This window comes from Hymenobacter wooponensis (assembly GCF_004745865.1).
Taxonomy (GTDB): Bacteria; Bacteroidota; Bacteroidia; order Cytophagales; family Hymenobacteraceae; genus Hymenobacter; species Hymenobacter wooponensis.
Genome location: NZ_SRKZ01000006.1, coordinates 403,700 through 461,370 on the forward strand (window position 1 = coordinate 403,700; position 57,671 = coordinate 461,370).

44 protein-coding genes and 1 tRNA gene (2 of these 45 running past the window's edge) are annotated in these 57,671 nt (G+C 55.5%); 20 read left to right on the forward strand and 25 right to left on the reverse strand.

Annotated features, from left to right (window positions below; genetic code table 11):
* On the reverse strand, nucleotides 1–1,176 hold the 5' portion of the coding sequence (locus EU557_RS20775; RefSeq protein ID WP_135532395.1) for a PIG-L family deacetylase. It extends 51 nt beyond the left edge of the window; 1,176 of the gene's 1,227 nt are visible here — the first part of the coding sequence; the start codon lies at nucleotides 1,174–1,176; the stop codon falls past the left edge of the window.
* A gap of 226 nt (nucleotides 1,177–1,402) precedes the next feature.
* Nucleotides 1,403–2,839, reverse strand: a complete 1,437-nt coding sequence (locus EU557_RS20780; RefSeq protein WP_135532396.1) for an energy transducer TonB — start codon at nucleotides 2,837–2,839, stop codon at nucleotides 1,403–1,405.
* A gap of 703 nt (nucleotides 2,840–3,542) precedes the next feature.
* On the opposite strand from EU557_RS20780, the gene EU557_RS20785 reads away from it, so the two are divergent.
* The gene (locus EU557_RS20785; RefSeq protein WP_135532397.1) at nucleotides 3,543–4,511 is read left to right on the forward strand and encodes a hypothetical protein; all 969 of its coding nucleotides are present in this window, start codon (nucleotides 3,543–3,545) and stop codon (nucleotides 4,509–4,511) included.
* A gap of 72 nt (nucleotides 4,512–4,583) precedes the next feature.
* Here EU557_RS20785 and EU557_RS20790 read toward each other — a convergent pair whose 3' ends face one another.
* Both EU557_RS20790 and EU557_RS20795 read right to left on the reverse strand, forming a co-directional pair.
* Nucleotides 4,584–6,098: a hypothetical protein gene (locus EU557_RS20790; RefSeq protein ID WP_135532398.1), complete on the reverse strand. Its 1,515-nt coding sequence runs from the start codon at nucleotides 6,096–6,098 to the stop codon at nucleotides 4,584–4,586.
* Nucleotides 6,099–6,176: 78 nt separating this feature from the next.
* Nucleotides 6,177–7,481 carry a hypothetical protein gene (locus EU557_RS20795; RefSeq protein ID WP_135532399.1) on the reverse strand — a complete coding sequence of 435 codons (1,305 nt, stop codon included), beginning with the start codon at nucleotides 7,479–7,481 and terminating at the stop codon, nucleotides 6,177–6,179.
* A 186-nt stretch (nucleotides 7,482–7,667) separates the two neighbouring features.
* Here EU557_RS20795 and proS point away from each other — a divergent pair, with 186 nt between their 5' ends.
* Nucleotides 7,668–9,143: a proline--tRNA ligase gene (proS, locus tag EU557_RS20800; RefSeq protein WP_135532400.1), complete on the forward strand. Its 1,476-nt coding sequence runs from the start codon at nucleotides 7,668–7,670 to the stop codon at nucleotides 9,141–9,143.
* Nucleotides 9,144–9,215: 72 nt separating this feature from the next.
* Here the strand turns inward: proS and EU557_RS20805 are convergent, their stop codons facing one another.
* Complete coding sequence (locus tag EU557_RS20805; RefSeq protein ID WP_167855298.1) at nucleotides 9,216–9,788, reverse strand: DinB family protein; 573 nt, start codon at nucleotides 9,786–9,788, stop codon at nucleotides 9,216–9,218.
* A 73-nt stretch (nucleotides 9,789–9,861) separates the two neighbouring features.
* On the reverse strand, nucleotides 9,862–10,452 hold the full coding sequence (locus EU557_RS20810; protein WP_167855299.1) for a Crp/Fnr family transcriptional regulator: 591 nt from the start codon (nucleotides 10,450–10,452) through the stop codon (nucleotides 9,862–9,864).
* Nucleotides 10,453–10,488: 36 nt separating this feature from the next.
* Between EU557_RS20810 and EU557_RS20815 the strand changes: the two genes are divergently transcribed.
* Nucleotides 10,489–11,019: an NfeD family protein gene (locus tag EU557_RS20815; protein WP_483423404.1), complete on the forward strand. Its 531-nt coding sequence runs from the start codon at nucleotides 10,489–10,491 to the stop codon at nucleotides 11,017–11,019.
* A 74-nt stretch (nucleotides 11,020–11,093) separates the two neighbouring features.
* Nucleotides 11,094–12,095: a flotillin-like protein FloA gene (floA, locus tag EU557_RS20820; protein WP_135532404.1), complete on the forward strand. Its 1,002-nt coding sequence runs from the start codon at nucleotides 11,094–11,096 to the stop codon at nucleotides 12,093–12,095.
* Nucleotides 12,096–12,215: 120 nt separating this feature from the next.
* On the opposite strand, the gene EU557_RS20825 is transcribed toward floA, so the two are convergent.
* Both EU557_RS20825 and EU557_RS20830 read right to left on the reverse strand, forming a co-directional pair.
* Complete coding sequence (locus tag EU557_RS20825) at nucleotides 12,216–14,258, reverse strand: OmpA family protein (protein WP_135532405.1); 2,043 nt, start codon at nucleotides 14,256–14,258, stop codon at nucleotides 12,216–12,218.
* A 454-nt stretch (nucleotides 14,259–14,712) separates the two neighbouring features.
* Complete coding sequence (locus EU557_RS20830) at nucleotides 14,713–15,543, reverse strand: hypothetical protein (RefSeq protein WP_135532406.1); 831 nt, start codon at nucleotides 15,541–15,543, stop codon at nucleotides 14,713–14,715.
* 131 nt (nucleotides 15,544–15,674) lie between these two features.
* On the opposite strand from EU557_RS20830, the gene EU557_RS20835 reads away from it, so the two are divergent.
* Both EU557_RS20835 and chrA read left to right on the forward strand, forming a co-directional pair.
* Nucleotides 15,675–16,652, forward strand: coding sequence for an isopenicillin N synthase family dioxygenase (locus tag EU557_RS20835; protein WP_135532407.1), 978 nt, complete (start codon nucleotides 15,675–15,677; stop codon nucleotides 16,650–16,652).
* A gap of 232 nt (nucleotides 16,653–16,884) precedes the next feature.
* A complete protein-coding gene (gene chrA / locus EU557_RS20840; RefSeq protein ID WP_245326345.1) occupies nucleotides 16,885–18,060 on the forward strand; it encodes a chromate efflux transporter in 1,176 nt (391 codons plus the stop codon).
* Nucleotides 18,061–18,158: 98 nt separating this feature from the next.
* Here chrA and rfbA read toward each other — a convergent pair whose 3' ends face one another.
* From rfbA to prmC, 7 genes are all read right to left on the reverse strand, one after another.
* Nucleotides 18,159–19,031 carry a glucose-1-phosphate thymidylyltransferase RfbA gene (gene rfbA, locus EU557_RS20845; protein WP_135532408.1) on the reverse strand — a complete coding sequence of 291 codons (873 nt, stop codon included), beginning with the start codon at nucleotides 19,029–19,031 and terminating at the stop codon, nucleotides 18,159–18,161.
* Nucleotides 19,032–19,107: 76 nt separating this feature from the next.
* Complete coding sequence (locus EU557_RS20850; RefSeq protein ID WP_135532409.1) at nucleotides 19,108–20,115, reverse strand: SDR family oxidoreductase; 1,008 nt, start codon at nucleotides 20,113–20,115, stop codon at nucleotides 19,108–19,110.
* A 94-nt stretch (nucleotides 20,116–20,209) separates the two neighbouring features.
* A complete protein-coding gene (rfbB, locus tag EU557_RS20855) occupies nucleotides 20,210–21,265 on the reverse strand; it encodes a dTDP-glucose 4,6-dehydratase (protein WP_135532410.1) in 1,056 nt (351 codons plus the stop codon).
* A 126-nt stretch (nucleotides 21,266–21,391) separates the two neighbouring features.
* Nucleotides 21,392–22,423 carry a UDP-glucose 4-epimerase GalE gene (gene galE / locus EU557_RS20860; protein ID WP_135532411.1) on the reverse strand — a complete coding sequence of 344 codons (1,032 nt, stop codon included), beginning with the start codon at nucleotides 22,421–22,423 and terminating at the stop codon, nucleotides 21,392–21,394.
* A gap of 90 nt (nucleotides 22,424–22,513) precedes the next feature.
* Entirely contained in the window at nucleotides 22,514–23,812 is a 1,299-nt protein-coding gene (locus EU557_RS20865) for a nucleotide sugar dehydrogenase (RefSeq protein WP_135532412.1), read from the reverse strand.
* 50 nt (nucleotides 23,813–23,862) lie between these two features.
* Nucleotides 23,863–24,456, reverse strand: a complete 594-nt coding sequence (locus EU557_RS20870) for an acyltransferase (RefSeq protein WP_135532413.1) — start codon at nucleotides 24,454–24,456, stop codon at nucleotides 23,863–23,865.
* 197 nt (nucleotides 24,457–24,653) lie between these two features.
* Nucleotides 24,654–25,514 (reverse strand): peptide chain release factor N(5)-glutamine methyltransferase, encoded by an 861-nt coding sequence (gene prmC, locus EU557_RS20875; protein WP_135532414.1) that lies wholly within the window; start codon nucleotides 25,512–25,514, stop codon nucleotides 24,654–24,656.
* Nucleotides 25,515–25,616: 102 nt separating this feature from the next.
* On the opposite strand from prmC, the gene ribD reads away from it, so the two are divergent.
* From ribD to EU557_RS20890, 3 genes are all read left to right on the forward strand, one after another.
* Entirely contained in the window at nucleotides 25,617–26,687 is a 1,071-nt protein-coding gene (gene ribD / locus EU557_RS20880) for a bifunctional diaminohydroxyphosphoribosylaminopyrimidine deaminase/5-amino-6-(5-phosphoribosylamino)uracil reductase RibD (RefSeq protein ID WP_135532415.1), read from the forward strand.
* 56 nt (nucleotides 26,688–26,743) lie between these two features.
* Nucleotides 26,744–27,226 (forward strand): GAF domain-containing protein, encoded by a 483-nt coding sequence (locus EU557_RS20885; RefSeq protein WP_135532416.1) that lies wholly within the window; start codon nucleotides 26,744–26,746, stop codon nucleotides 27,224–27,226.
* A gap of 104 nt (nucleotides 27,227–27,330) precedes the next feature.
* Nucleotides 27,331–27,906, forward strand: a complete 576-nt coding sequence (locus EU557_RS20890) for a dihydrofolate reductase family protein (RefSeq protein WP_135532417.1) — start codon at nucleotides 27,331–27,333, stop codon at nucleotides 27,904–27,906.
* Between the two features lie 96 nt (nucleotides 27,907–28,002).
* Here the strand turns inward: EU557_RS20890 and EU557_RS20895 are convergent, their stop codons facing one another.
* The 4 genes from EU557_RS20895 to EU557_RS20910 form a co-directional block, all read right to left on the reverse strand.
* Nucleotides 28,003–28,683: a phosphatidylserine decarboxylase family protein gene (locus EU557_RS20895; protein ID WP_135532418.1), complete on the reverse strand. Its 681-nt coding sequence runs from the start codon at nucleotides 28,681–28,683 to the stop codon at nucleotides 28,003–28,005.
* 234 nt (nucleotides 28,684–28,917) lie between these two features.
* Nucleotides 28,918–30,207 (reverse strand): Glu/Leu/Phe/Val family dehydrogenase, encoded by a 1,290-nt coding sequence (locus tag EU557_RS20900; RefSeq protein ID WP_135532419.1) that lies wholly within the window; start codon nucleotides 30,205–30,207, stop codon nucleotides 28,918–28,920.
* 299 nt (nucleotides 30,208–30,506) lie between these two features.
* Nucleotides 30,507–31,475 carry a phosphatidate cytidylyltransferase gene (locus tag EU557_RS20905; RefSeq protein WP_135532420.1) on the reverse strand — a complete coding sequence of 323 codons (969 nt, stop codon included), beginning with the start codon at nucleotides 31,473–31,475 and terminating at the stop codon, nucleotides 30,507–30,509.
* A gap of 85 nt (nucleotides 31,476–31,560) precedes the next feature.
* Nucleotides 31,561–32,610, reverse strand: coding sequence for a CPBP family intramembrane glutamic endopeptidase (locus tag EU557_RS20910; protein ID WP_135532421.1), 1,050 nt, complete (start codon nucleotides 32,608–32,610; stop codon nucleotides 31,561–31,563).
* Between the two features lie 57 nt (nucleotides 32,611–32,667).
* On the opposite strand from EU557_RS20910, the gene dusB reads away from it, so the two are divergent.
* Both dusB and EU557_RS20920 read left to right on the forward strand, forming a co-directional pair.
* Nucleotides 32,668–33,657 carry a tRNA dihydrouridine synthase DusB gene (gene dusB / locus EU557_RS20915; RefSeq protein WP_135532422.1) on the forward strand — a complete coding sequence of 330 codons (990 nt, stop codon included), beginning with the start codon at nucleotides 32,668–32,670 and terminating at the stop codon, nucleotides 33,655–33,657.
* 142 nt (nucleotides 33,658–33,799) lie between these two features.
* Nucleotides 33,800–34,759: a DMT family transporter gene (locus tag EU557_RS20920; RefSeq protein WP_135532423.1), complete on the forward strand. Its 960-nt coding sequence runs from the start codon at nucleotides 33,800–33,802 to the stop codon at nucleotides 34,757–34,759.
* A gap of 166 nt (nucleotides 34,760–34,925) precedes the next feature.
* Here EU557_RS20920 and EU557_RS20925 read toward each other — a convergent pair whose 3' ends face one another.
* Nucleotides 34,926–39,722 carry a DUF3320 domain-containing protein gene (locus EU557_RS20925; protein ID WP_135532424.1) on the reverse strand — a complete coding sequence of 1,599 codons (4,797 nt, stop codon included), beginning with the start codon at nucleotides 39,720–39,722 and terminating at the stop codon, nucleotides 34,926–34,928.
* A gap of 162 nt (nucleotides 39,723–39,884) precedes the next feature.
* A complete protein-coding gene (locus EU557_RS20930) occupies nucleotides 39,885–41,657 on the reverse strand; it encodes an amino acid permease (RefSeq protein WP_135532425.1) in 1,773 nt (590 codons plus the stop codon).
* 985 nt (nucleotides 41,658–42,642) lie between these two features.
* Between EU557_RS20930 and EU557_RS20935 the strand changes: the two genes are divergently transcribed.
* Both EU557_RS20935 and EU557_RS20940 read left to right on the forward strand, forming a co-directional pair.
* A complete protein-coding gene (locus EU557_RS20935; protein WP_135532426.1) occupies nucleotides 42,643–43,410 on the forward strand; it encodes a carboxypeptidase-like regulatory domain-containing protein in 768 nt (255 codons plus the stop codon).
* Between the two features lie 49 nt (nucleotides 43,411–43,459).
* A complete protein-coding gene (locus tag EU557_RS20940; protein WP_135532427.1) occupies nucleotides 43,460–44,584 on the forward strand; it encodes a lipocalin family protein in 1,125 nt (374 codons plus the stop codon).
* A gap of 11 nt (nucleotides 44,585–44,595) precedes the next feature.
* Here EU557_RS20940 and EU557_RS20945 read toward each other — a convergent pair whose 3' ends face one another.
* Nucleotides 44,596–45,777, reverse strand: a complete 1,182-nt coding sequence (locus EU557_RS20945) for an ATP-binding protein (RefSeq protein ID WP_135532428.1) — start codon at nucleotides 45,775–45,777, stop codon at nucleotides 44,596–44,598.
* A gap of 299 nt (nucleotides 45,778–46,076) precedes the next feature.
* Here EU557_RS20945 and hemA point away from each other — a divergent pair, with 299 nt between their 5' ends.
* Nucleotides 46,077–47,348 (forward strand): glutamyl-tRNA reductase, encoded by a 1,272-nt coding sequence (gene hemA, locus EU557_RS20950; RefSeq protein WP_135532429.1) that lies wholly within the window; start codon nucleotides 46,077–46,079, stop codon nucleotides 47,346–47,348.
* Nucleotides 47,349–47,586: 238 nt separating this feature from the next.
* Here hemA and EU557_RS20955 read toward each other — a convergent pair whose 3' ends face one another.
* Entirely contained in the window at nucleotides 47,587–47,895 is a 309-nt protein-coding gene (locus EU557_RS20955) for an ArsR/SmtB family transcription factor (RefSeq protein ID WP_088845163.1), read from the reverse strand.
* 237 nt (nucleotides 47,896–48,132) lie between these two features.
* Here EU557_RS20955 and EU557_RS20960 point away from each other — a divergent pair, with 237 nt between their 5' ends.
* Together EU557_RS20960 and EU557_RS20965 are read left to right on the forward strand one after the other, a co-directional pair.
* Entirely contained in the window at nucleotides 48,133–49,362 is a 1,230-nt protein-coding gene (locus EU557_RS20960; protein ID WP_135532430.1) for a Glu/Leu/Phe/Val dehydrogenase dimerization domain-containing protein, read from the forward strand.
* A gap of 114 nt (nucleotides 49,363–49,476) precedes the next feature.
* The gene (locus tag EU557_RS20965; RefSeq protein WP_135532431.1) at nucleotides 49,477–50,622 is read left to right on the forward strand and encodes a mechanosensitive ion channel family protein; all 1,146 of its coding nucleotides are present in this window, start codon (nucleotides 49,477–49,479) and stop codon (nucleotides 50,620–50,622) included.
* Nucleotides 50,623–50,722: 100 nt separating this feature from the next.
* Here the strand turns inward: EU557_RS20965 and EU557_RS20970 are convergent, their stop codons facing one another.
* Entirely contained in the window at nucleotides 50,723–51,601 is an 879-nt protein-coding gene (locus tag EU557_RS20970; RefSeq protein ID WP_135532432.1) for a TerB family tellurite resistance protein, read from the reverse strand.
* Between the two features lie 311 nt (nucleotides 51,602–51,912).
* On the opposite strand from EU557_RS20970, the gene EU557_RS20975 reads away from it, so the two are divergent.
* A tRNA-Val gene (locus tag EU557_RS20975) sits at nucleotides 51,913–51,987 on the forward strand.
* A 59-nt stretch (nucleotides 51,988–52,046) separates the two neighbouring features.
* Here the strand turns inward: EU557_RS20975 and EU557_RS20980 are convergent.
* Nucleotides 52,047–53,333 (reverse strand): hypothetical protein, encoded by a 1,287-nt coding sequence (locus EU557_RS20980; protein WP_135532433.1) that lies wholly within the window; start codon nucleotides 53,331–53,333, stop codon nucleotides 52,047–52,049.
* Nucleotides 53,334–53,422: 89 nt separating this feature from the next.
* On the opposite strand from EU557_RS20980, the gene EU557_RS20985 reads away from it, so the two are divergent.
* The 3 genes in view from EU557_RS20985 to EU557_RS20995 are tightly spaced (at most 60 nt apart) and all read left to right on the forward strand, a layout consistent with a single transcriptional unit that may run on beyond the window.
* The gene (locus tag EU557_RS20985; protein ID WP_135532434.1) at nucleotides 53,423–55,048 is read left to right on the forward strand and encodes an ArnT family glycosyltransferase; all 1,626 of its coding nucleotides are present in this window, start codon (nucleotides 53,423–53,425) and stop codon (nucleotides 55,046–55,048) included.
* Between the two features lie 8 nt (nucleotides 55,049–55,056).
* Nucleotides 55,057–56,670 carry a hypothetical protein gene (locus tag EU557_RS20990; protein ID WP_135532435.1) on the forward strand — a complete coding sequence of 538 codons (1,614 nt, stop codon included), beginning with the start codon at nucleotides 55,057–55,059 and terminating at the stop codon, nucleotides 56,668–56,670.
* Between the two features lie 60 nt (nucleotides 56,671–56,730).
* Nucleotides 56,731–57,671, forward strand: the 5' portion of a protein-coding gene (locus EU557_RS20995) for a GNAT family N-acetyltransferase (protein ID WP_135532436.1). It continues 232 nt past the right edge of the window; the window shows 941 of its 1,173 coding nt (coding positions 1–941); the start codon lies at nucleotides 56,731–56,733; its stop codon lies off the right edge, out of view.

The window sequence follows — 57,671 nt, forward strand, 5'->3', positions numbered from 1 at the left end:
TTCCGCAATATAGAGGCCCGCCGCTGGAAAACTGCTTACATCAAGCCATTGCTCATGCCGGCCAGCCTTCTGTTGCTCGCCATTTAGCATGCGCAACACTTCTCGGCCTTGCACATCTAACACTCGCAGCCAGACTGCCCCCGCTTCTGGTAGCTGGTAGGCCATTAAGCTGGATTGGTCAAAGGGGTTAGGGTAATTAGGCTCCAGCTTCAGGCTAGTATATTTCTCTCCGTCGCTTTGGCTGCCTGAAGGCAGTGCGCGCGGAATCGCCAGAGTGTCTCCTAGTTGCTGCCCATTTTTATGGCGTACCTGTGAGTACTGCCGCCCTATAAACTGCAAGTGAGAAGGCTCCCACCCTGATGGTTGACCGCGGCTAGTCATAGTTTCGCTGTAGGCCTGGTACACCGCCCGCTGATTAGCGGTCTGCAGAGGCTGTAGGTTAGTTGGGCGCCGACGGCTGTCATAACCTACGTAAAGCAAGGTCCGGCACTCTATGTTGCTGGTGGCAGCCAAAGCCACGACCCCAGCCATCCGGTGGTCAGAGTGGTCACGCGGGTTATGGCGCTCGTCGGGCTGGGGAGCATGCACGCTTACACGCTCGTCGCCTACTTCTTTTTTAAGAATCCGTTGGATGGTCTGAATTAGGTCGTCCCAAGAAACATAGGGTGCCCCGCCGTCAAGAGGAGACATTGAGCGACCATCTTTAAAGAGCTGACGCATGCTTTGAAACCCACCGCGAGGCTGGCCTTTACCATCCAAGTTACCATCAGGTAAGCGCAGCGAGAAAGCAACCGTGTTGCGGTAACGTTGCATAACCACTGTATGCCCTTTCACCGTGATTGTTTTGGTAGTAGGCACCCCTCCTGAAGCTGAAGCAGTGAGATTAGCAGCTTGCTGTACTGCCGCTTGAAAAGCGGCTTCACGTCCTAACCAGAAATCATTGCTGGGTTCGTTGGCCTGCCCACCAGTAAGGCAAATGAATACGGCTTTTCCGCCTGCTCTCTGCACATCGGCGCAAGCGTCGGCGCCCATAAACAGCTGCCAATCATCGGGGTGAGCTGTAATATATACTGCAACTGGAGGCGTTTTTGGAGTAGTTCCCGTCTGGGCTTGCGCGGCAAACGACCATACGATGGCCAATCCAAATGCTAAAATTCGGAGTAAAGTTGACGTCATTCGGGCGTAATCGCGTGATGGAGCAGCAAAAGGCAGCCGATGGGAGATCAGGGAATCGAAAATTAACTATTCCGAGTCTGATTTCCCGCTCAAGCTGAGCACTATCCGATGAATGTTTTATTTTCCTCGGTGGGCGTGCAGATTCACTCGCTAATATACATCCTTATATCATTATAAAAAGAATACTTTATCTTATTATATTAAAGAGCGGCATAGATAATCATACTCAATTAAACCTGTCAAGAGCAGACTCTAAGTCGGCGAGGGAGGTCTCTGAGAAGTGCAATGAGTCAGGCGGTGCGCTGGTACGTGCCTCTTGCTTGGCTATAAAGGGAGCACCATTTTCATAACGCATACCCAGTAGCACTATCTTGGCACGGGCTGGCACAGATAAGAATTGGTACCCGCCGGCTTGCGGGAGCCCGGCCAACACTAGCCGGCGCCCAGGCACTAGCAGGCGTAAAGCAGTTTGCTCAGTAGCAGTTGGCATAGGCACGTAATAAGCCGTAGTGGCTCCGCTCCAAGCTTTTCCCGTAGCAATCCATCCTAGGCGCTTAATCCAGATGCCATTTGGCACTTCTGCAAAATCATTGCCTGCCTCCGTTGGTTCATTGGGGCTCTGCACGGCAACTGCAGGCGCCTCTACAGCAGACGCCGTTCCTTGCTCAAAGGCAAAGCGAATAGGAAGCGTTAGGCGCACTTTCACGGCTTGGCCTTCCTGCTTACCCGGCTGCCAATGGCCAGAGGTTTGTCGCAGCACACGTAAGACCTCCTCGTCGCAGCCATCCCCAATGCCCTTTACGATACGCGGGGAATTAACTCGGCCGGTTTCGTCAACAATAAACGAAGCGAAAACTACGCCCTGCGTTTGGTTGCTTAGTGCCTGACTGGGATAACGCACCAGTTGGTTAATTTCGGCGGGACCAGCACCATACTGCGGCATCTGCTCGACCGAATTGTAAATTTTCTCAGCAGGCAGTGCGGAGGCCTCGGCCTCATGCCAGCGTAATGCGCTTCCTGAGCTGGCTGCTTCGCCGTAGAAGAGTTGCGGCTGCGCTCCGCTAGATAGCTGCACCTGCATTTCCTGACCAGCTGCCAAGGCTAACTGCTGCCCGCCAGCTGTAGCGCGCACTAACACGGCTCCTGCTAACTCCAATGGGGTGCCCGAAGTTGTTTCTGTAAGTAAGTTGGAGAGAAGCAGGTCGGCAAGGGAATAACACTCCTTTAGTTCTACCCACACGGTTCCCGTTGCAGGACGCTGGCGGGCGTCTAGCAGAGACTTAGCCGGAATACGAACGATGGTACCCTCCCGTCCCTGTACTTCAGCAGGCCGGGAAGGATCTATTTGGAAGTACTCACTGGCCTTCAAGGTCAGGTCCTGTAACCGCGCCTCTACCGGTGGGGCGGCAGCATCGTAAGTAGACGGGCGTAACACGCCTCGCCGGTATACCACCAGGGGGGCCTTCCGATTCGTGAGTCGCTCAAGATGGTGCCAATCCCGCTGAACTGGGGCAGTGGCTACGGGCTCCACGATAGAATCTAGGGCCAGCGAGTCAGCTAGAGCTGGGCTTCGTTGTTCGGTACGCTTGGGCTGCTCCCGTTGACAACCAACAGTGGCAACTGCCAGCATCGCCAGCAGAGAGAGGGGACGGAAAATCGGCATAACGAAGGCTATACGCTCGAAGGGAGGAGCTTATTTAGCTTAAAGGTTGTGCTTTTCAGCAAATAACTGATTAGTAGCGAGAAAAAGTACACCCTAATATCCCTAGGCCATTTGCTTACGGTTCGTTAGCTGCTTCCCCCTCCGCCGAACTAAACCGATACAGATAAGTACAGCCTCATAGTTACATCGGTACAGAGAGTAGCATTGGTGCTGAACGGGACCTTAGTTTCGTTAAGCAATAATTCTTAGATAGTTAGCAATCAGCATACAACTAAGCTGAGCCAGAATTTTAGGTTCAGCGCGCAGTATCAGTGTTTACACGGCTAGGCCAGTCCTTGCCTGGTTCCGCACAAAGGCGCTTTCACTATAAAGGAACAATGGTTGCCTGCCATCCAGGTTTAGCAGAACCCAACGCAGGCTACGAAAGCGCCTCTTTCTCAGATGCCAGCGAGAGCCACATGGAGTTATTGGCATAGGGATATAGCGAGGGAGCCTAAAGTACATACAGCAGAAAGTAAAATGTCGGCGAGAGTTAGGCGTTTAGGTAAAAACGCTCCCAGTACGCTTGCAGCCTCATGCATAAAGGCGAAGCTATTGTCTAAGAAAAGCTGGCCTTTAAGCTCTAGGCCACACTAAGCTCTTAATGCTGTAGCCGTTTTACGAGTTGTGTATACCCCACTAAATCTCCGATCTTTACGCAGTTATGCGCTTTCATCCTACTCTCCTGCTCTTTCCTCTACTAGGCCTGGTAGCCTGTGAGACCGACCTAAACTCAGGCCCCCGCGTTGATTTTGTGGCTAGCAGCCGTTTCAATACGGGCAACCGTCGGCTCACCGTACCCGGCGACACAGTAGCCACCCGCATATATGCTGAAGCTGAGAAGGGTAATCGCCTAACACGTATGCGAATTACTGCTGAATACCAGCCTTTGCCTGAAGGCATTATTTACCCCCAGGCAGGTTACCGAGAAGGCGATCAAGACTCCTTTACCCTCATATACTTAGATACTACCTTCGAGACCGTTACGCGGTTTACGGAAAAGTTTGCTTTTCAAAGTGTGCAGCCTGCACGCACTACCGCAGGTAAGGAAACCTGGCGCTACGAGGCTACCGATAATAATGAAGAAGTAGGTACGCGTAGTTTCACCCTTCGCCTAGGTCGTGCTGATTCGGCGTTTATCTACCACAGTTATCGAATAGGTCTTCAAGCGCCTTCAGCTAATAACGCTGGACGTCGCAGTTTCTTGGCTCTTCGCTCTGGCCTAGCGCTGCCAAAGTTTACGGTATACAAGGCTCCCCAAAACAGCGATGCCCAGCAGCTTATCGATCTGTTCTACGTACCCAGTGTAACAACCGGGCCAGGGCTAGCCACTCCTTTTTACAAAGGAGCTAAGCTTACTGATACTATATGGCCCATTAAGCGCCTGACTCGCATTCGACAAACTACACTCACCAATACCGCTTTCACGGCCCTTACTACCCCCGCACAGTTTGCTTCTGCTTTTGCAGGAGGAGTTCCGTTTCCTGGCGACTCCACCTATACAGGCTCGGTTGCCAAAAACCAGGTTATTGCTTTTCGTACCCCTGAAGGCAAAAATGGCGCTATCTTCGTGGAAGACATACTCACCACGGCCATACCTACGCTGGTACTTCAGGTAAGAATATCGAAGTAGTATTTCTAGGCCACTAAAAAGGGCTCCTCCCAGAAATGAGAGGAGCCCTTTTTAGTGGCCTAGAAATACTGACTAGAAATTGACTCCAACGGTGACGGATGTAACAAACCGGTCTCCTTTCACTCCTACTACTGGCTGGCGGCCGCTATCAATCGTGTAGGCGGAAGTGTAGCTGTCGGTGGTGTTATACACTCCCGAAAGATCTAGGTAGAAATTCCGCTGAGCAAAGCCGACGCCGGCAGTATAGAAATTCTGTGCGCGATCAAACGTAGCCGTTTTGAAGGGGTCGCCGTAGCGGGCGTAGCCAGCCCGTACTCGGAATACTTCGAAACGGCCTTCTATACCAGCGCGGTAATTAAGGGCTTTGCCGTAGCTGTTGCTGATGGCTTCATTTTCAACTGAGAACACACTGGCCCCATCTCCATCGGCACCAGATAACCGTGCTTGGCTATAATTCACATACTCCACGTCACCGCTCACGAAGGCATATTTACCAAGAAGGAAAACAGCTCCACCGGTAGCCCGGAAAGGCGTAGTAAGCTGATAGGTGTACTCTCCTGGCTGCGTGCTTTCAGAGGCGGAGGTAACACCAGCGCCCGAATAAGGCTCTCGGCTAAAGTTAGATTGAATAGAAGCGCCGTAAGAGTCAGTGAGTTTGCTGAACGTAGGCGTTTGTACCGACAAACCAAACCGCATATAGTCTGCTGGGCGGTAAATTACCCCTAGCCGGAAGTTGAATCCTGTTCCCTTAGTCTCTAATGTATTGCGGCGGAGCAAGCTGGTGAAGGGTGTATTAGGATCATTCTCCGTTTCCTGAAAATCACGAGTCTCCTTGTAGCGAGTACTCACAACTCCTATAGCTCCCCCGATATAGAGTTTATCACGGTAACTGGCGCCGTAGCCAAAGTCAAACTGGGTTTGGCCACCACTGGTTTGCACCGTTTCCTCCTGGTTGATGTCACCCACCCGCCGCAAGGTGCCTAACGAGTCACCCCCGGTAAGGCGGCTGCGATAAAAGTTGGTCAGATAAGCCCCATAGGCCAGTCCATCAAGCGAGGTATAGGCGTTGTCCTGATACTCTTGGTCTATATCGTCGTAGCTAACACGTGGCTCGCGTAACCGTTGAAAAAACGAACGGTCTTCGGTGGTAGTGTTACGGTAATGGTAGCGGCTGTTGAAATCATTCAGGCGAGTAATACCAAAGGCAAATGTGCCAGAGCGCCACGCCGATGTGTTGTCGTCGTCAGTCAAGCGGTTAGTGAAGGCTACACCTAAATTGCTTAAGAGCAACGAAGAGCGCTGGTCGCTTATACTAGAAGAGCCAGCCTGTGCCTTAGTGGAAAGCTGACCGAAACCGGGAGTAAAGCTGGCATCTGATTTCACATAGAGGCCTAGACCAGCAGGGTTAGATACTAAGCTACCCAAGTTGGCGCCTACGGCCGATGTGGCGCCCCCAATGCCCAGCGCTCGTGCCGGACCACCAAATTGTATGCGGGAGTAGCGCAGAGCATCTGCTTCGTTTTGGGCAAAGGCGTGGCTAGCCAAGCCCATGAGAGCCAGGCCCAAGCCATATTTCAGGTTTTTCATGGGAAAGGAAGAGAGTGGCCAGCCATATAGGCTGGCCGTTCATCGGTAGACGCACCAAATACGACAGCCTAAGCGGGATTATTGTACCCGACCCCGGCCGCGCGAGCCACCGTCGCCGCCACCGCTGTTACCCCCGCCACTATTTGAGGGCGAATAGCTGCGTGAAGGCTCTGAGTAGCTACGAGTGGGCTGCTCATACGAGCGTGAGGGTTGCTCGTAGGTGCGGGCAGGCTGCTGCCAAGCCCGCTCACGGCGTGCTGGCTGCTCTGCAGAACCCGAAGACTGCTGTGCGGGCTGTCCATCATTGACCCAACCCCGACCCCGGCGGGGCTGGTTGTAGTCGTTTGGTGAGGTAGAAGGCTGCGCACCAAGCTGCCCCGATGCTTGCTCCAGTACCCGCCAGCGGCGACCACCATTTGGATCAAGATTCGGTTGTGATGAAAGCACCTCACGCCGGTCGCCGGAGAGCACGCGCCCTGTGCGGTCAGTACCGTTGCTGCCAGATACAACACCTTGCGATGAACCAGCAGGCGCTGGGCTAGTACCATCCGCCTCTATGCGGCCACGGCCCCGGATGGGCTGCGGAGAAGAAACCACTCCGGTAGAGCCAGTAGCTGGCGCTAACACGCCATTTTGCTGCACTTGCCCACGGGGGCCACTGCTGGTAGCGGTACCCGTAGCACGAGAAGCATCAACTGCTCCATCACGGCGCGGGCCATATACTACGCGGTTGCGCGGGTTATTATCGTAGGAGCCACCACCGTAGTAGCCAGAGCCTAGGCCTCCGTAATAGCCACCAAAACCGCCTAGGCCACCATAGCCGTAGCCATATCCGCCGTAGCCGCCATAACCATAGCCATACGCGTCGTAAGGGCTATAGCCATAGCCGAACGGACGATACCAAGGCCGCCCGAAGCTGATGCTGATGAAAGAGCCGCCTCCCCAGAAAGGAGAGTAAAACGGATCATAAAAGGCCGAACCGAACCGGGAATAAGCTCCCGGATAATAGGCGTAAGCCGGACCACCGTACCAGAATGGGTCGGTGTAGGCAAAATCATAGTACCCCATGCCTAGGCCTCGATAGGCCGGCTGGTGGAAACGGCGCAGGCGTTCAGCATAGCTGTAGCCGTTATCATAATATTCGGCGCTACTGGCAGAGGAGTTGCTGTCACCAGTATAGTCGGGGTTAGCCACGTCGCCAGGGTTGCTAGCATCCGTTTGAGTCTGAGTAGCCGATTGCATAGCTACCGGGGCCGTTACCCGGTCCTTGGAAGAAAAATAAACGCCGTCGCTCTCCGTAGTGGTGAGGGCCGACGTGCCAGCGCAGCCGCCCAGCGTAAGCAGGGCTAAAGCGGGCAATACGGAGTGGATGCTTTTTTTCATGGATGCTAGCGCGAAAAGAACGAATCGGAAGATTAAAAACTAATAGTGCCCGGCGATGAAGGGCCAGGGTTGGTCCATATCCTCCGGATTTAATAACGTAATTTGGCCCCGAAACGGTGCCCTTTCTCTGAGACAAATCTTATACCAGAAAAGGAACCTTTCTGCCCAATCAAAGATACTCCGAATATGAGCAAAAGTTTGCCTAAGCGCAGTGAAGATTACTCTCTGTGGTACAATGAATTGGTGAAACGTGCTGGTCTAGCCGAAAACTCGGCCGTACGTGGCTGCATGGTGATCAAACCGTACGGGTACGCCATCTGGGAAAAGATGCAGCGGACCTTGGACGATATGTTCAAACGGACGGGTCACCAAAATGCCTATTTCCCGCTTTTCGTACCCAAAAGCTTATTTGAAGCCGAGGAGAAAAATGCGGAAGGTTTTGCCAAGGAATGTGCCGTAGTAACACACTACCGCCTACAAACAGACCCCGAAAACCCCGGTAAGTTGCGTGTTGACCCAAACGCCAAGCTGGAGGAAGAACTAGTGGTGCGCCCTACTTCGGAGGCCATCATCTGGAGCACGTACAAAAACTGGATTCAGAGCTACCGCGACTTGCCTCTGCTCATTAATCAGTGGGCCAACGTAGTACGCTGGGAAATGCGTACCCGCCTATTCTTGCGCACTGCCGAGTTCCTGTGGCAGGAAGGCCACACTGCCCACGCCACCGCCGAGGAGGCCGTAGCTGAAACCCGCCAGATGCTGGAGGTGTACGCTCAATTCGCGGAGGAATGGCTGGCCCTGCCCGTGGTAAAAGGCGTAAAGACTGAAAATGAGCGTTTTGCTGGTGCCCTCGACACCTACTGCATTGAAGGGCTGATGCAGGATGGCAAGGCACTGCAGGCTGGTACTTCTCACTTCCTAGGCCAGAACTTCGCCAAAGCTTTTGATGTGCAGTTTGCCACTAAAGAGGGTGGCCTAGAGCACGTATGGGGCACTAGCTGGGGCGTGAGTACCCGCCTGATGGGTGCCTTGGTAATGGCTCACTCCGATGACGAAGGCTTGGTGCTGCCGCCCAAACTGGCCCCTATCCAAGTGGTGATTGTGCCCATTTACAAAACTGGCCAACTTGATGAGTTGCTGGAGCGCATCCGGCCGATGCAAATGGGCCTGATTGAGCGTGGCATCTCGGTGAAGATTGATGACCGCGACACTGAGCGTCCCGGCTTTAAGTTTGCTGAATGGGAGCTGAAAGGCGTGCCCGTTCGCATTGCCGTAGGTATGCGCGACTTAGATGGTGGCACCGTAGAAGTTGCCCGCCGCGATACCAAGGAGAAGATGAACCTGCCGCTGGCCGATATCGTGAACAGCGTAGATCAGCTGCTACAGGATATTCAGCGCAACATTTACCAGCGCGCCCTACGCTTCCGCGAGGAGAACACCACTCGCGTAGATACCTACGAGGAGTTTAAGCAGGTGCTCGACAACAAGCCGGGCTTTGTAGTAGCCCACTGGGATGGCACCTCCGAAACCGAGGAGCGCATCAAGGAGGAAACCAAAGCCACTATCCGCTGCATTGCACTCAACGAGCCCGATGAGGATGGCATTTGCATTGTAACGGGTAAGCCCTCGAAGCGCCGGGTGTACTTCGCCCGCGCCTACTAGGCCTAGGCCACTATGTAGCAAATTAAAAAGCCCCGCTGCTTCCAAGGCAGCGGGGCTTTTGCGTTTACAGCGTTACTTAAGTTGTGGCTGCGGCTGAACTGATATTACCGCGGCTCGTTGCGCTTGCTGCACATGGCGTTGCATGTGCGCTACTACAAATAGCAACGCCTCCCCTACTCGTAGCTTCAACAGCCGAAAGAACTCAACGGGAACTGCCTTGCGGTTGAGATTAGCCTGGGCAGCCAAGGGCAGCAAGGAACTCCAAGCGGCCAATTGCGCCTCAAATTCCTGCAGCACCGCGGGCGTCAGATGGCTACGGGCTGGGTTCATGCGGCTAAGCGTCTTCTGGGCCTTCCGGTTCTCGGGCCGCACCAGCTCATACGACTTGCGGCCCAACCAGCTAAACCCAACTTCCTCCTCTGGCTTACTGGCGGCTTCTGGGTGGCCTAGAGCCCGTTGCAGGGCGGGCAGGTAGTAACGCCCGTAACGGTTTAGATGCTCCAGGCATTCTAGCACGCTCCAGCTTTCGGGACTTTGCTTGTGGTTCAATACGGCTTCGGGTAAGGGCAGCAGCTCTTGGTGCAGCGTAGCATCAAGGGAAGCTAACCGTTGCTGAAGGTCGGTGAGGAAAGCGGTTGGGCGCATGGGCAAGCATTGGCTGTTGTGTAGAGCAAACATCCGGAGCCTAGGCCACTAAAACCTTGACGGCAATCAATATTTAGCGCAGGCGGCTCAGCGTCTCGGGCGTCATGCGCAGATAAGAAGCAATGTACTTCTTCGGAACCCGCTGAAATAGCGTTGGGCTCCGGGCTAGTAGCCGCTGGTAACGCTGAGCCGGGTCGGGCAGGAGCAGATCTATTTCTCGCTCGATGCGGCCTACCAAGTTGCGCTCAAGCTCTGCACGCCAGAAGTGAGCGAAGTTGATATTCTGCTCTATGAAAGTCATAAAATCTGAGCGACTAATGCCGAGCAGCGCACTCTTGCGCAACGCCTGAATACCATACTCCGATGGCTGGGCCGTCACGAAGGAGGGAAACGAACAGAGCAGGCTGCTCTCGTACCCAAAGCCTACGCAGATTTCTTCAGGGCCCGCCGGGAAGTAAATGCGCAGTAGGCCAGTATGCACAAAGTACAGCGTGTGCTCTGCTTGGCCCGGCCGAATCAGAAACTCGCCCCGCGGCAGATGCACTTGCTTTTGCCAATACCCTACAAAAGCTTCAACATCGGCGGTGGTGAGTTGTGGCACCTGGCCTAGAAGCTCTTTAAGAGCCTGAAAAGCGGGAGATAATGTGGCGGAAGACGACGACACGACAGCAGTAGCGTAGCATAAAACCTGCTGGAAAAGATAAGAAAGCCAAGCCATTACTGGGCTTCTGCGTATCTTTTCCTAACCAAACACCTTACTCCTATGGATTGGCTCACAATTGCGCTGTTGCTCCTTTTCGGGTTGTTATTCCTGGCGGTCGAAGTCATTTTTATTCCCGGCACTACGGTGGTGGGTCTCGTGGGCTTTGGCCTGCTCATAGCAGGTATCTGGTTCAGCTACCGCGACTTTGGCACCGGGGCGGGCCACGTGCTACTGGCTAGCTCGGCGGTGGTAGTCGGCTTCTTGATATACCTGGGGCTTAGGCCCAAGAACCTCAACCGCATGGCTCTCACCAACGTCAACCACGCCCGCGTGCACGACGTGCGTCACCCCGATGTAGTGCCGGGCACTACGGGCCGCACTCTCTCCGCCCTGCGCCCGGCTGGCACGGTCCTCTTCGAGGATGACCGACGGGAAGTAACTACCCGCGGCGAGTTTGTAGCAGCCGGCTCTGAGGTGCGCGTACTGGCAATTGAGCACAACCGCATTGTAGTAGAAAAGGTGGCCTAGCTGGTTCTCCTGTTTTTGTTGTTAGTTGCTACCGAGTTACCTCTTCCCTAGCCGTTCATTGATTGTTAGACAGTATGGATTTTCCTTTCTTCCCGATTATCGTCGGTGGCATTGTGCTGCTGGTGTTTCTGTACTTCTTCCCAATCAGCCTCTGGATTACGGCCCTGTTCTCGGGCGTGCGGGTGAGCCTGTTCCAACTGGCGTTTATGCGGGTACGGAAGGTGCCGCCTTCCCTAATCGTAAACTCGATGATTACCTCCACCAAAGCTGGCCTAGAGCTGACGGCCAATGATTTGGAAACGCACTACTTGGCGGGTGGCAACATTCCCAGCGTAATCAAAGCCCTTATCTCTGCCGATAAAGCCAACATTCCGCTCAGCTTTAAGCAAGCCACGGCCATTGACCTAGCGGGCCGCGACGTATTTGAGGCCGTCACGACCAGCGTTAACCCTAAAGTGATTAATACGCCGAATGTAGCCGCTGTGGCTCAGGATGGCATTCAGCTCATTGCCAAAGCCCGCATTACGGTACGCGCCAACATTGCCCAGCTAGTAGGTGGGGCGGGTGAGGAAACCATTTTGGCCCGCGTGGGTGAAGGCATTGTAACCAGCATCGGCTCGTCAATGTCGCATAAGGAAGTGCTGGAAAACCCGGATAAAATCTCTAAGCTAGTGCTCCAAAAAGGCTTGGATGCAGGTACGGCCTTCGAAATTCTCTCCATTGACATTGCTGACATCGACATCGGAGAGAACATTGGCGCTAAGCTCCAAACCGACCAAGCCTCCGCCGACCTCCGCGTAGCCGAAGCCCGGGCCGAAGAGCGCCGGGCCATGGCCGTGGCTATGGAGCAAGAAAACCGTGCGAAGACGCAGGAAGCCAAGGCCCGCGTGGTAGACGCCGAGGCTGAAATTCCGAAAGCCATTGCCGAGGCCTTCCGCTCTGGTAACCTTGGCATCATGGACTACTACAAGATGCGCAACATCCAGTCTGACACCGACATGCGCGACTCCATTGCTAACCCCAGCGGCCAAAACAGCAGCACCAAGCCGGGCCGCGATGAAACTCGCCTAAGCTAGGCCTAGCAGGCGTTGAACTTAAAAAGCCCTTACTTCCAGCGTGGAGGTAAGGGCTTTTGCGTTGTGTAGGCCACTGTATCTGTAACCCGTGCCAGCCTCACTGCCGGCGCTATAGCTGGGTTACTTTTTGGTGATGCGGAACTCTACGCGACGGTTAAGGCGGCGGGTTTCTTCCTGCTCGTTAGAAGCAATGGGCTTTTTGTCGCCGAAACCTTCAGTGGTAATACGGCTGCTGCTAATTCCCTTGCTCACGATGTACCGTTTTACCTCGTTCACGCGGTCTTGGCTCAGCTTCAGGTTCAGGGCGGGGTCACCCTGGTTGTCGGTGTGGCCTTCAATCTTAATTTCTACCTGCGGATACGCTTTCAGCGTTTTGATTAGGCGCTGCAACTCCGGGTAAGAAGTTTCGCGCAGCACATATTTGCTCTGCGCAAAGAAGATATTATTCAGCTTGATGGTCTGGCCTACGGCGAAGGGTACTAGGTACAAATCCTGGTTTACTTCTGAGTATTTCTGCCGGTCCGTAACGTCTAAGTTATCTGACTCCGCCAAGTACTCTTTTGACTCTGCCCGGTAGCCATAGTGGGCCCCCGAAGGCAGTACAATGGTGTAAGAGCCATCCACCGGGCTGGTTTCAGCTACGCCAATCTCCTCACCTGTCAGCAGGTTTTCGTAGTGAATAGTAGCTACAATGGGCTTTTTCGTGGCTGCGTCGAGCACTCGGCCGCGAACCAACGTTACTACCTCCGGACGGAAAGTAGGCGTCAGATTAATGCGGAAGATATCCTTGGAGTTGTCGATGCCTTTGCGGGCCGACACCAAGTAGGCCTCCTCCCCGGCCGCCGATACGGTATAGTACGCATCGAAGTCAGGGGAATTCACGGTTGAGCCCAGGTTGCGCGGACGGGTCCAGTTCGTCCAAGAATCATCGATGCGCTTGCTGTAGAAAATGTCGCTCTTGCCATAGCCTCCCCACCCTTCAGACGCAAAGTAGAGGGTCTTGCCGTCCGCCGCCAAGAAGGGGGCAAACTCGGGCTTCTTGGTATTAATATTAGAGCCAAGGTTGCGCGGCTTGGTCCAGCTGGTACCATCCTCCTTGCGGAAGCTAACGAAGATATCCTGCTGGCCTTGTCCATCTTTCCGATCTACGGCCATCAACAGCACCTTACCCGAAATGCCCAGGTAATAGTCTACATTGTCGGGGTCGTCGTTGTAAAAGTCATCGATATTGACTTTTTCAGGTTGGCTCCAGCCCGTTTTGGTCCGGTGCGTTATGCTCAAGCCCTTAGGATCAATCGTGCCGTCGGATTTGTACACGTTAATCAGGAGGGCCGTATTTCCATCTGATGATACGGAAGCCAACCCATTTGGCCCGGGCGTGTTGATGGGGCTACCAATGTTTTTGGCCTGGCTCCAGGTCTTCTTATCGGCGTTTTGCAGCGTTGAGTACCACACGTCCTGGGGGTCTTTGGCCCCTCCTACGTTCTGCGGACTTTCCTGACGGGCAAAGAACAGCGTGCGGCCATCGGGAGAGATAACCGGGTGGGTGTCGACGTATTTAGTGTTAACAGTGGGCCCTAAGTTCACCATGGCAGAGTCGAAGCTGACGGCATTTTTCTCCGCCTGAAACTCCTTTTTCACCATCGTTTCGGCCACATCGGCAATACCAATGGCGTCAATCTGGTTGACCCCATTTACTGATTTAGTATTCAGTGATACTACAATGCCAATGGTACGGTAAGTACCCGGCGAGAACGTAACCTGCAGGGCACGAAACGCTTCCGGAATAGGACCCGGTTCTTTGTTCTCATACACCTGGTGCTTCTGACCGCGGGTATCCACTAGCTCAATTTTGGAAATGGAGCCAGGATTGAAGTTCTCAATTACTGTTACCTGTTTAGCAACCAACGATTTAGAAAATCGCACTTCTATAAATTCGTTGGTTGATTCCTTTCTCGGAATCCAGGCTTCGTTGCTGGCCTGGCCTAGGGGGAGGGCATTGGGCTCACCGAGTACTTTTTCAGGGGAGAAAGCTTCTTTGCCTTCCGCCTTCTGCGATGAAACGGCCACGACTTTGCTGGCCCATACAGCGTGCTGGGCCTGCGTAACACCATGTATCCCTACTACCAACCCTCCCGACAACAGTATTTTTCGGATGCTCATATGGTCAAGGGCAAAACATAAGGCTCTTAGATGGTCACGTGCTTTAAAGTGCCAACTGGTCAGAATCCTCTTAGACGTTTTGAGTGTTTGGTAAGTTGCAAATCTCTACGAAAGCTGCACTTAAGTGCGTAGAGCTATTCTGGTAGTGCTCAATGACATAGGATCAGGGCCTAACAACCCGTCAGCAAATTCTTCTACTAAGCTAACTAAATCCAGGAAAAAGTAAATTTTTATTTCTCCTTTGTACTCATTCCAACCAGTTAGTTGGACCACAAAGGTAAGATCACCTAGGGCTTTCTGTTACACAAAGCTCTTAGGAATGATCCTGCTACTCTTCAATGTTCTCTAAATTCCACAACTCAGCGCTGCCAAAGGCAACTTGCCTTTCGTTAGTGCAGTAACGTGCAAGCAGCTATATGCTTGTGTAAGCATTTCTTGAATTTTCAACTTGCCCCTAGGGCTGCAAAGTGAAGGTGCGCGTTTCGGCATTAAAAGGTCCCGGAATTTGATTGCCTTTGGAATCCAGCAACTCTAGCTTTATGGTGTTTTCCCCGGGTGCTAAGCCTTCCATAATGTAGGGCACCCACTGATCCAGCAAGAATTCAGTGCCATCAATAGTAGCCCGCACTTTGTTGCCATCAGGCGATAGAGTAGTGTTTACTAAGTAAAAGTCTAGCATCACCCTCTTGGTATCGGCGCCTTTGTACACGTCTTTCGGACGGCTGTAGAACAGGTGGGGCGCTTGTAAATCAAAGTTTTGGGTGCTGTATACGCCGGGCCCCACCGTGAGTACCCGCAGGTCGTAGGCCCCGCGGTGCTTCAGGCTCTCATGATAAGAGCGTGACAGAAAGGAGAGTACTACGTGCTGCCCGTCGGGGATGGGCTTACTGAACTCGCTGGTGTAGTGAGCCGTGTAAGGCTGATTATCTACGATGTTATGAATATGCTGGCCTTGCTGTGAATTGGCTAGGTGCTCAGCATGAGGTCCGCCCGTCATGCGGGTTAGCTGGAAGTTGGTGAGGTCGTAGTCGAAGGCCACGTTGCCGCTGGGCACGGCCGAACCTGGAGGAGGCGTTTTCAGCACTAGTTGGGCCTCGGCCATTTTGGGCGACCCCGTAAGAGGCGTCAGACGAATGCCGTTCTTTTCTAAACTTGCCTCAGAGCCCAAGCTGGACACGGCTTCGCTGGTAGGCTCCTCTTCTGGTTGCTGCACCCGGCGGGTAGTATCGCAGGCGGCTAGGCCTACAACCAATACGCTACTCAGTAAGTATGTAGTTGTTTTCATAGAGCTGTACGTAGTACTGAAGGTGGCCTAGCGAGCAGCCTGCTCGTGGTCTACTATCACCGCAAAGACGCGTTTTTTAAGTACCTTGCGCCTTACGTAAGGTTCTCCAAAAAGTATATCGTTTCTCCCCCATGGAAGAAAAACTGCTGGAGGAAATTCCCTCCCTCGATCTGGCTGATTTTCGCTCTGGTGACCCGGAGCGCAAAGCCCGCTTTGTTCAACAACTCGGTGAAGCCTACCAGAACATTGGCTTCATTGCGCTTAAAAACCATGGTCTGAACGCTGAGCAGACCACCAAGCTCTACTCCGACGTGCAGTCGTTCTTTTCACTGCCCGACGACGTAAAGCAGCAGTACGAAAAGCCTGAGCTAGCTGGCCAGCGCGGCTACGTTAGCAAAGGCAAGGAGCACGCCAAAGGCCGCAATACCGGCGACCTGAAGGAATTTTACCACGTAGGCCAGGAAGTAGACGACCCCAATGACCCCATTGGTGCTGAATACCCCGACAACATCTGGCCGAAGGAAGTAAACAGCTTTGCTGAAACCTCCTTAACCACTTACAAGACCCTCGAAGCCGCCGGCAAAGATGTACTACGGGCCATTGCTCTGTACCTCAACTTGCCCGAGAACTACTTCGATGATAAGGTGCGCAACGGTAACAGCATTCTGCGCCCCATCCACTACTACCCCATCGAAAACCCGGACAGCGTTCCGGCCGATGCTGTTCGCGCTGCTGAGCACGGCGACATCAACCTGATTACGCTACTGATGGGAGCTTCTGCCGACGGCCTGCAAGTGTTGCGCCGCGACGGAAAGTGGATTCCAATTACTGCTCTCCCCGACCAGATTGTGGTAAATGTGGGCGACATGCTGCAGCGCCTCACCAATGGCGTGCTGAAGAGCACCATCCACCGCGTGGTGAACCCACCCCGCGAGAAGATGAACTCTTCCCGTTACAGCATTCCCTTCTTCATGCACCCCCGCTCCGAAATGAGCTTGGCGGCCCTGGAGAGCTGCGTAACACCTGAAAACCCGAAAAAGGAAGCCGATATTACTGCCGGCGAGTTCCTGAATGAGCGCCTCATAGAGCTGGGACTAAAGAAAAAATAGTCCCCTGGCCGTAGGTGCCCGCGCTTGAACTCATCAGGACCTTACGTAATCCCACTCGCGCCACCTGCCCGTTCCCTTGTTTTCACGCCGGCCCCGGCTGCACCCGCAGTCGGGGCCGGTTGTTTTTCTGGCTGGTTTCTGCTTCTTTGTCAAGCATCTACGCTGCATTGCCTTGCTACCCCAAAACCCTTCAACCGTACCTACTTCGCCCCCGCTCCGTCCGCCGGAACGGGTGAAGCGCGGGCGTAACCTAATTTTCCTGAAGGATGTCGCGGCATTAGGCCTCACCGCTTTTGGTGGCCCTCAGGCCCACATGGCCATGATGCTGCGCCTGCTCGTTGACAAGCGCCGCTACCTTACCGCCGCCGACCTGCTGGAGATTACTGCCTTGTGTCAGATCTTACCGGGCCCCACTTCTACGCAAACCATCACGGCTATTGGGTTCCGGCTGGGTGGTCCTAACCTGGCTTACCTCACCCTGCTGGTCTGGATGATTCCCTCGGTGTGCTTCATGACGGCAGCCGGCCTAATGATCAGCTACCTCGATAAGGACCAAGTAGCCCGACTAGTCCAGTTTGTACAGCCCGTGGCCATTGGCTTTGTGGCCTACTCTGCCTATAAAATCTCCGAGAAGGTTATTCATACTAAAACCTCGGTGGGGATTATGGTGGTATCGGCACTACTAGTATACCGCTTTCAGTTGCCTTGGCTTATGCCTATTCTGCTACTGGCCGGCGGGAGCGTGACAACCTTCCGCTACCGAAAAATGCCTAGGGAGCAAACCATCCCGCTCCAAATTGAATGGTCGAACTTCTTGCTGTGGCTGGGAGTGTTTGTGAGTGCAGCTCTATTGGGCTCTTACACTAAGCTGTTGCCGGTTAGGCTCTTTGAGAATTTCTACCGCAACGGCAGCCTGGTATTTGGTGGTGGGCAGGTGCTGGCTCCTCTCTTCTACACTGAGTTTGTTGAGTTTAAGCATTACCTAACCAACAAAGAGTTTCTCTCTGGACTAGGCCTAGTGCAGGCCATGCCGGGGCCTAATTTTTCCTTTGCCTCCTACATAGGAGCCTTGGCCATGCGCCAGGCGGGCAGCGGCATGAGCGGACAACTGTTGGGGGCTATGGTGGGAGTTGCCGGTATCTTCATGCCGGGCACGCTCCTTATCTTCTTCCTGATTCGTTTCTGGGACCAGCTGAAACGCTACCGAGTGATTAAAGCGTCGTTGGAAGGTATTAATGCAGTATCAGCCGGCTTAGTGTGTGCTGCTACCTTTTTGCTGTACCACCCCTTACCAGAAACCCCTGTTAACCTGGGGCTTATCGTGGTGACTTTTTTGGTACTGCTCTGGGAGCGGGTGCCTTCCTACATCATTGTAGGAGCGGCGTTGCTGGCTGGGGTTATCTTTTAGCTATAGAATACATGAAGCCGCCTACTGGCCTAGCACAGAAAATTTTGTGCTAGGCCAGTAGGCGGCTTCGTCTGTTTAGCGCTTACCTAAACAGGCTGTTACATCAATAGCTGCTCGGGCAGGTGCATTAGGTAGTCACCATAGCCACTCTTGCGAAGCGGAGCCGCAATTTCACGCAGTTGGTCAGCATTGATGAACCCCTGACGATAAGCTACTTCTTCGATAGAACCTACTTTGAGCCCCTGGCGCTGCTCTATTACGCGCACAAATTCGCCGGCCTGCATTAGGCTTTCAAAAGTGCCTGTGTCAAGCCAAGCTGTACCACGGCCCAGGATTCCTACCTTTAATTTACCCCGACGCAGATACTCCTGGTTGATGTCTGTAATCTCGTACTCGCCGCGGGGGCTAGGCTTGAGGTTACGGGCAATTTCGATTACCTCGTTATCGTAGAAATATAGGCCAGGTACCGCGTAGTTACTCTTGGGCTGCTTGGGCTTTTCCTCAATACTGAGGGCTTTGTGGTTCTCATCGAACTCCACTACGCCGTAACGCTCTGGGTCATGCACGTGATACGCATACACCACGCCCCCATCTGGGTTGTTGTTGGACTTGAGTAGTTCCTCCATGCCTTCGCCGTGGAAGATATTGTCGCCGAGCACCAGCGCTACCTTGTCATCGCCAATAAAGTCAGCACCTAGCACGAAGGCCTGAGCCAGGCCATTTGGCACCTCCTGAATGGTGTACTGGAAGTTGCAGCCCAAGTTCTTACCATCTCCTAGCAGCTTTTTAAACTGCTCTTGGTCGTGGGGCGTCGTAATGATGAGGATATCCTTAATACCAGCCATCATTAGAATCGACAGCGGATAGTATATCATCGGCTTGTCGTAGACGGGCATCAGCTGCTTGGAAACAGCTAGGGTAAGCGGGTGCAAACGGGTGCCAGAGCCACCGGCGAGGATAATACCTTTCATGTTAGGGTGTTGCTATAGTAAGATCTTGATTACTGGCTCTCGTGAAGCCAGCTAAGGCAGCGTAGGGGTGCTTTAGCTAATTCCGCTCTGCAATAAACTCCTGGTTGGCTTCAAACCAAGCAAGAGTCTTTTGCAACCCTTCCCGAATGCGGATTTGTGGGTTATAACCTAGCAGGTTCTGCGCTTTGCTGATATCGGCCAACGAGTCGCGAATATCACCTGGGCGGTCGGGGCCGTACTCAGGGGTAATATCTGAGCCGGCCTCTTCCTTCAGGATATTGAACAGGTCATTGAGGGAGGTCCGGTCTGCTACTGCGATGTTATACACTTGGTTCACAGCTTCTGGGTTTTGCACCAGCGCCGCTTTAATGTTGGCCTGCACGCAGTTTTCAACGAAGGTAAAGTCACGAGTCTGACCACCATCACCGTTCATGCGCGGCGACTTGCCCTCCAGCACAGCATCAATGAAGAGCGGAATAACGGCAGCATATGCCCCATTAGGGTCTTGGCGGGGACCAAAGATGTTGAAATAGCGCAGACCAATGATTTCCATGCCGTAGGTTTTGCCAAATACATCGGCATACAGCTCATTGGCGTACTTAGTCACGGCGTAAGGTGACAGCGGCTTGCCAATACGGTCTTCCACTTTTGGCAGGGCCTTATGGTCACCGTAGGTAGAGGAAGAAGCAGCGTACACGAAACGCTTTACTCCCGCTTCTTTGGCACCTACCAGCATGTTCACAAAGCCACCAACGTTCACGTCATTACTCGTGATGGGGTCATTGATGGAACGAGGCACGGAGCCCAGTGCAGCTTGATGTAGCACTACATCAATACCCTGGCAGGCATCAATGCAGGTTTGCCGGTCGCGGATATCGCCCTCAATTACTCGCAATGCTGGGTTGCCTTCGAATAGGGCAACGTTCTTGCGGAAACCGTTAGAGTAGTTATCCAGGACGCGCACTTCCTTGGCTCCGTACTTGAGCAGGTATTCGACCAAGTTAGAGCCAATAAAACCAGCTCCACCTGTTACCAGGAAAGCCAGATTATCAATTGGCTGGTCGTGAAAGGGGGTATTGTACACGTTGTGTTGATTAACAGTGATGAATGCACAATGAGCAATGGATTACTAAACAGCGTAGGCCACTGCTCATGTAATCATTGCTCATTGAAGCGCTTTAGCGCGTAGCGTATTGCTGCTGGTAGTACTGCTGATAAGCACCGCTAGTCACGTGCTCGAGCCACTCAGTGTTTTCTAGATACCAGTCTACTGTCTGCGATAAGCCTTGCTCGAACGTTACAGAAGGCTTCCAGCCCAACTCGTTCATGATTTTGCTACTATCGATAGCGTAGCGCAAATCATGGCCAGCCCGGTCGGTTACAAAGGTGATGAGCTTACGAGACGTACCTTTCTCTTTGCCAGTTTTCTCGTCGAGCGTGTCGCAGAGCAGGTGAATCAGCTCTAGGTTGGCCCACTCATTCACGCCACCAATGTTGTAGGTATCGCCCAGTTTGCCTTTGTGAAATACGGCGTCGATGGCAGTAGCGTGGTCTTTCACGAACAACCAATCGCGCACGTTTTCGCCCTTGCCGTACACCGGCACCGGCTGTCCGTGCTGAATACGGTGGATGGCCAACGGAATCAGCTTCTCAGGGAAGTGGTTGGGGCCGTAGTTATTCGAGCAGTTGCTCAGTTTCACGGGCAGGCCGTAGGTGTGGTGCCAGGCCCGCACGAAGTGGTCAGAAGAAGCCTTGGAAGCCGAGTACGGAGAGCGGGGATCGTAGCTGGTTTCTTCAGTGAACATCTCGGGGCCGAAATCTAGGGAGCCGTATACTTCGTCGGTGCTCACATGGTAGAAGGTTTTGCCTTCATAGCCCAGTGGCTTCCACAGGTTCTTGGCTGCATTCAGCAAGTGTACTGTGCCCAGTACGTTGGTCTTCACAAACGCCAGCGGATCAGTGATGCTGCGGTCAACGTGGGACTCAGCTGCTAGGTGAATCACCGCGTCGGGCTCTTCGGTAGCAAACAACTGATCTACAAAGGCTTGATCCGTAATGTCGCCTTTCACCAAACGGTAGTTAGGCGCCGATTCAATATCGCGCAGGTTTTCGAGGTTGCCAGCGTAGGTCAGGGCATCCAAATTCAGAATCTGATATTCCGGATACTTCGTTACGAACAAGCGCACCACGTGCGACCCAATGAAGCCGGCTCCGCCGGTGATGATGATTTTCATAGATGTAAAGAGTACGTAAGGCCCGTTATGTGCCAAGCTTGCCAGGGTAAACTTACCACTGGCTGACGTTATGAAAAGACGATTTTCTTTGGACAGGCCTAGGAAGGCTTGTCTATACTACCTGCGTTACTTTTTTTGATCCAAGGCCTGCTGCCACTTCCAAGAGCTAGCGAGTGCCTCGTCGAGGGTAGAGGTAGTCGTAAAACCTAGTTCTGAGGTAGCCTTGGTAACATCGGCGTAGATAGCAGGGACATCACCGGGGCGAGGAGGGCCAATTTTGTAATTCAGCTTCTGGCCCGTGGCCCGCTCGAAGGCGTGCACCACTTCCAGCACTGAGTTACCATGACCGGTACCCACATTGAAGGTTTCTACCGCTTCGCCGTGGCCATCTAGCAGGCGCTGCACCGCTACAATGTGTGCTTTTGCTAAGTCTACCACGTGCACATAGTCACGGATGTTAGTACCGTCGGGCGTATCGTACGTGTCGCCGTAGATGGTAAGCTGCTCTCGGATACCGGCGGCCGTTTGCGTTACGAACGGCACCAGGTTTTGCGGTACGCCCAGGGGCAGTTCACCAATTTCAGCCGAAGGATGGGCCCCAATCGGGTTGAAATAGCGCAGCAAAATGGTTCGCAAGGGCTGCTCAGGCACGGCAGCAATATCACGCAGAATGTCTTCGCACATCTGCTTAGTAGCTCCGTAGGGAGAATTAGCCTTCTTCGTAGGCGTCTGCTCAGTTACGGGCAGCTGATCCGGAATGCCGTATACAGTGCAGGAAGAAGAGAAAACCAGTGCATTCACCCCAAACTCCCGCATTACCGAAAGCAGGGCTAAGAGTGAGCCTACGTTGTTGCGGTAGTACTCCAGGGGTTTAGCTACTGACTCGCCTACTGCTTTGAAAGCGGCAAAGTGAATCACGCCACGCAGGTTACCTTCCTCAGCAAATACCGCACGTAGGGCCTCCTCGTCGTTGCAGTCAATGTTGTGCACGGGCACGCGCACACCTAAAATGTGCTCTAGACCATCGAGCACCTGCTCACGCGAATTGCTGAAGTTATCCACTATCACCGGCAAAAAGCCAGCATTGTACAGCTCTACTACTGCGTGCGAGCCAATGTAGCCCGCGCCGCCCGTTACTAGTATTTTGGTGCGCTCCATTTTCAGTCGGTGAAACAGCCAGAGATCAAACTAATGAGCTGATGAAGTAAGGTTATTAGGCCTGCTCTTCATCAGCTCATCAATTACTTTTTATAGGCTCCAGTAAGCCAATTCTTGAATCTTGTTGCGGAAGAGACCTTTGATGTCTACTACCACCGCCGGCTGGTTGGTAATAGATTTGAAATACGCCTCGTCTAACTCCATGTAAGGCTGGTGGCTTACGGCTACAATTATCGCATCGTAGTCGTTGCGGATCTGATCCTGCGGAGTTAGGCGGAAGCCATACTCGTGGTGCAACTCATCGGAGTCAGCGTGCGGGTCAATGATATCGACATTAACGGAGAAGTTCTTCAGCTCCTGAATAACATCGGCCACTTTAGAGTTGCGGATGTCTTCCACGTTTTCTTTGAACGTGGCGCCCATCACTAGCACGCGGCCTTTAGCTACGTCTTTGCCCTGCTTAATCATGGTCTGCACCGTTTTGCGAGCAATGTAGGCTCCCATGTTATCATTGGTGGTGCGGCCCGAAAGAATCACCTTGGCATCGTAGCCCAGCTCTTTAGCCTTGTAGGTGAGGTAATAGGGGTCAACGCCAATGCAGTGGCCGCCTACCAGGCCAGGCGAGAACTTCAGGAAGTTCCACTTGGTGCCAGCGGCTTCCAGTACTTCATAGGTATTGATGCTCATGCGGTCGAAAATCATCGACAGCTCGTTCATCAGGGCAATGTTGACGTCGCGCTGGGTGTTCTCAATGATCTTAGCAGCTTCAGCTACTTTAATGCTGCTAGCGCGGTGTACTCCGGCCTTCACTACCAGTTCATACGTCTTGGCAATTTCTTCCAATGACTCAGCGTCGCAACCGGCTACTACTTTCACAATGCTGGAAAGCGTGTGCTCTTTGTCGCCGGGGTTAATGCGCTCGGGAGAATAGCCCACCTTGAAGTCGCCATTGGCGAAGCTCAGTCCTGAGTGCTTCTCCATTACTGGAATGCAATCTTCTTCGGTGCAGCCTGGGTATACGGTGCTTTCAAACACCACGTAATCGCCCTTTTTCAGAACTTTGCCTACCGAAGAAGAAGCGCCCAGCAGCGGCTTCAGGTCGGGCATGGCGTGCTCATCGATGGGCGTAGGCACTGCTACCACGTAGAAAGTAGCTTCGCGCAGTACATCCAAAGAATCGGTGAATTCAATATCGCAGCCCTCAAAATCCTTGGCTTCCAGCTCGCCGCTCGGATCAATGTTGTTGCGCATCATATCCACCCGTTTCGCGTTGATATCAAAGCCAATCACTTTGATTTTGCGGGCAAATTCGAGGGCGATGGGCAGGCCTACGTAGCCGAGGCCAATAACGGCCAGCTTGGTTTGTTTCTGGAGGAGTTGCTCGTACACGGGTCGGGACTTAGAAACTTGAGTTAGTAAAGACGGAAAAAGCTGGCAGCTTATAATTCTGGGGTAATAGGAGAAACCTGGTTATTCATCAGGCGATACTGTTGGCCGCTTTCAGCGCAAGTGGCTAGGCCATTGGCATCAAAGCTCAACTGATGCCCGTGCGTGCTCATCCAGCCGCGGGGGCGGGCAGGATTGCCATACACGAGGGAATAAGGTGCTACATCGGTAGTTACCACGGAGCCCGCGCCTACAAACGCATACTCTCCGAGGCGGATACCACACACAATAGTGCTGTTAGCCCCAATACTTGTGCCACGTTCTACTAAGGTAGGACGATACTCATGGCGGCGGGGCACGGCAGAGCGCGGATTTAGCACATTTGTAAAGACCACAGAAGGACCAATAAAGACATCGTCGGCGCACTCTACGCCAGTGTAGAGGCTAACGTTGTTCTGCACCTTCACATTTCTACCTAATCGTACACCATCGGCCACAAATACATTCTGGCCTAGGGAACAATCAGGGCCTAACTCGGCCCCGGCACTGATGTGCGAGAAATGCCAAATTCGGCAACCATCACCAATGCGGCACCCCTCATCTAGGATGGCAGTAGAGTGCGCATAGTAAGCCAAAGGCTCAGGCATACCGAGGTGATTGGAGAGAGGAATTCAGCCGGCAAAGGTAGGGGTTTTGCTAGTTCGGTAGGATAGAACTTTGAACGGATGCGAGTTAAGGTTCTGCTAACAGTCAGCAAATACCATATCAAGGCAGCCCACCTCGGCGGTAGTTGACGCTATATCGACCTTGTTAGGACTCTATGAAAGGGGCAACTTCTTTTTTCTCAAGCTCCTATCCAGGTGGCGCGCGTCATCCGGTCTTTGCCAAATAAATCTGCCAGCATCTCGCACTGTTGGTATCCTAACTCACGGAGCATGGCAACGGTAGCCTGAGCGTACCGCTCATTTATTTCAAAATATAGGTTACCACCTGGGCGCAGTATCCTTTGACCTAGCTCCGCAATACGGCGGTAAAACAGCAGCGGATCGTGGTTGGGCACGAATAGCGCCGTAGCTGGCTCGTAGGCCAGTACATTGGGGCGCATAAGGTCCCGCTCCTCTTCCAGCACGTAAGGTGGGTTACTTACCAGCACATCTAGCTGACTTGTAAGATGAGGCTCGGCCGTAAGAATATTCACTTCTTGGAAATCGACAGTAACGGCGTAACGAACGGCATTACGCTGTGCCACGGCTAGGGCTTCGGGGGAGATATCAACAGCCGTGAGGATGCTGCCAGGCAGCGACAGGCCTAGGGCAATGGGAATGCAACCCGAACCAGTGCCAATATCCAAAATGCGTAGGCTATTGCCGCCCTTCTGCTCACGGGTTATGAGTGCCACTAGTTCCTCGGTTTCGGGACGAGGAATAAGCGTGGCGGGCGATACTTCTAGCTCTAGGTCGGCAAAGTGCGCCGTACCTAGCACGTATTGCAGTGGCTCGTGGGTTAGTAGCCTTTCCTGAATGGCGGCCAGTTGCTGTTCTCCTAACTCCGGTACAGGCTCATTGGCCTGCATCCGGCGGTGCAACGGTGAGAGGCCTAGCACATGTTCTAGCACCAGTCCGGCTATAGAATCAGCTTCAGGAGCGGGGTAAATAGCCCGTAAGGCCTCTGACAAAGAAGTAGTGAGCTGACGAACCGTTGACATACCGCAAAGGTAGCTCCCGGCGCGCTGGCAGGGGTATCGGCGGCGCGGCATCTTCTGGCTCCACTAGTTTTGTACCTTCACCCTCCCACCAATTCCGCTCCTATGTCTGCCACCGACTTCGACCACCTCATGATGCGCCGGGCCCTCGACCTAGCCCGCCTGGGCACCGGCTACGCACGCCCAAATCCCATTGTAGGCTGTGTAATCACTCACGAAGGCCGGGTAATTGGCGAAGGATGGCACAAGCGGTATGGCGGCCCGCACGCAGAAGTAAATGCTATAGCGGCCGTTACGGAGCAGCATCTGCTGTCCAAGAGCCGAGTGTACGTTACGCTGGAGCCTTGCTCCCACTATGGTAAAACTCCGCCTTGCGCCGACTTACTGATTGAGAAAGGCGTAGCCGAAGTAGTGGTGTGCAACCTCGACCCCAACCCGTTAGTAGCTGGCCGCGGCATTGCAAAACTGCAGGCTGCAGGTATTAAGGTAGAAACTGGGTTATTGGAGCAGGAAGGGCGCTGGCTAAACCGGCGATTCTTCACGTTCCAGGAAAAGCAGCGGCCCTATGTAGTACTCAAGTGGGCTGAAACGGCTGATGGCTACTTAGCAGGCCCTTACTTTCAGCCGGTAGCCATCAGTGGCAAGCTGGCAAATGTGATGGTGCACCAGTGGCGCACCGAAGAACAAGCCATTCTAGTGGGTACCCGCACCGCTTTGCACGACAACCCACGCCTGAACGTGCGGGAATGGCCCGGCCAGGACCCTACCCGGATAGTAATCGATAAAAACCTGTGCCTGCCTCCTACGCATAACTTGCTCGATGGCAGCCAGCCCACAATTGTGTACACGTATCGGGAGCGGGACTCTACCCACAACCTGGCCTACGAACCTCTCTCCGAAGCCAACGACTTGTTCCCTCAGATTCTCCATAACCTTTATGAGCGCAATGTGCAGTCGGTGCTGGTAGAAGGCGGTCCTACAGTACTGAACTCTTTGCTCAAAGATGGACTCTGGGACGAAGCCCGGATTATCCGGAGCCCCAAGGTATTAGGCGGGGGTGTAGCGGCGCCGCACTTAGGTCTCACTGGCCTACGAGAGCAATTTGCATTGGGTGACGACGAAGTGTTCGTGTATCAGCGGCAGGCGCAAGGCCGGGCAATACCGGCGCGGTCATAACTTTGCGGCGCTGGCGCGGTTAGCTAGCACTTTCTCCCTGTTACTTGCGCTTACTCATGGCCGAAGAACTGCACCTCGATACTACGCTCACTAAAGCTGAGCAATACCGCCAACTCCTTCCTCAAATTGAAGCACTGACCACGGGTGAACCTGACCTAGTGGCTAATCTGGCTAATACCGCGGCGGCTCTGCGCCAGGCGTTTGGCTTCTTCTGGGTGGGCTTCTATCTGGTGAAAGACGACGAGTTGGTGCTAGGCCCGTTCCAAGGGCCCATTGCCTGCACCCGTATCCGACGGGGTAAGGGTGTGTGTGGCACCAGCTGGAGCCGCGCCGAAACGGTGCTGGTACCCGACGTGGAGCAGTTCCCCGGCCACATTGCCTGCAGCTCCGACTCAAAATCAGAAATAGTGGTACCGGTGCTGAAAGATGGGCAGGTGGTAGCCGTGCTAGACGTGGACAGCGACCAGCTAAACGACTTCGATCAGGCCGATCAAGAGGCATTGGAGCAATTGATGACGCTGGCTGCGCGGTGGTTTTAGGCTTGGGGCGGCGCCGGTAGTAGAAAGGCACCCTCAAGAGGTGCTTCTCAGCCACTAACCGTGTAACTTACCCGGATAAGTCCTACCCCCATCCTACCCCACCCATGCGTAAAGTTGTTTTGTACATAGCCACCAGTCTGGATGGCTACATTGCCTCCCCGGATGGCTCCGTGGAATGGCTGCCCACCCCGCCCCCGAATGAGGATTATGGCTACGGAAACTTCCTAGCCACTGCCGATGCTACTCTGCAAGGCCGCGCCACTTACGAGCAAGTACTCACGCTGGGTGATTGGCCATACCCCACGCTGACCAACTACGTCTTTACCCGGCGCCCACCCACGGAGCCCGCCCACCCCTCGGTACACTTCGTGACCGAAGACCCAGTTAGTTTCGTCAGCCAGTTGAAGCAGCAGGAAGGCAACACTATTTGGCTGATCGGGGGCAGTATGCTCGCGGCCCCGCTGTTGGCAGCTGGTGTGGTAGATGAACTCATGCTCTTCATTGTGCCGCAGTTGCTAGGAGCAGGCATTCCGCTGTGGCGAGCCCAACCACAGCCACGCCCCTTGATACTGTTGAATCAGCAAGCCTGGCCCGATGGCATGACACTGCTACACTACCAATTGCCTGTTCAAGATGACTCACTTGCGGTAGCTGATCAATCGGCTGCAGAACAGGCCTAGGCCAGTACGATAAAAGAAAAAGCAGTGCCCTCCCCTTGCAAGGGGAGGGCACTGCTTTTTGCGGTTGGCAAGATGCTGCCTTGCGAATGAGAGCTACTAGAACAGGCTAGGAGAGTCGGTTTTCAATTGAGCGACGATGGTTTGGCCACCTTTCACTTTCTCCCCAATCTGCACCTTTACCTCGGTATCAACCGGCACGAAAATATCAACGCGGGAGCCGAATTTAATAAAGCCAAACTCTTCGCCCTGGCTTACTTCGTCGCCTTCATTTACATACCATACAATGCGGCGAGCCATAGCGCCGGCAATCTGCCGAAACAGCACGAATGGGCCTGCCTCCGACTCCACAACTACCGTGGTCCGCTCGTTTTTGGTGCTGCTCTTGGGGTGCCAAGCTACCAGATAGTTACCGGGGTGATATTTGAAATAGCGTACAATACCCGAGATAGGGTTGCGGGTGATGTGCACGTTAATCGGCGACATGAAGATGCTGATCTGCTTGCGCACATCATCAAAATATTCGGGCTCGTGCACGTCCTCAATAACCACCACTTTGCCGTCGGCGGGGGCAATAACTAAGTCCTCGTGGGTGAAGAGACGGCGGGCCGGGCTCCGGAAAAACTGAAGCAGCGCCAGAAAGACGATGACCGAAATACCCGCGAAAATCTTGTTAAAATCGTCGTAACGGGCATTATAGCGGAAAAGCAATAGGTTGGCGGCTACCAGAGCCAGCAACGTAAAGAAAAGAATTCGTCGTCCTTCTTTGTGAATCTTCATAAATCACTGATTTGCGCTGATTACGTGAATTACGATGAGTCAGACGCTTTTTCCAGAAACAGAGCTCAGCAGGCATATGATTCCCCATTGAGGGAAACACCTTGCCGACCTGCACAAAGATAGCCCGAGCCACCGGCCCGGGCTATCCGAAAACAAATATAGCTAGTTCGGGCTCACAGCCCAGTTAGCAGCCAAAAACCTACTTTGAGGTAAGTATCGGCGCCTAGTAGTGGCCTAGAAGCCGCCGCGGAACTTGTAGGTCTGGGCCACTTTATCAATGGCTACCACGTAGGCTGCAATACGCATCGGGATGTTATACTTCTGGCTGGTGGCGTACACCTTCTCGAAGGCATCATTCATGATGCGGTCGGCGCGCTCGGTCACCATTTCCTCAGTCCACTTGAAACCCTGGCGGTTCTGTACCCACTCGAAGTACGATACCGTTACTCCACCGGAGTTAGCCAGAATATCAGGCACCACCATAATGCCCTTCTCGTTGATGATGGGGTCAGCAGAGGCCGAAGTCGGGCCGTTAGCACCTTCCACAATCAGCTTGGCTTTGATGTCGTGGGCGTTGTGCTCCGTAATAACATCTTCTACGGCAGCGGGTACCAGCACATCTACGTTGGACGTGAGCAGGTCGTCGGCATCGTCCATGAGCGTAGCACCCGTGAAACCGTCGAGGCGGCCCTTGTGCACGTTCTTGTAGGCCACTGCCTCGTCTATGTTGATGCCGTTCTCATTCCAGTAAGCGCCGCTTACGTCGGAAATGCACTTAATTTTTACGCCCTGCTCGCTCAGCAGCTTGGCCGCCCACGAGCCTACATTGCCAAAGCCCTGCACCGCCGCCGAGGCCTGCTTGGGGTCCATGCCCAGCTTCTTCATGGCGGCCAGCGCCGACACCATTACCCCGCGGCCAGTAGCCTCAGTGCGGCCCAGTGAGCCACCCATTACTAGCGGCTTGCCCGTTACTACGGCCGGCGAGGTAGCGCCTACCGTTTTAGAGAATTCATCCATCAGCCACGCCATCTCGCGAGGGCCGGTACCCATATCGGGAGCAGGAATGTCGCGGTCGGGACCGAACACATCCTTCATAGACATGGTGTAGCCACGGGTGAGGCGCTCAATTTCGCCGGCGCTCATGGTGGTGGGGTCGCAGATGATACCGCCTTTAGCACCGCCATAGGGCAGATCAACTACGGCGCACTTCCACGTCATCCAGGCAGCCAGGGCCTTCACCTCATCGAGGTGCACGTTCTTATCGTAGCGAATACCGCCTTTCGAAGGGCCAAGAATGGTGTTATGCACCACGCGGTAGCCTTCAAACACGCGCACTTTACCATTGTCCATGGTAACCGGAATGTGCACGATAACCTGCTTATCAGGGGCTTTGAGTACGTCGTAGGTTTCGTCGTCGAGACCGAGGATTTCGGTGGCCACGTTGAAACGTGACATCATGGACTCGAGGGGGTTTTCGGCATCTACGCGAGGGGCCGGTTCTTTGTACACCGTGGTGGCAGCCATACGGGGTTGGGGGTTGGGGTGGGTGAGGAAATGAAAAAGGGCGACCAAAGGCGGTGGGAGCCACTAGTCGCGCGCAGAAATTTGGTGGTCAAAGGTAGTGGGAATATGCCATACGCAAGGCGCATCGGATGGGGTGCATTTTACCATAACCTTGCCTCTAAGCCAGTATGTGCGCAAAAACAGCACCAAATGCCCGTTAGTTTTCAACTATATAGTGCTCGTCTGGAGTAGACACAAAAAAAGCCCGTGGAAATACCTCCACGGGCTGTAAATAATTGGGCTACCCCGCAGCAATAGGCCTAGCCAAATACCAGCTGCAGCAGAGCCAGCACCGGCAGAATAAATAGGAAGGCATCGAACCGGTCTAGCAGGCCGCCATGGCCCGGCATAATGCGCCCAGAGTCCTTTATATCTACGCTGCGCTTCAGCATCGACTCTGCCAGGTCGCCAAGCGGGCCAAAAACCGCTACCACGCTCGCCACTACGAGGCGATAGGTTAAGGAAAGTTCTGGCAATAGGTAGCCTAAGGCCCAGCCCATAACAAGCGTCAGCAGGAAGCCACCCACGGCGCCTTCCCAGGTTTTACCGGGTGAGATTTTAGGCGCCAGCTTGTGCTTACCCAAGGTCTTACCTGCCGCATACGCCCCAATGTCCGACGACCATACCAGCAGCAGCAGCGCGAAGATTCGGCGGTAATCATAGTTTTCCCGGTTGCTGAATGCTACTACGCTCAACAAGCTCATGGGCAAACTCACATACAGTATGCCCAACAAGGCTACGCCTACATTAGCGAAAGGCGGTATGTCATGGTTTTCCCGAGGCCAAGAGTACATTTCTCTCAGAATCAAAATAGTGGGCAACAGGAAAGCCACTATGTATAAGCTGTTTTTAGCTGGCTCTATAGTATTAAGCCAGGAAAGGCTCTCACTAGTCTCAAGCACGGACGTACTTCCTGCAACTTCTGCATGATAACTAGCACTTTGCAGAAAATAGATGGCAGTAAATAGCACCAAACTTAACGCACCACCCAGCAATGCCGCTGGCTTATATCCGGCGTGGCGCATCATGCGGTAGAACTCCCACAGCATCCGCATCTGTACCAGGCCGAAGAACAGGGCAAACGACCAAGCACTGTACCACACGCTACCCAGTAACAACACGGCCCCAATAATGCCGAAGATGATCCGCTGGGCCAGGTTGGACATGGGCGGCTTGCCGGTAGCTGGCTCAGCGGCTGGCGGCGGGGTGGGGGCGGGAGAGGTGGGCAAGGAGGGTAAAATTGGAGAGTGATATAGGCGGGCGGGAACTACAGGTGGCCTAGCAGCAATTTATAGGCCTCTTCCTTCTGTTCAGTTATTTATTTTCTCGGGTAATATCTACGCCGTGGTGGCTGAGGGTGCGCGCCTTGGTAGGTACTTCGGGGCCAGCTACCGCTACGCCACCACTGCTGAGCGTGTGCATGTGGGAGGGTAGCTCATCGGCTCGCGGAGCTTGCATATTGCGGCGCAGTAGCCATAGCAGGCCTACGCACACCACCAACGAAAGCAGCATCAGCGGCCACGGCAGCGCGTCGGTGGAGTCGGGGTCGAAGGCGGTGGTTGACCACTGGCGCTGCTGCACATAGAGCAGCACTAGCTGAAAGGCATTTTGCGTGAAGTGAGCCGCCATTGGCACCAGAATGTTGCCGCTCCACTCGTACAAATACCCCAGCACCAGCCCCAGCACAAACCGCGGCACGAAACCGAAGAACTGAAAGTGAATGGCGCTAAAAATGGCGGCGGCCAGCCATATACCCACATGGCGCGAGTTGAACCACTGCACCAGGTTGCGCTGCACTACGCCCCGGAAAAACAGCTCCTCACTAACGGCCGGCACTACTGCTACTACCAGCACTGCCACCAGAAAGCGGGTAGGCGAGGTAAACCGAGTGAGAAAACGCGTGATAACCTGCGCTTTGTCTTCCATGGCCTTCGCCTTCACCTCCCAGTCGTGCATAAAGGCGGGGAAGTGGGCATGCGTGTTCCAGTCTATCAGCCCCGACATAAACGGCAGGCTGATGATGATAAGCGCCATGGCCACCAGGGCCCACCACAGGGGCACTGGCCTACGGGGAGCAAAATAGTCGGTGAGCTTATGCCCGGTGAGGGCGGCCAGTACTACGGCGGCCCCCCCTACCCCACCAAGCAACAGCAGCCCCTGGCTGAGCATCATGATGCCCCATCCGTTGGGGTACGACTGCGGAGCCTGCTGCACGTTGCCCATCTCCTGTAACCCCACATGAAAGAACAGATTGCTGCATATTGCAATCAGCAAACTGGAGAGGCAAAACATCACAAACGCCACCACCAACAGCAACACAAGGTTAACGGCGGGGTGCAACCGGCTGGAGACGAAACCTTTCATGGGGTGGTAAGAGTTGGAAGAGTCGTAAATTTGCGCAAAATACTAGAATAGACTGCCGTGGTACACATCCGCAACATTGCCTTGCCCGATTTCCCTTTGCTACTCGCGCCCATGGAGGACGTTTCGGACCCGCCATTCCGGGCCGTGTGCAAACAAGGCGGGGCTGATTTGATGTACACCGAGTTTATTTCTTCAGAAGGCCTGATTCGGGCCGCCGCCAAGAGCCGGCAGAAACTCGATGTATTTGACTACGAGCGGCCCATCGGGATTCAGCTGTTTGGCTCCGATGTGGAAACGATGGGCGAATGTGCCCGCATCAGCACTGAGGCCGGCCCCGACCTCATCGACATCAATTACGGCTGCCCCGTGAAGCAGGTGGCCTGCCGCGGCGCCGGAGCCGCCCTGCTCCGCGACATTCCGAAGATGGTGGAGATGACGGCCGCCGTGGTAAAAGCTACCCACCTGCCCGTGACGGTAAAAACCCGCCTGGGCTGGGACGACTCCACTAAAAACGTGGAAGATGTAGCCGAGCGTCTGCAGGATATTGGTATTGAAGCCCTGACGGTGCACGGCCGCACTCGCGTGCAGATGTACAAGGGCGAGGCCGATTGGGAGCTGATTGGTCGCATCAAGAACAACCCGCGCATCAAGATTCCCATCTTCGGCAACGGCGACATCGACTCGCCCCAGAAAGCCGTGGAGTACAAGAACCGCTACGGCGTTGACGGCGTGATGATTGGCCGGGCCGCCATTGGCTACCCCTGGATTTTCAGAGAGGTGAAGCACTATGCCGCTACTGGCCAGCTGCTTCCACCCCCCACCGTGGAAGAGCGCGTGCAGGCTTGCCGGATGCACTTCGAGAAAAGCTTGGAATGGAAGGGCCCGCGGGCCGGCATTTTCGAGATGCGCCGCCACTACGCCCAGTATTTCCGGGGGCTAGAAGGTGCCCGCCAGTGGCGCACCCGCCTCGTTGACACCAACGACCCCGCGGAGATCCACGCCATCATGGATGAAATCATTGCCGCCGAGCCGGTTTTGGTGGGGTAACCCAAACGTCATCCTAACGAAGGAAGGATCTTATCACGCCTGAACGACTGGCCTAGTGCCTCGGGCTATCGTGACAAGATCCTTCCTTCGTCAGGATGACGTTCTTTTTTTCCTCTATTCCTTCCTCCCTCATTCTCCCCTCATGCCCACCGCCCCCGCCCCGGCCATTACCTCCGCCCCTGGCTCGCAGACCGTGGCTCCGCCCCCACCCCACCGCACGCCGGCCTCAGCATGGGTATTGCTGATAGTTCTGGCTACTATTTGGGGTACTTCTTTTATCCTGATGAAGAAGGGGTTGGTGGTGTTTTCGGCGCTGGAGCTGGGTGCCACGCGGGTGAGTGTGGCCGCGCTCTTGCTACTGCCATTTGCCCTACAGCACATCCGAAAGGTAGAGCGCAGCCGGTTTAAGTGGCTGGTGCTGAGCGGCGTGGTGGGCACCCTGATTCCGGCCTTTCTGTTTGCTTACGCTGAAACCCGGCTGGCTTCTGGCCTAGCAGGGGTATTGAATGCACTTACGGCGGTATTTACCTTAGTGGTGGGCGCGGCCTTCTTCGGGCAGAAGCTGACTGGCCTACGGGTGTTTGGAATAGGCCTTGGCCTGGCGGGCACGGTGGTCCTGATGCTGCTGGGCGGCAGCGGCGGCGATGCAACCCCAAGTGGCGAGAGCAATGCCTGGTATGGCCTCTACATTGTGCTGGCCACGCTGGGCTATGGCTTCAGCGTCAATATCATTAAGCACCACTTCAGCGGGATTCCGTCGGTAGCAGTTACGGGCCTGCTACTCCTGTTTATTGGCGGGCCAGCCCTGGCCTACCTGCTGCTGGGCACGCAATTCTTGCACAAGCTAGCCACCGTGCCCGGCGCCTGGACGGCCTTCGGCTACATTGCCCTGCTGGCTACCATGAGCACTGCTGTAGCTATGGTGCTATTCAACAAGCTCATTCAAAGCTCCACGGCGCTGTTCGCGGCTTCCAACACTTATCTGGTACCCATTATGGCATTGGGTTGGGGCCTGCTCGATGGTGAACAGTTCAACCTCTGGCACCTGCTGGGCATGCTCATTATCCTGGTAAGCGTGGCCATCATCCACCGGGCAAAGTAACAGCTGGAGGTAGTGTAGTAATACAGTATAGGAGAAAGAACAGGGAGTAAGGCTCTGGATTAGGCAACCTCATCACTACACACAGCCAGTAGTGGAAGCCTTTTAGTAGGTGCCGGCGAGGAGGGTGGCCTAGCCAATACCACTTGCAGCAATTAGGAAAACTGATCTAGCTGGGGCGTAGAACTCCGTTGACCTCTTCTATCTCGCCTCGTCCCAGTAGGCCAGTGAGGGCAGGCTCCAGCTGCTGGCGCATGTCGTCGGAGAGGCGGCTGAAGCCGAGCAGGCGCACGGTGGGCAGGAACACGGCCTCGCGAGGTAGGGCAAAGCTTTGCTCTACTACGGTGCGCAGGGCGCGGGCCAGCTCTTCGGGAGCTACAAAGGTTAGCTTGCGGGAAATAGCGGGTAGGCTGCTTCGGTCGCGCAGGGGCGGTTGCTGCATGGTATTGTGCCAGAGGAAGTCGCCTTGCTGGCGCAAGTGGCGCAGGTTAGACGCTAGCAACGCCGCGTCGCGGCCGGCTTTGCGCATGCGGGCGCCTACTTGGGTAGCTCCGCTGGCTTGGGCCAGGCGGCGGGTGGCTTCGTCGAGGTGAATGGGGCTTTCAATGCGGACTACCTGCGCAAGCCAATTGGCTAACTGGCCTAGGCTATGCTGGTGCAGTTCGCGGTGGCCTACGGCGGCCGGTAGCTGCGCCACTTGGTACGGCTCGGCCAAAGGTTGGTCGGCGGCGAAAAGTTCTTCGCGCTCAATCCCAGTACCACTAGTTTCCAGCGTTACCTCAACTTCATCTGGCTCGTCGGAGTCGTCCTGGGCGGCGCGGCGACTGGCTTCTTCGATGGCTTGCACTACACGCTCCGTTTCACGCTGCGGGTCCCGGAACCAGTCGGTGCTCCAGATGCGGTGCAAGCGCCAGCCCACGGCTTCTAGCACTTGCTGGCGTAACCGGTCCCGGTCGCGGGCCGAGCGGGCGGAGTGGTACATGGCCCCGTCGCACTCAATACCCAGCACGTAGCGGCCGGGCTGATCGGGGTCTACGACCGCCAAATCAATGTAAAAGCCTTGGCTGCCAATTTGGGGGCGCACGGTATAGCCTCGGGCAGTGAGGGCACTGTACACGGCTTCCTCAAACGGCGACTCCATCTCGCGGCCAGTTTCTTCGTTCTGGTTTAGGCGCCCGTGCTGAGCGAAATTCAGGAAGGTTTTTAGGGCGGCCACGCCCTTGGCGCGGGTACGGGCAAGGTCCAGATCATCGGCGGTGAGGTTGGTGAACACCTCGCAGCGCTGTTTAGCCCTAGTGATGAGCACGTTCAGCCGCCGCTCGCCCCCTTCCCCGTTCAAAGGCCCAAAGCTCATGGTCAGGTAGCCATCCTTCGTGCGGCCGTAGCCCACGCTGATCAGGATAACGTCGCGCTCATCGCCCTGCACATTTTCCAGGTTCTTGTTGAAGAATGGCTCGTGGGGGTGACGGTTGAAAAAGGCTTCCGTTTCGGGGTGCTGGCGGCGCAGCTTTTCCAGTGCGTCCTGAATGGCCTGGCGCTGCGCTGTGCTAAAAGCTACCACGCCTAGCGTGAGGCGCGGTGTGGTACGGGCGTGGTGCAGTACCGCTTCTGCCACGGCCTGCGCCTCCAGCGGGTTCGTGCGGGTAGTGCCCCGCTCGTAGTGCGTAGTGGGCAGATGATGATATACCAGCCCCAACTGCCCCTGCCCGCCCGGGCTAGGGAAAATCACCAGCTTATCCTCATAAAACAGGTGATTGGAAGCCGCAATGAGCGACTGGTGCAAGCTGCGATAGTGCCAGCGCAGCATCCGCTCGGGCATTTGGCGAGCCTTGCACAACTCCAGAATACTCTGGATGTCGGCCGTTACATTTTCTTCGTCGGCGTCTTCGCCACTGCCGGTTAAGGAGTCAAAGAAGGAGGTGGGCGGCAGCTGCTTAGAATCGCCGACTACTACCAGCTGCCGGCCGCGGGCAATAGCACCCAGTGCATCCACGGGCTTCACCTGCGAGGCCTCATCGAATACTACCAGGTCAAATTCCACAGCACCCGGCGGCAGGTAGTTGGCCACCGACAGCGGCGACATCATGAATACTGGCTTAATGGCCTGCACGGCCCGCCCGGCTTGCTGCATGAGCTTGCGCAGGGGCAAGTGCCGGGTCTTTTTGGCGAATTCATTGCGCAACAGCAGCATTTGCCCGCCCGCCTGCGGGTGCGGCAAGCCCTCATAATGCTGGCGCAGGGCCCGAATACGGTTGTGATAGAGTGAATCCTGATCGGCTTGCCGGAAGCGGGCGGCGGTTTCCTCGTGGCTGGCCCGCTCAAATTGCCGGAGAGCCGGGTGCTGCTCGTAGGCCTGGCGCTGCAGGTACTCGAGCCAAGTTTGGCGCACGGCCGAGGCCAACAGGCGCGAGGCGTGGGGCCAGCTTTCGGCTAGCAGCAGAAGCTCCGGCAGTTGCTCGGTTTGCACGGCTGCGGCTACGTTATTCCACTCCGTAGTCAGACGTAAGGCGGGTATGTCGGCAGCCCAAGCAGTCAGGGTCCGTAACTGAGTTTCGAAAGACTGAAACTGCAGCCGGCCGACCGACCCAAAGCGGCGTGCTTCATTAAGCTGCAGGGCATCGGCTACGGTCTGCACGGCGGTTCGGTGTTGCACTAGCGCCGCTTCCAAAGCCGCTAGTGGCGCAACTATCTCGTCGGGGCGCGCTTCGCGTTGCAGATAGGTGAGGATGGTAGCCGGCAACTCACCACGGACAATCCGCTGGTGCGTGAGGGTTAGATACTCCTGCGTTTTCAGCAGCGTAGGCCAGTCAGAACGCTCTCCCTGCCAGCTCGCCCCAAAGAGTTGCTGCCCTAGGCCACTCGCTTCAGCTATGGTTTTCACGTGGCGGACAGCTTCGTGGATAGCGTCGATAACCGTGATTATTCCATTTGACTCTTTTGGCAATGGGCCACGCCAGATACTTTGCAGGCGCTTGCGGGCCCGACGGTAGTCACTGCTAAGGAAGCTCCACCACTTGTCGCCGGCGGCTAGCAGGGCCGCGCGCTCCATAAGCAGTTGCTGGTCCCAGGCCTCGGGCAACAGCGTGGTCTCATGCTGCTGGCGAAGGGCTCTGTAGGCCAGTCCGGCAGCTAAAATTTCCTGAATCCGGCTTGCTTGCTGATGCCAGGCCGAATCTGCTACGGCCGCCCCTAGGAGAGGCGGCGCCAGCTGGGCGTGGCGGGCGGACGGCAACAGCTGCTCCGCTGCCGTGCGCTCCGTGGGAATGGGTAACCCAAGCTGTTCTGCCAGAGGTTGGGCCGCGGCTTGCAAGCTAGCTACGGCTGCCTGTGCCGCTTCAAGCTGAGCAGCCAGGGCCGCCTGCTCGGCGGGTAGCAGTACCGTTAGCTCACTGCCCCAGAATAATAACTCTTTGGGCAAACCTATTTTTTGCAATGTGGCCTGCAAGCGGGTAGCCAGCGCCTCAGCATGGGCCGCGTCGGCATCAGTCCAGGTGGCTAGGCCAGTAAAGGCGATGCGCGGTAGCTCCGCTGAGCCGCGCTCTTCCACTAGGCGCAGTAATTCACCGTTGACCTGCTGGGCAGTACGGCGGCTGCGGCCGATGGGCGCATTCACGGCCAAGGCGTAGTCGTTGAGGGCTTGGCGGTAGCGGGGCAGCTGGGCCATTTGGTCCTCTACGTTGGCCACGGCAGCGGGTCGTCCCAGGCTCAGGGTCTGGCGCAACTCGTCGTGCAGGGCTTTTTTGTTGGCCTTGTGGCTGTGCAGCTCTAAGCAGGCCGCGCCTAGGCCTAGCGCATCTAGGCGGCGCTTTACCACTTCCAGAGCGGCCATTTTCTCCGCCACAAACAGCACTTTCTTCCCCGCCCCAATGGCTTCGGCTAGCAGGTTGGCAATGGTTTGCGACTTCCCGGTGCCGGGCGGACCCTGCACCACCAGGTTACGCCCTTCCTGCACCGCCAGCAAAGCCAGCAGCTGGGAGCTGTCGGCATCCAAGACCTGGTGCAGCTCGTGAGCAGTGCTTTCGGTATCGAGGAAAGCGGTGTCGCCTACAGTGGGGGCAGCGTCGCGGAAGCCAGTTTCCGCACCCAGGAGCGCTTCAATGGCCGGATGGTCGAGTAGGGTGGTGCCGCTAGGCCAGGTGGTGGGGTCCAGGTCGCGGTAGAGCATGAACTTACCGAAGGAGAAGAAACCCAGCGCAATGCGGTTGGGCTCTACCTGCCAGCGCGCAAACCCTGCTACGGCTGCGGCCACGGCGGTATAGTAGTCGGGCAGCGCCGTTTCCTCTTCCAGCGAAGGGAGCACCATTCCGAAGCTAGCCTTCAGCTTGGCTTGCAAGGAGAGGTTGCTCTCGATTTCGGCCCCGGTGTAGCGCAGCTTAAACCGCTCGGCCGCGGTGCCGCGCTCCAGCAGTACGGGTACTAGCACCAACGGCGCATGGCGGGGTTCTTCACCGCTCTCGGCCTCGTACCACGTCAGCATGCCCAGGGCCAGGTACAGAATGTTCACGCCCTGCTCTTCCAGACTGGTTCGGGCAGTATAATAGGTATTGAGCAAGCGGCTTTCCAGCTTGGCCAGCGGCTCAGCGGTTTGCAGCTTATTGTCGGTTAGTAGGGTCTGTCGCTCCTCCACGGTAAGCTCCGGCAGGGGCGCAGCGTCATCTACTACGGCTTTTTCAGGGGCAGACTCCGTAACCAGGTCAGCAGTAGGGGCGGTAAGTGCTTTCTTGCGGGGCTCTGGGGCAGCCTGGAAGTACATAGTTTTCCCCTGGCTTACCAGCACCTCGTACACCGCCGTGGCCTGTTCCTGCACTACGGTTACGCCCTGGGATTTGGAAAGCCGAAAGTTGAGCAGTGGATTACGCAAGCCTAGGTCCAACAGCTCCTGGCGGGAGGCCTCCAGGCGAGCCGCAAGGGAGGAAGTCGGGGGGTGCGAAGTGGTAACTGGAGAGATAGGAGAATCTGATTCCATAGGAATTGCCGAGGGAGAATACAGCCGGCCAGCATTCAAGTTACAGCCGTGGTCTTCTCAGAACAACTGGTAAGCGCCCCTGCCCTTACGCCAAACGCCCCGGCTACTTGCTCAGCAACCGGGGCGTTTGGGTAATAAAAGAACTTGCCGTTAAGGCTTGCGCTAGCGTAGGCGGGCGCCATTTGGCGACAGCCGCAGCCCTAGCTTGCTGTTTTTGAAACCGTAGTTGAAGTACAGGGCCAGCCCAATAACCAGCCAGCCGAAGAAGAGCAGCCAGTTGTTGATGCCGAGCTGGGTCATGAGGTAGAGGTTGGTGAGCAGGCCTAGCACCGGCAGTAGGGAGAGGCGCTTGCGGAACGACAGCCAAGCCAGCACCAAACAAAACACGAAGAATACCAGCATGGGGATGTAATGACGACCTTCCTCGTAGCCGCTGCTGAGCGCCTGCTGAAATTCCTGGATACCCGCTTGGTTATACATAAACAAGAGCACCGCACCCACCACCAGTACCAGCGGCACCAGAAACTGCCCATTGATGTAGGGCACCTTAAACCGGGCATTCGATTGGCCTAGCGGGTCAATAATCAGAATGCCGCCGCACACCAGCGCAAACGCAAACAGGGTACCAATGCTCGTCAGGTCAATTACCAAGTCCATGTTCAGCAGCATGGCTGGCACGCCCACAAAGAAGCCCGTAACGATGGTGCTGAACGAGGGCGTGTGAAACTTAGGGTGCACCCGCGAGAATACGGGGGGCAGCAGTCCGTCGCGCGACATAGTCATCCAGATGCGGGGCTGCCCGATCTGGAACACCAGTAGCACCGAGGCCATGGCCAGCACCGCCGACACGGCCACCACGCCGCCCAGCCATTTTACGCCTACTTTATTGAACACGTAGGCCAGGGGGTCACCCACCGCTAGCTCTTTGTAATTCACCATACCCGTGAGTACCAGCGTAATAATCACGTAGAGAATGGTGCAGATAATGAGGGCATAGATCATGGCCCGGGGCAAGTCGCGCTGGGGGTTCTTGCATTCCTCGGCCGTAGTGGAAATAGCATCGAAGCCGATGTAAGCGAAGAATACCGCCGATACGCCTTTGAGCACGCCACCAATGCCGTTCGGGGCGAAGGGGCTCCAGTTTTCGGGCTGCACGTAGAAGGCACCCACCAGAATTACCACCGCTACCACTACTAGTTTCAGGGCTACCAGCAGGTTAGAGGCGTTCTTAGATTCCTTGATGCCCACGTACACCAGCGCCGTAATGGCTAGGGTAATGAGGCCCGCGGGCAGATCGAGGACGAGGCGTAGGCCACCCGGCAGCTCAGGGGCGGCGCTCCAAGCTCGGTAGCCTTCCAGTTGCGCCGCAGAAGCTTCGGCCAGCGGCTTACCCGACTGCATTAGCTCCAGCACTTCATTATAGTGTTTATGAGCACTTTGCATACCCATGGTAAGCCAGATGGGCACGTTGACACCTACGCCTTGTAACAGGCCGGTAAAGTAATCTGACCAGGATATAGCCACTACGATGTTGCCCACCGCATACTCCATAATCAGGGCCCAGCCGATAATCCAGGCGGCCAACTCGCCGAAGGAAGCATAGGCGTAGGTATAGGCCGAGCCGCTTACCGGGATGGTGGCCGCAAACTGCGCGTAGCACAAGGCCGAGAAGGCGCAGGCAATAGCGGTAAACACAAACAGCAACGACACGGCCGGTCCACCATCGTGGGAGGCATTACCAATGGTGCTGAAAATGCCGGCTCCAATTACGGCTGCAATGCCCAGCGAGGTTAGGTCGCGGACGGTGAGGTGGCGCTCTAGTCCACCACCGTGGCCGTGGCCGTCGGCATCGGCGGGTGGGTTGTGCAGAATATCGTCGAGGCTTTTGCGGCGAAACAGGCCGCTGAGGCGCGAAGGCGGGAGAGGTGTAGACAAGGGGCTGTTGTGAGAGGTTAAGGGGGCAAAAGATACAGAATAATGCCGGGGGCTGCACGTGGCTTGATGTAACGGCCCTCATAGCCAAGATGTAGAACCAACTGCCCCATCTTCATTTTCCGAAGAAATTTATTAGGCCTTTATGGAAAGTGGCCTAGCGCGGCATCACTACAGCAAACCTAACCCGCTGCCGTATGCCGTCCCGCCCCACTCTCTCGATCCCGGTCCCCTGCCCTGCTACTTGGGTCGATATGACGCCCGCCCCCGGTGGCCGCCACTGCGCCGCCTGTAATAAAGTGGTCGTTGATTTTACCCTTATGTCGGAGGCCGAAATACTAGCAGCCCTAGGCCACCCTGGCTCCGTATGCGGCCGATTTCGGCAAGAACAGCTCAGCAGTCCCAGCCGATTGCGGATGACAGCTGCTAAATGGGCCAGCTGGCTCACGGCCGCAGCCGTAGGGCTGATCGGCTGCGAGGCACCAGATCCAGCGCAGCTTCGACTTCGCACGGCTCCGGTTACGGCGGATGCAACTGTATTTGTGGCGAGCGGCCGGATTGTGGACAAATACTCGGGCAAACCGCTAGCCGGCGCCTGCATTATCAGCACTGCTGATAGCACGTTGCAAGCCAGAACGGATGCAGACGGCAGGTTTGAACTGAAGCTGCCAATGCACCTGCGTGATTCGTTGTTGTTTGTAGCGAATGATAGCTCCGATTATATCTGTCGCCGAGAAAAGCCAAGCACCAATATGCTAGTTAGGTTGCGAGAACACCCAGGAATTTTAGGAAGACTGCATCTTGAAAGCGGAGAGACGGGGTTATTACCTCCGAGGGGTACACCTCCCCCGCCTCCTAAGCTATCTACGATCATATTTACTGCTCCTGTTTATAAGGAAGAGCGCAATTCAGAGTAGAATATTTTCAAACTTAATTATGGAAAGTGGCCTAACGCAGCATCAACACAGCAAACTTAACCTGCTGTCTTATGCCTATTCGCCCTACCCTATCTGTTCCGAAGCCATGCCATGAGAATTGGCAAGCCATGACACCCGCTGCCCAAGGTCGGCACTGCGCGGCTTGTGATAAAGTGGTAGTTGATTTCACCCGCATGACTGATATGGAGATACTGGTCTATCTAGGCCAGTCATCAGGAACGAGCTGCGGCCGGTTTCGGCGGGAGCAGTTGAATAGACCATTAGTAGCGCCAGTGGCAGTTGCAACGTGGCGTAAGCGTTGGGTGGCGTTGGCGGCGATGATAGGCTTGGGCACAACAGCTGCGTCAACTCAGGGGCGGGCGCAGCAGCCCCCTAGGCCAGTGAGAGTTCCGCAAACTATTACGTTGGGAATGGTAGCATCGCAGCCCTCGGTGTCGCCCATACCTACGCCACTGCCACCTCTGCTTGTACGCGGGGTAATTGTAGACTCGGCCACGCATGAGCTGCTACCGGGCGTGACAGTGCTGTTGGCTGATACCAACATTGGTATCAGCACTGACGCACAAGGAGAATTTGAACTGTTATTACCAGACTCATATCGTCAAAGTACGTCTGTAAAGCTACTGATCAGCTATGTCGGCTATGAAGGCCAACAACTACAGCTAAACCCTCATACTGCAACTCAACAGACCATTACGTTAGCCGCCAGCACACGCCTGCTCGGCGAACTGATTGTGGTTGGAGGAATTCAAGCAGCGCCCTGGTACACGCCCCGCAGCTTGTGGTGGCGCCTCACCCGGCCCTTCCGCCAGCTTTAAGCTAGTGGCCTAGCAAACCTTTTGCCCTCGAAAAGCCTTATTCCGGGGTATGAAGCATAGTATTCTGGCCTTTCTGATTCTGCTGTTTGCAGCCACCGGCTGCGCCCTTAAGCCTACCAATAAGTACGACGTCTTTAAGGAGCGTGCTCAACTGCCCCAGGAGGAAGCCGTGCATAAGCAAAACTCCCTGGAGTGGTGGTACTTCACCGGCCACCTGCGCGACAAAGCCACCGGCGAGGTATTCGGCGTGGAGTACGTGTTCTTCCACTTCAACCTGACCGGTAAAAAGGACTGGCAGATGGTCAACTTCGCCATCTCCGACCCCAAAACCCAGGAGTTTCGCTACGACTATAAAGTAGAGCGCCTGCCCCAGCTCCTGCCCGAAAGCTTGCCCATTAACTTGGCGACCCAAAAGCAGGCCCAGCGCTGGACGCTGACTGGCCAGGAAGGTAGCTACCACTTACAAGCCCGCATGGCCGCGCACAAGGGCCACGCCATCAACCTCACTACCACGCCCGCCAAACCAGTGTTGCTGCACGGCGGCACCGGCTATGAGAAGTACGGTCCCGTGGCGCAGGCAGGCTACTACAGCTACCCGCGCATGACGGCCACCGGCACCATCGAAATCAATGGCAAAGAGCGACAGGTGGAAGGTGAGCTGTGGTATGACCGCCAGTGGAACTGCAACAGCGTAACCACTAAAGATATTGGCTGGGACTGGTTCAGCATTCAGCTCGATGAGCCCCGGGAAGAGATTATGGCCTACCAGCTCTACAACAAAGCCACCGGCCAGAGCATTGGTGGTGGCTCGCACTACGGCACCCAGGCCCAGAACACCCACCTCGACCAGAAAGATTTTGAGCTGGAGCCGGTGGCCTACTGGACCAGCCCCCACTCTAAGCAGCGCTACCCTAGTAAGTGGCAGTTGCGCATTCCCGCCCAAGGCTACGACCTCACCATCACGCCGCTCATCCCCGACCAAGAGCTGACCCTTAAGCTCTTCGCCGGCATCAAAATGCACTACTGGGAGGGCATGTGTCGCGTGGAAGGCACCCACCATGGCAAGCCCGTGAAGGGCAACAGCTACGTGGAAATCACCAACCGCGCAGAGGTAAAGAAAGCCCGCGAGGCCGTGGAGGAAGCAACGGTCAAGGAGGCGAAGGCGACGCGCTAGGCCAGCTTTCGCTAGCCATTCAGAATCAGCCGGAATGTAGTGCCGCGGCCTACCTCGCTCCACTTCACAAAGAGGCGACCTTCGTGGTAATTCTCGATAATGCGCTTAGCCAGGGCTAGGCCTAGGCCCCAGCCCCGCTTTTTGGTGGTGTAGCCGGGCAGGAACACGCTTTCCATTTTGCTCTTCGAGATACCCTTGCCAGTGTCGGTTATGTCAATGGCAATCTGGGACTTGTTGCGCACGGGGCGACGCAGGTGAATGGTAATGCTGCCCCGGCCGTCCATGGCATCGACGGCGTTTTTGCAGATGTTCTCAATCACCCAGTCGTAGAGCGGAATGTTGACCTTGGCGGGCGTATCGCGCGGCAGGTCGGTTTTGATTTCGAACACCACTTTCTTCGACACCCGGCTTTGCAGGTAGGCAATGGCGTTTTCGGTCACGCGCAGGATGTTCTCGTCGTTGAGCACCGGTACGGAGCCGATGTTGCTGAAGCGCTCCGTGATAATCTGCAGGCGGCGCACATCCTTGCCCAGCTCTTCCACAATAGGCTCGTGCCGGAAGCGCTCCGACTCACTCAGGTAGCTCTGCCAAGCCATTAGGCTGCTCAGCGGAGTGCCCAGCTGATGGGCAGTTTCCTTGGCTAGGCCTACCCACACCCGGTTCTGCTCAGCGCGCCGAGAATAGCTGAAGGCGAAATAGGCAATGACCCCCAGGCAACCAATGATAGCCAGTTGTACGAGTGGGTAATAACGCAGCTGTGTGAGCAGCGCCGACTCCTTATAATATAGGTAGTTGCGTAGCCCCGCCCCAATCTCAATCACAATGGGTGGGTGCTGCTGCTTCATGGTCTCAATCTCGCGGTGCAGGTAGGCAATAGCCGCCTGCTCACTTAACCCCTTCGGAATGTTCACATTATGCGCATCCACAATGTTGTTGTCCCCGTCGGCCAGAATAACCGGAATCGTGTTGTTAGCATCGATGATTTCCGTCATCAGAAACGACACGTTTGACTCCTCTTCGGTGTTAATCAAATAGCGCTGGGTTTTGGCGTAGAGGTCAATTTGCTTTTGCTCCCGTTCCGACAGCCGCTGCACCAGAATGTTGGTGTAAATAACCGTAGCGGCGCCAATCAGCAGGGCCACGCCCACAATGACGAGCTTGATACGGGATTTCTGGTCGTAGATCGGAAGCACAGAGAAAGAAGCGGAAGTAGAAAAACTGGGGACGCCAACCGTCCGCAACGAAGATACGGACGACCACGCTTCGCGGATGAAAACGGAAACCAGATCAGCTTTTGCCTTTTTCTGATGGCGCTTTCCCCTGATGGAAATGATTTTTGTCAGTTCGGGAGACGCGAAATGCCCATTACACCAGTAGAACGGACTTTTTAGCCTGAATAGTACTTAGCCCGAACCCTAGCTGTGGTTCAACTGTTTCACACTAGTGATTTGTAGCGTATTTTTGCCTCCTGATTATCGCACTAGCACCAGCTATGCTCCAACCATTCAAGGCCGTTAGTCTTTCCTTCAAAAAAGCCCCCTTAGAAATTCGGGAGCTGATTGCATTGGACGAGGCTGCCTGTCGCCGATTCCTGCACACCCTCCACCACGAGCTAGGCCTCTCCGACCTACTCGTGCTGAGCACCTGTAACCGTACGGAAGTTTACTACTCCGCTGAGCGCGACCAGAGCCCCGCTATTATCGAGGCCCTAGGCCAGCTCAAGGAACTAGCCGACATCACGCAGTACTTCCCGTACTTCGATATCCTCGACGAACACTCTGAGGCCGTGCGCCACCTCTTTGAGGTAGCCATGGGGCTTGATGCCCAGGTGGTGGGCGACCTCCAGATCAGCAACCAAGTGAAGCAGGCCTACCAATGGTCGGCGGATGAGGATGCGGCTGGTCCGTTCCTGCACCGGCTGCTGCACACCGTGTTCTTCACCAATAAGCGCGTACAGCAGGAGACGTCGTTCCGCGATGGAGCCGCTTCTACTTCTTATGCCGCGCTGGAGCTGGTAGAAGAGCTGACCGGCGACGTGGCTAATCCGCGCGTGCTGGTGGTAGGCCTAGGTGAAATTGGGGCGGATGTGTGCCGCCACCTCGGCGACAGCAAACTGTTCACCGACGTAACCATCTGCAACCGCACCCGCTCCAAGGCAGAACTCCTGGCCGAAGAATGCGGCCTAAAAGTGATCAACTTCGAGGATCTGGTGCAGGGCATGAAAGATGCCGACGTAATCATCTCCAGCATTTCTCGCTCTGAGCCCTTCTTCACCACCGAAATGGTGGAGCGCCTGGATGTTCTGAACTATAAGTTCTTCATCGACCTCTCCGTGCCCCGCAGCATTGAGGCAGATGTGGAGAACGTACCCGGCGTGCTCGTGTATAACATTGATGCCATCCACAGCAAAGCTTCGGCTGCTCTGGAGCGTCGCCTGGCTGCCGTGCCACAAGTGCGCGCTATCATCGAAGAAAGCCTGGCCGGTCTGCAGGACTGGACCAAGGAGATGATGGTATCGCCCACCATTCAGAAGCTGAAGAATGCTCTGGAGCAGATCCGCCTCGAAGAGATGGACCGATTCCAGAAGAAGATGACCCCCGAAGAAGCCCGCCGCGTTGATGACATCACCAAGTCATTGATGCAGAAGGTGCTCAAAATGCCCGTACTTCAGCTTAAAGCCGCCTGCAAACGCGGCGAGGCCGACCAGCTTATCGACGTCCTCACGGACCTCTTCGACCTTGAGCGCCAGCCTGACCTAGCCTAGGCCTCTGACCGGTCATCAACTGGCATCCAAATTCTTTAACGTAGAGAAACGCCCTTACTCACGCACGGGAGTAAGGGCGTTTTCTTTTCAGTACCAACTGTAGTTTTCGTCCCTAGTCTGTTGCGCTACACACTCAGCATGGGCACAAAAAAGCCCGCCAGGAGTTGCTTCCGGCGGGCTTTTTTGTGTAGGCTAGCTGAAAACCCACGGGCGTACGCCGAAGCGTAGGCCTCCTCCCTTACATGGAGTCGCAGCAATCCTCCAACGAGTCGATTACGTCGAGCAGTTTGGGGATGGAGAGGGAGTAGTAAATCTTGGTACCAACCTTGAAAGACGACAGAATGCCACGGTCTTTCAGAGTGATAAGATGCTGGGAGGCAATAGCCTGGGGCAAATCGAGGGAGCGATAGATTTCCGTAACGGTCATCTTTTCCTCTTTACCAAGTAGGTCTACAATGGCCAAGCGCTTCGGATGCGCCAATACTTTCAGCATGGCAGCGGCCTTGTCTACCTTTTTTGATTCTACGCGGGCAAGCAATGGTTTCATAAAGAAGTTACAACGGTGGTTGTTCGGGAGAGAGGGTATTCAGGAATATGGCTAATACGATATTCCAGGGCATGTAAGTTCCTTACCAACGTACCAGCGAACGAAAAAATTTACAAAAGCTGGAATATTACACCTGGTACGTCTTGTACGGCATGAACTCAACAAAGGACGAACCGGCTTGCCGGGGGCTGCTTACCTTTGCGCCCATCATTTCCCACCCCCAGCCTAACACACTGCATGAAAGAGCTCCTGGCCAAGTTTGAAAATAAGCGCCCCGAAATCGTTTTTGAATGGAAAGATTCCGAAACCGAAGCCGAAGGTTGGGTTGTCATCAACTCCCTGCGTGGGGGAGCGGCCGGCGGCGGCACGCGCATGCGCAAAGGCCTTGATAAGCGCGAAGTAGAAAGCCTGGCCAAAACTATGGAGGTGAAGTTCACGGTCTCGGGTCCGGCCATTGGCGGTGCTAAGTCGGGCATCAACTTCGACCCGCAGGACCCGCGCAAACGCGGCGTATTGGAGCGTTGGTATCGGGCAGTGATTCCGCTGCTCAAGAACTATTACGGCACCGGCGGCGACCTGAACGTAGACGAGATTCACGATGTAATTCCGATTACCGAGGACTACGGTCTGTGGCACCCACAGGAGGGCATTGTAAATGGCCATTACCGCGCCACCGAGCCTCAGAAGATTCAGAAGCTAGGCCAGTTGCGCCAGGGCGTGGTGAAGGTGCTGGAAGACGCCACCTTCTCTCCGGACTTGAGCCGCAAATACACCGTGGCCGACCTGATTACCGGTTACGGCGTGGCCGAAGCCGTGCGCCACTACTACGAGCTGTGGGGTGGCCGTTCCGTAGCAGGCAAGCGCGCCATTATCCAGGGCTGGGGTAACGTGGGCGCCGCGGCAGCCTACTACTTGGCTACCCAGGGCGCCCGCATTACCGGCATCATCGACCGGGCCGGCGGCCTACTCAAAGAAGACGGCTTTTCGCTGGAAGAGATTCGAGCGCTGTTCCTCAACCGCGAAGGCAACGCCCTAACGGCTGACAACCTGCTTTCCTTCGATGAAATCAACCAGCGCGTGTGGTCTTCGGGCGCGGAGATTTTTATTCCTGCTGCGGCTTCCCGGCTTGTTACTCGCAGCCAAGTTGACGCGCTAGTGGCGGGTGGCCTAGAAGTTATTTCCTGCGGCGCCAATGTGCCGTTTCAGGACCCCGAAATCTTCTTTGGCCCTACCGGCGAGTTTGCCGACGACCACACCAGCGTTATCCCCGACTTTATTGCCAACTGCGGTATGGCCCGGGTATTCGCCTACCTCATGGAGTCGAATGCAGAAATTACTGACCAGGCTATCTTCCAAGACACTTCCCGTATCATTCGCTCGGCGCTGGAGCGCACCCGCCACCAGGGCGACGCCAGCACGGGCATTGCTCAGAAGTCGTTTGAAATGGCACTGCGCCAGCTGGTGTAAGGTCACTTGTCCGGCTGAAACGGGCAGCAGCTACTCACGCCAGAACAAGTCAAGGCTAGGCCACTTGGTTGGGCGAGAGTGGCTGCTGCGTACAGCAGGACGACATTAATTGCTATGAATCTCCAGGAAATTCTGAATCTGCGCTTTCTCGGCAACAACGTGGGGGCTTACCTGACGTGCGCCGGAATTTTGCTCTTTGGCTACGTTTTCAAAACGCTGCTGTCGCGTCTGCTTTCCAAGCTAGTGTACCGCTTCATTCGGAAGCGTACAGAGGGTGTGAGCGAAGCCAAGTTTCAGGAGCTGCTTATTCAGCCGGTATCCATCGTGGTCTTCTTCGTCACGATTTATCTGGCCTTCCAGGTGCTCGACTACCCAGTGCGCAGTTCTGAAATCACGCGCCACGAACCCTGGCCGAAAGTTGCCCTGTTTCGGCTGTACCAAATAGGCCTCATTACAGGCATGGCCTGGATAGCCCTGCGCGTGGTAGATTTTCTGGTGCTGGTATTTCAGCGCAAAGCCGAAACGAATGTCTCTCGGCTGAATAACCAGTTGATTCCCTTTGCCAAAGACCTGTTGAAGGTCTTGGTTCTGACGATGGCTTTCTTGGTGCTGCTTAGCCGGGTGTTTGGCGTTAACGTCACGGCCCTGATTGGGGGCCTTGGCATTGGTGGCCTAGCGGTGGCATTTGCCGCTAAAGAAAGCTTGGAGAACCTGATTGCCTCCTTTACCATCTTCCTCGACCGGCCCTTTGCCGTGGGCGACTTAGTAGAAGTGGGAGCCGTAACGGGCACCGTGGAGAAAGTAGGCTTCCGCAGTACTCGCCTGCGCACAGCGGAGAAAAGCTACGTAACGGTGCCCAACAAGGCCATGATCGACAAGCCCCTCGACAACCTTTCCTTACGCACAGCGCGCCGCGTCAGCTTTACGCTGGCCCTGAGCCATACTACCACCAGCCAGCAATTGCACCGCATTGTTGAGGAAGGAATACGCCTTATCCAGGACAACCCCTTGGTGACCCAAGAGGTGCAGATGCAGTTTTCAGCCCTCACCCCCGCGGCAAAAGAAGTTACCGTTCAATACTTCGTGGAAACCACTAGCTATGACGAGTACCTGAAGGTAAAAGAGGAATTAAACTACCGACTGGTGGAAGTAGTGGAGCAGGCTGGTGGCGCCTTTGCCAGCACTGGCACTACGGTGGTGCAATTAAACACTGGTGGCCGCTTTGATGGGCTCAGCCCAGTGAATACCCCCGTTGTGTAGGCCTGTACCTACTTATCTAAACCAGAACGAGTCGGTAAGGCATTGCCCTACCGACTCGTTCTGGTTTAGTTAGACTAGAATTATCTACTGCCTATGCTGCCTAGCGGCCACCGAACAGGCCGCCTAGTAGGCCACCCATGCCGCTGCCCAGTAGGCCACCGCCACCTGCGCTGCGTGGAGCCGAGTTGGGCTGGCCACCTAGGCCACCCAGGATAGACATCAGGGAGCCCAAGCCCCCGCTACCGACATGCGAGCCTTGCTGCGGATAGTTGCCGTAGCCTGCTTGGCTTTGGCCACCGCCCATCATGCCGCCTAGTAGGCCTCCACCGAGCAAGCCGCCCAGTAGGCCGCCCATGCCGCTGTTGGCAGCGCCTCCGAGCAGGCCACCCATGGTGCTGCCCATCATGCCGCCACCGCCCATGCCACCACGGCCACCGGCAACGCGTGAAATCACCATGGGAGCCACTACCCCTAGCAAGCCAGCCATGAGGGCTCCCTTCGGAATACCCACGCTGCCTAACTTATCAGTGATGCCACTCAGGAAACCTTGCTTACCCGGGTCGTTTGGGTCGTGTGGCACTGCAGCAGCTTGGTCAACTACTTGCTCAAGGGCTTGCGTTTGCTGCTGGTTGATACCTAGGTAGGACGAAATTTTGTTCACCATTTCTTCCTCCGTGTTGGAGTAAGCGCCATCGGCACGGGCGAAACTGATGAGGTCTGTTACGAGCGAGAACCGTAGGTCGCTGGAACGAAGCGTGTCCAGGTTCTGCTTGATGGTTTCGTTGGTAGAGTCTTTGGCAGCAGCTATTACCTGTTGGGTAGCTCCGCCCGATAAACCAGCTTGGTGAGCTAGTTGCTGCAAAAATTCCACCTCGGCCGCCGAGGCTTCGCGGTCGGCAGAGGCCAGACTGGCAATAACACTTAGGTAAGCGGCCTTTTCTTGATCAGAGTAATTTTGCAGAAGTTGATTATCAGCCATGATGAGAGGAAAGTAATAGGGTGGATGATGTGAGGTGCTTAACGCGAAGTGTCTAGCTTAGGTTGAATCTCTAGGATATGTGCCTGGCTCTACTAGGCCAGTACTATCACTTGCTGCTTCAAACCCAGGCACTCTACCGAAGAAAATTCACTACATCTTGATTTTTTTCCTGCATCTAAACCACCTGGCTATAAAGCCCTTGCTTCTGCTTACCTGATTTTTTGAAAATTTTCTTGCAGAATCTTCTGGCGAGGAGTTGCGCAATAAAAAACGACCTGCCATATTTGCCATCCCAAACGGGACACGCCCACGGGAGATTAGCTCAGCTGGTTCAGAGCATCTGCCTTACAAGCAGAGGGTCACTGGTTCGAACCCAGTATCTCCCACACAAAAAGGACAGTCGGAAACGGCTGTCCTTTTTTCGTTTCTGTATAGCGCCGAGTGCTTATGTAGCTCCTGCGTGCCCAACTGCACGCTTCCGCAGCCGAACCCAGGTTATCAGGGGAAAGAGTAACAGGGCCGGCTCTGCAAAAAATCGCCACCGGAAGCCCACAAAAAACAGTAAGCTCAGCAGCCACACTACTACCAGCGGTGTAAGCAGCAGAGCATCGCGCGATTCAAACCGCAGGCCACGGTAATGAAACACGGTAAGCCCTAGAGCCAGGAAGAAGGCCAAGTGCACTGCTGCAGTAAACGGGCTCCAGGGTGTGCGATGCGCGTCGGCAATGAAGTTTTCGGGCGAGAAGAACAACGCTGTTTTGCGCAGCAACAGTTGGGCTTCTTCACTGGGGTGCTCAGCCACCCACTGCCGGGCTAGTCGGGCACGGGCTTGGCTTTCCTGGTATTGATTGAGGGAGTCAAGTTCAGGCACGTGGGCTCGTACGTACTGGTCGAACGGCTTGCCACGGTCATCCCAGCTAAACATAAACCGCCCTTTCGTAACCGAGTTGTGCCCCTGCAGCAGCTCAAACCCGGCCTGGTTGCTGAGCGTCCAGGCCCCGAACTGGCGGTGATTTTTAAGCAGAATGGGCCAGTGGGCAAGGCCCAACGCTAGCAGCACAGCGCAGCTCAGGCCCCAGGCCACACTGCGTTCCGGAGCGCGGCGGCCCATCATTAGCCTCAGAAAAATGGCAAACAGCACGCCGTACACTGCCAGCAAATACCCTCGCAGCAGACACGATAGTACTACGGCAGCAATGATCAGCAGAGCATCGGGCCAGTGCAGGCGTCGCCCATCATAGAGCCGTAGCAGCTTGTAAACTACTACTATCAGCAGAGGCAGCGCAATGTTCTCAAACCACCAAAAGCCTCCAACGTAGTACACCACCCCCGGCGACAGTGCCCACAGCCCGGCTCCTAGCCAACTTAGCCCTGTTGCGGCGCCAAAGTGGCCTAGGGTGCGCTGCACGTATAGCCCACCCAGCACGTAACAGCCTGCAGCAGCCAAGTACACCAGAAACGTGAGGTAGTGGCGCGGTAGGCCAGTCTTACTCCAGCCGATGTACACGAATACCGGAAAGCTGGCGTGGAAGGAATCAGGGCGCACTTGCTTACGCTCGGGGTCGAGGCTGACGTAGCCGCGGCCAGCGAGGTAGTTATCAGCGATGCGGGCGTTGCGGCGCTCATCGTAGTTCATCTCCAGGCCAGGATTGAGGTGCAGGTTCAGGAGCAGCCGCAGGGCCACTAGTAGCACGGCCCCGGGCCAAACAAAACGAGGAATGGTACGCAGCACGAGCGAAGCGGGTGTTTGGAAATGAATTGCCGAATTTAGCCGCCTAATCCGGAATACTTTTGGCGTGGCCCTCTCGCGCTTCCTCCTTTATGCCTGCTTCCGTTTCTTCTGCCCCTGGCCCTCACTCGTCTGACTGGCTCCGCCGCTGGGTAGTGGGCGGCTTCTTTGGGCTGCTGATACTGCTAGGCCTAGGCCTGTACCGCGCGTATGGCGTGGGCTGGGACGAACAGATTGACCGCCTCAACGGTATTATCAACGCAAAGTACGTGGCTATGCAGTTGGCCCCGGAACTAGCCAAACGTCAACCTACCTTCGCTGAAATCCCAGACTTGTATGGCAGCCAGGATACCGACCACGGCGTGTTTTACCAGCTACCGCTGGTGCTGTTAGAGAAAGTAGCTCGGGTAGAAGACTCACGCGATGTATACTTCTTGCGCCACCTGGTTATTTGGCTTACCTGCGTGGCTGGCACCTGGGTGGTGTATCGCCTGGGCATGTGGCGCTTTGGCAGTTGGCGCTGGGGGCTGCTCACGGCGGGGCTGCTGGTACTCTCGCCCCGCCTGTTCGCGGAGTCATTTTACAATTACAAGGACCCCGTATTTATGGGTTTCTTTGCGCTGAGCATCTACACGCTGCTACGCTGGCTTCGGCAGCCCACTTGGCAACGAGTTTTGCTGCATGCCATAGCCACAGGCGCTGCCATTGATGTACGCACCATGGGGGTGCTCTTGCTCCCGCTAACGCTCGGGTTTGCCATACTAGAGGTGCTATACCGCCCTCACGACCGACGGCAATTTTTACTTTCCCTTCTACTCTACCTGCCACTCACGGCCTTGGTAGTAGTACTAGCCTGGCCTTACCTGTGGGGAAATCCTGTAGGCCACTTCTTGGAGGTATTTCAGAGTTTCAGCCGCTACCCCACCGATATGCTGACCGTGTACCTGGGCAAAGAAATATCAGTACGCCAGCTGCCATGGCATTATGCGCCGGTGTGGATACTCGTCACTACGCCCGCCGTTTATTCTGCCTTATTTCTGGTAGGCCTAGGGGGAGTGGCCTGGGCTGCGCGGCGTCCGTTGGCGTGGCTGAGCACCACTACTGGCCGCCTCGATCTGCTATTGGTGGCGTGGTGCCTAGGCCCTGTGCTGGCCATCATCGTGTTAAATTCGGTCATTTATGATGGGTGGCGCCACCTGTATTTTATCTACCCGGCTTTTCTGCTACTGGCGGTTAGGGCGGTGCACACGCTGTGGTACCAGTGGCGTGCTACCACTAGTTCGGTTGGGCTCGTGACTGGCTGGTTGGGCCTAGGCCTGTTTGTTCTGAGCCTCGGCACAGTGGCCTACCGCATGGTGCAAGAGTATCCGTATCAAAACATGTACTTCAGCCTGCCGGGGCCTATGGCCGGGCGCTTATTCGAGCGCGACTACTGGGCCCTGTCGGGGCGGGAAGGCGTTGAGTGGATTCTGGCTCACGATGCCGCCCCTCAGGTTGCAGTAGGCACTGACCCGCGCAGCAAACTGGTGCTGCACAACGCCCAACTGCTCTTGCCACCGGCTGAGCGCGCCCGTCTGCGCATGGTTTCGCCCGAACAAGCCACGTACTTTCTGACTACCTACCGGTGGCATCCGGAGGGCTACCCGAAGTATGGCCGGCCCGTTTATGAGCGGCAGGTAGACGGGGTAACTATTCTATCTATTTTTCGGCTCCGCTAGCTTCTCCCATGCCTCTGCCTGCTTGGTTATCCGCTGTTTCTGGTCGCCGCTGGGTAGTGGGGGTTTTCTTTGGGCTGTTGGCCTTGCTAGGCCTAGCGTTACACGGCGACTACGGCGTTTCGTGGGATGAAACCAACAATCATCTGAACGGCCTCGTCAATCTCAAGTATATCAGCAGCTTGTTGCCGGCTGGCTCTTTGTTGCGCTACCACCCTACTTTCGCCACTACGCCCAACATTCGCGAGTTTCCTGATGCGCACCATGGCCCAGTGTTCGAGATAAGCGCAGTAATCCTGAGTTACTTGTTTACCGACCACGACCCGCGTTCCTATTTTCTGCTGCGTCACCTTCTGATATTTAGCCTATTCCTAGTGGGAGCCTGGGCTGTATATCGGCTGGGCACTTCTTGGCTGCGCGACTGGCGCTGGGGTTTGCTCACGGCGGCCCTGCTCATTTTATCACCCCGGTTTTTTGCCGAGGCCTTCTACAATGGGAAGGATATCGTGTACATGGCTTTTTTTACCCTCGCCATGTATACGCTCACCCGCCTAATGCAGCAGCCTACTGCGGGGCGGGTGCTAGTGCACGGCCTGGCCACGGCACTAGCTATTGCTGTTCGGGTGCAAGGGGCTCAGTTACTGATTTTCACGGCGCTTGGCTTGGTATTGTCTGCCAAGCAGGCCGAGGGCCGATGGCAGCTGGCTCGGGGGTATGTAATATATCTGTTGGTAGTACTGCTGGGAGTATTTAGTGTCTGGCCGTATCTGTGGGCTCATACTGTGCCTGAGCTGCTGGATGTTAGTACCCACGCCGTACGCTACCCGTGGCCCTTCACGAATCTGTACATGGGCCAATTCTTATCCGTGGGCCAGCTGCCGTGGCACTATGTACCCGTTTGGATGGCTATTACCATTCCGCTGCCCTACTCGCTGAGTGCCGCGTTGGGCCTACTGGTTGCTTTAAAGCACTGCCGGATACGTGGTAGCCTTACGCAGTTAACTGAGTCGGGCTCCATAGCGGTACTGGTAGCATTGTGGCTGCTGGCACCGCTGCTAGTAGTTATGCTCACCCATACGGTGGTGTACGAGGGTTGGCGGCACCTCTATTTTATCTATCCGGCTTTGCTCTTATGGGCCGTGCAAGGATTTCGTCAGTTGCTGCATTGGAGCCGAGAACCAGGCCTACGGCTGGCGGCGCGCTTAGCCCTAGGCCTAGCGCTACTTGAGACCGGCCACACTGCCTGGCAGATAGTGCAGCTACACCCTTACCAAAACGTGTACTTCAGTTTTCTGCCAGCGGCCAAGGCCGAGCGTTTGTTTGAGCGTGATTACTGGGGGCTTGCATACCGCCAAGGGCTTGAATGGATGCTGGCTCACGATCCGGCTCCAGTGGTAACCATGCGGGCACTTTGGCATTATCCGCTCTACAACAACTCCCTTATCTTGAAGCCCGAACAGCGCGCCAGGCTGCGCTACACCCCCGACTCCACTGCCCGCTACTATCTCACTGGCTACCGTTGGCACCCCCAACCGTACCTTGACTCGTTGGGCAGCGAGGTATTTACCATTCGGGCTGCGAATGGCATCAAGGTACTGTCCGTTTTCCGCCAACCCGGTCGCTGAGTAGCGCGAACCTCTTTTCTTTGCGGTTTGCAGTTGCCGCCATTTACTGCTCCCCTTCCTATGCCCTTACTTGAAGTTACCACCCCTGAGCACCGCCGTCAGTTTCTGGACCTGCCAACTCGTATTTACCAGAATCACCCAAACTGGATTTCTCCCCTCGACCATGAAATAGAGGCAGTTTTTGACCCTAAGCGCAACCACAACTTTGCCCACGGCGAAGCCATTCGCTGGGTGCTGACTGATGCGGCTGGTGAGGTTATTGGGCGCGTAGCAGCTTTCATCAACCACGAAACGCCGCAAACCGACCCTACTCTGCCGGTTGGTGGCCTAGGCTTCTTTGAGTGCATTGATGACCAAGCGGCGGCTAACCAGCTCTTCGAGGCTGCCCAGCAGTGGCTCAGCCAGCGTGGCCTAGCCGCCATGGATGGCCCCATCAACTTCGGGGAGCGGGACCGGTTTTGGGGCCTGCTGGTTTCGGGCTTCACGGAGCCCAACTACGGCATGTTCTACCACCCGCCGTACTACCAGCAGCTTTTTGAGAGCTACGGCTTTCAGGTGTTCTTCAAGCAGTACACGTGCTACCGTGAGGTAGCCGTGCACCTGCACCCCACCTTCAGCCGCGCCTTCGAGACCTACGCTCAGCAATACCCTACCTTCCGGTTTCAGCACGCCAGCAAGCGCGACGCCGAGAAGCTGGCCCGCGACTTCCACCACGTGTATAACTTGGCCTGGGCCAACCATAGCGGCGTAAACCCCATGCCCCTGGAGAAGGCCCGGGAGCTGGTGAAGGAGATGAAGCCCGTGCTGGATGAGCGCCTGCTCTGGTTTGCCTACCACAACGATGAGCCCATTGCATTCTTCGTGAGCCTGCCTGAGCTCAACCAGATTTTCAAGCACGTGGGCCGCAACTTCAACCTGTGGGGCAAACTGCGCTTTCTCTGGGAGAAGCGCAAGTACATGCAGCGCCTCGATAAAAAGCTCTTCGGCGTGATTTTCGGGGT

Coding starts and splice junctions, on each gene's coding strand:
- EU557_RS20970 (WP_135532432.1), bottom strand. CDS start 51,601: ATGGCTGATAATCAACTTCTGCAAAATTACTCTGATCAAGAAAAGGCC.
- EU557_RS20785 (WP_135532397.1), top strand. CDS start 3,543: ATGCGCTTTCATCCTACTCTCCTGCTCTTTCCTCTACTAGGCCTGGTA.
- EU557_RS20960 (WP_135532430.1), top strand. CDS start 48,133: ATGAAAGAGCTCCTGGCCAAGTTTGAAAATAAGCGCCCCGAAATCGTT.
- EU557_RS20885 (WP_135532416.1), top strand. CDS start 26,744: ATGGCCGAAGAACTGCACCTCGATACTACGCTCACTAAAGCTGAGCAA.
- hemA (WP_135532429.1), top strand. CDS start 46,077: ATGCTCCAACCATTCAAGGCCGTTAGTCTTTCCTTCAAAAAAGCCCCC.
- EU557_RS20900 (WP_135532419.1), bottom strand. CDS start 30,207: ATGGCTGCCACCACGGTGTACAAAGAACCGGCCCCTCGCGTAGATGCC.
- EU557_RS20890 (WP_135532417.1), top strand. CDS start 27,331: ATGCGTAAAGTTGTTTTGTACATAGCCACCAGTCTGGATGGCTACATT.
- ribD (WP_135532415.1), top strand. CDS start 25,617: ATGTCTGCCACCGACTTCGACCACCTCATGATGCGCCGGGCCCTCGAC.
- EU557_RS20780 (WP_135532396.1), bottom strand. CDS start 2,839: ATGCCGATTTTCCGTCCCCTCTCTCTGCTGGCGATGCTGGCAGTTGCC.
- EU557_RS20795 (WP_135532399.1), bottom strand. CDS start 7,481: ATGAAAAAAAGCATCCACTCCGTATTGCCCGCTTTAGCCCTGCTTACG.
- EU557_RS20940 (WP_135532427.1), top strand. CDS start 43,460: ATGAAGCATAGTATTCTGGCCTTTCTGATTCTGCTGTTTGCAGCCACC.
- EU557_RS20955 (WP_088845163.1), bottom strand. CDS start 47,895: ATGAAACCATTGCTTGCCCGCGTAGAATCAAAAAAGGTAGACAAGGCC.
- EU557_RS20790 (WP_135532398.1), bottom strand. CDS start 6,098: ATGAAAAACCTGAAATATGGCTTGGGCCTGGCTCTCATGGGCTTGGCT.
- EU557_RS20925 (WP_135532424.1), bottom strand. CDS start 39,722: ATGGAATCAGATTCTCCTATCTCTCCAGTTACCACTTCGCACCCCCCG.
- proS (WP_135532400.1), top strand. CDS start 7,668: ATGAGCAAAAGTTTGCCTAAGCGCAGTGAAGATTACTCTCTGTGGTAC.
- EU557_RS20965 (WP_135532431.1), top strand. CDS start 49,477: ATGAATCTCCAGGAAATTCTGAATCTGCGCTTTCTCGGCAACAACGTG.
- EU557_RS20805 (WP_167855298.1), bottom strand. CDS start 9,788: ATGCGCCCAACCGCTTTCCTCACCGACCTTCAGCAACGGTTAGCTTCC.
- EU557_RS20895 (WP_135532418.1), bottom strand. CDS start 28,683: ATGAAGATTCACAAAGAAGGACGACGAATTCTTTTCTTTACGTTGCTG.
- EU557_RS20835 (WP_135532407.1), top strand. CDS start 15,675: ATGGAAGAAAAACTGCTGGAGGAAATTCCCTCCCTCGATCTGGCTGAT.
- EU557_RS20830 (WP_135532406.1), bottom strand. CDS start 15,543: ATGAAAACAACTACATACTTACTGAGTAGCGTATTGGTTGTAGGCCTA.
- rfbA (WP_135532408.1), bottom strand. CDS start 19,031: ATGAAAGGTATTATCCTCGCCGGTGGCTCTGGCACCCGTTTGCACCCG.
- floA (WP_135532404.1), top strand. CDS start 11,094: ATGGATTTTCCTTTCTTCCCGATTATCGTCGGTGGCATTGTGCTGCTG.
- EU557_RS20990 (WP_135532435.1), top strand. CDS start 55,057: ATGCCTCTGCCTGCTTGGTTATCCGCTGTTTCTGGTCGCCGCTGGGTA.
- EU557_RS20910 (WP_135532421.1), bottom strand. CDS start 32,610: ATGAAAGGTTTCGTCTCCAGCCGGTTGCACCCCGCCGTTAACCTTGTG.
- prmC (WP_135532414.1), bottom strand. CDS start 25,514: ATGTCAACGGTTCGTCAGCTCACTACTTCTTTGTCAGAGGCCTTACGG.
- EU557_RS20825 (WP_135532405.1), bottom strand. CDS start 14,258: ATGAGCATCCGAAAAATACTGTTGTCGGGAGGGTTGGTAGTAGGGATA.
- rfbB (WP_135532410.1), bottom strand. CDS start 21,265: ATGAAAATCATCATCACCGGCGGAGCCGGCTTCATTGGGTCGCACGTG.
- EU557_RS20985 (WP_135532434.1), top strand. CDS start 53,423: ATGCCTGCTTCCGTTTCTTCTGCCCCTGGCCCTCACTCGTCTGACTGG.
- EU557_RS20870 (WP_135532413.1), bottom strand. CDS start 24,456: ATGCCTGAGCCTTTGGCTTACTATGCGCACTCTACTGCCATCCTAGAT.
- EU557_RS20920 (WP_135532423.1), top strand. CDS start 33,800: ATGCCCACCGCCCCCGCCCCGGCCATTACCTCCGCCCCTGGCTCGCAG.
- galE (WP_135532411.1), bottom strand. CDS start 22,423: ATGGAGCGCACCAAAATACTAGTAACGGGCGGCGCGGGCTACATTGGC.
- EU557_RS20935 (WP_135532426.1), top strand. CDS start 42,643: ATGCCTATTCGCCCTACCCTATCTGTTCCGAAGCCATGCCATGAGAAT.